Annotated in this window: 55 protein-coding genes (1 of these 55 cut by a window edge); 15 read left to right on the top strand and 40 right to left on the bottom strand. The window is 59.4% G+C overall.

Translation table 11 applies throughout. The annotated features are described in order from the left end of the window. The 3 genes in view from tusC to IE091_RS06315 are tightly spaced (at most 13 nt apart) and all read left to right on the top strand, a layout consistent with a single transcriptional unit that may run on beyond the window. On the top strand, positions 1-325 hold the 3' portion of the coding sequence (gene tusC / locus IE091_RS06325; RefSeq protein WP_039177902.1) for a sulfurtransferase complex subunit TusC. 38 nt of this gene lie to the left of the window's left edge; only the last 325 of its 363 coding nucleotides appear in the window; the start codon falls outside the window, past its left edge; the stop codon is at positions 323-325. 13 nt (positions 326-338) lie between these two features. Next, positions 339-620 carry a sulfurtransferase complex subunit TusB gene (tusB, locus tag IE091_RS06320; RefSeq protein WP_189463068.1) on the top strand — a complete coding sequence of 94 codons (282 nt, stop codon included), beginning with the start codon at positions 339-341 and terminating at the stop codon, positions 618-620. 1 nt (position 621) lies between these two features. Next, entirely contained in the window at positions 622-972 is a 351-nt protein-coding gene (locus tag IE091_RS06315) for a TusE/DsrC/DsvC family sulfur relay protein (RefSeq protein ID WP_189463067.1), read from the top strand. A 27-nt stretch (positions 973-999) separates the two neighbouring features. On the opposite strand, the gene IE091_RS06310 is transcribed toward IE091_RS06315, so the two are convergent. Further along, a complete protein-coding gene (locus IE091_RS06310) occupies positions 1,000-1,632 on the bottom strand; it encodes a helix-turn-helix domain-containing protein (RefSeq protein ID WP_039177909.1) in 633 nt (210 codons plus the stop codon). 85 nt (positions 1,633-1,717) lie between these two features. Then, positions 1,718-2,659, bottom strand: a complete 942-nt coding sequence (locus IE091_RS06305; protein ID WP_189463065.1) for a histone deacetylase family protein — start codon at positions 2,657-2,659, stop codon at positions 1,718-1,720. Positions 2,660-2,765: 106 nt separating this feature from the next. Here IE091_RS06305 and IE091_RS06300 point away from each other — a divergent pair, with 106 nt between their 5' ends. Continuing rightward, a complete protein-coding gene (locus IE091_RS06300; protein ID WP_189463064.1) occupies positions 2,766-5,513 on the top strand; it encodes a bifunctional acetate--CoA ligase family protein/GNAT family N-acetyltransferase in 2,748 nt (915 codons plus the stop codon). Between the two features lie 56 nt (positions 5,514-5,569). Here the strand turns inward: IE091_RS06300 and pdxH are convergent, their stop codons facing one another. Beyond that, complete coding sequence (gene pdxH / locus IE091_RS06295; protein ID WP_096922983.1) at positions 5,570-6,214, bottom strand: pyridoxamine 5'-phosphate oxidase; 645 nt, start codon at positions 6,212-6,214, stop codon at positions 5,570-5,572. A 165-nt stretch (positions 6,215-6,379) separates the two neighbouring features. On the opposite strand from pdxH, the gene IE091_RS06290 reads away from it, so the two are divergent. Continuing rightward, on the top strand, positions 6,380-7,072 hold the full coding sequence (locus IE091_RS06290; RefSeq protein ID WP_096922984.1) for a cytochrome b/b6 domain-containing protein: 693 nt from the start codon (positions 6,380-6,382) through the stop codon (positions 7,070-7,072). A 2-nt stretch (positions 7,073-7,074) separates the two neighbouring features. On the opposite strand, the gene IE091_RS06285 is transcribed toward IE091_RS06290, so the two are convergent. The 3 genes from IE091_RS06285 to IE091_RS06275 are packed head-to-tail and all read right to left on the bottom strand — an operon-like array spanning position 7,075 to position 8,638. Then, positions 7,075-7,470, bottom strand: coding sequence for a DUF2069 domain-containing protein (locus IE091_RS06285; RefSeq protein ID WP_189463062.1), 396 nt, complete (start codon positions 7,468-7,470; stop codon positions 7,075-7,077). Then, positions 7,467-8,096: an NAD(P)H:quinone oxidoreductase gene (wrbA, locus tag IE091_RS06280; RefSeq protein ID WP_189463061.1), complete on the bottom strand. Its 630-nt coding sequence runs from the start codon at positions 8,094-8,096 to the stop codon at positions 7,467-7,469. The genes IE091_RS06285 and wrbA overlap by 4 nt, the downstream gene beginning before the upstream one ends. Then, entirely contained in the window at positions 8,093-8,638 is a 546-nt protein-coding gene (locus tag IE091_RS06275) for a gamma-glutamylcyclotransferase family protein (RefSeq protein WP_084123765.1), read from the bottom strand. Before IE091_RS06275 ends, wrbA begins: the two co-directional genes overlap by 4 nt. A gap of 137 nt (positions 8,639-8,775) precedes the next feature. On the opposite strand from IE091_RS06275, the gene smrA reads away from it, so the two are divergent. After that, positions 8,776-9,366 carry a DNA endonuclease SmrA gene (smrA, locus tag IE091_RS06270; protein ID WP_016913852.1) on the top strand — a complete coding sequence of 197 codons (591 nt, stop codon included), beginning with the start codon at positions 8,776-8,778 and terminating at the stop codon, positions 9,364-9,366. A gap of 58 nt (positions 9,367-9,424) precedes the next feature. Here smrA and IE091_RS06265 read toward each other — a convergent pair whose 3' ends face one another. From IE091_RS06265 to metH, 4 genes are all read right to left on the bottom strand, one after another. After that, positions 9,425-9,967 (bottom strand): DUF934 domain-containing protein, encoded by a 543-nt coding sequence (locus tag IE091_RS06265; protein WP_189463059.1) that lies wholly within the window; start codon positions 9,965-9,967, stop codon positions 9,425-9,427. Further along, complete coding sequence (locus tag IE091_RS06260; RefSeq protein WP_096922987.1) at positions 9,954-11,612, bottom strand: nitrite/sulfite reductase; 1,659 nt, start codon at positions 11,610-11,612, stop codon at positions 9,954-9,956. Before IE091_RS06260 ends, IE091_RS06265 begins: the two co-directional genes overlap by 14 nt. Before the next feature lie 138 nt (positions 11,613-11,750). Then, the gene (locus tag IE091_RS06255) at positions 11,751-13,070 is read right to left on the bottom strand and encodes an MATE family efflux transporter (protein ID WP_189463057.1); all 1,320 of its coding nucleotides are present in this window, start codon (positions 13,068-13,070) and stop codon (positions 11,751-11,753) included. Beyond that, the gene (gene metH, locus IE091_RS06250) at positions 13,070-16,765 is read right to left on the bottom strand and encodes a methionine synthase (protein WP_189463055.1); all 3,696 of its coding nucleotides are present in this window, start codon (positions 16,763-16,765) and stop codon (positions 13,070-13,072) included. The genes IE091_RS06255 and metH overlap by 1 nt, the downstream gene beginning before the upstream one ends. Positions 16,766-17,000: 235 nt before the next feature. Here metH and nfuA point away from each other — a divergent pair, with 235 nt between their 5' ends. Together nfuA and IE091_RS06240 are read left to right on the top strand one after the other, a co-directional pair. Further along, entirely contained in the window at positions 17,001-17,606 is a 606-nt protein-coding gene (gene nfuA / locus IE091_RS06245; protein WP_016913846.1) for a Fe-S biogenesis protein NfuA, read from the top strand. 186 nt (positions 17,607-17,792) lie between these two features. After that, positions 17,793-19,481: a BCCT family transporter gene (locus IE091_RS06240; RefSeq protein ID WP_189463181.1), complete on the top strand. Its 1,689-nt coding sequence runs from the start codon at positions 17,793-17,795 to the stop codon at positions 19,479-19,481. 118 nt (positions 19,482-19,599) lie between these two features. Here IE091_RS06240 and IE091_RS06235 read toward each other — a convergent pair whose 3' ends face one another. Beyond that, positions 19,600-20,616, bottom strand: coding sequence for a DNA-binding protein (locus IE091_RS06235; protein WP_096922990.1), 1,017 nt, complete (start codon positions 20,614-20,616; stop codon positions 19,600-19,602). A 221-nt stretch (positions 20,617-20,837) separates the two neighbouring features. On the opposite strand from IE091_RS06235, the gene IE091_RS06230 reads away from it, so the two are divergent. Together IE091_RS06230 and IE091_RS06225 are read left to right on the top strand one after the other, a co-directional pair. Then, positions 20,838-22,055, top strand: a complete 1,218-nt coding sequence (locus tag IE091_RS06230) for a tyrosine-type recombinase/integrase (protein ID WP_189463053.1) — start codon at positions 20,838-20,840, stop codon at positions 22,053-22,055. Between the two features lie 49 nt (positions 22,056-22,104). Next, complete coding sequence (locus IE091_RS06225; protein ID WP_016913843.1) at positions 22,105-22,521, top strand: SufE family protein; 417 nt, start codon at positions 22,105-22,107, stop codon at positions 22,519-22,521. Between the two features lie 12 nt (positions 22,522-22,533). Here IE091_RS06225 and yidD read toward each other — a convergent pair whose 3' ends face one another. The 6 genes from yidD to IE091_RS06195 all read right to left on the bottom strand — a co-directional run bounded on the left by yidD (position 22,534) and on the right by IE091_RS06195 (position 27,215). Beyond that, complete coding sequence (yidD, locus tag IE091_RS06220) at positions 22,534-22,806, bottom strand: membrane protein insertion efficiency factor YidD (RefSeq protein WP_229800776.1); 273 nt, start codon at positions 22,804-22,806, stop codon at positions 22,534-22,536. Positions 22,807-22,870: 64 nt separating this feature from the next. Continuing rightward, complete coding sequence (gene hisI / locus IE091_RS06215; protein WP_096922993.1) at positions 22,871-23,341, bottom strand: phosphoribosyl-AMP cyclohydrolase; 471 nt, start codon at positions 23,339-23,341, stop codon at positions 22,871-22,873. Next, the gene (locus IE091_RS06210; protein WP_039177943.1) at positions 23,341-23,790 is read right to left on the bottom strand and encodes a transcriptional repressor; all 450 of its coding nucleotides are present in this window, start codon (positions 23,788-23,790) and stop codon (positions 23,341-23,343) included. Before IE091_RS06210 ends, hisI begins: the two co-directional genes overlap by 1 nt. A gap of 31 nt (positions 23,791-23,821) precedes the next feature. Continuing rightward, positions 23,822-24,820: an alpha-L-glutamate ligase-like protein gene (locus IE091_RS06205; RefSeq protein WP_039177944.1), complete on the bottom strand. Its 999-nt coding sequence runs from the start codon at positions 24,818-24,820 to the stop codon at positions 23,822-23,824. Beyond that, positions 24,817-26,340 (bottom strand): inactive transglutaminase family protein, encoded by a 1,524-nt coding sequence (locus IE091_RS06200; RefSeq protein WP_039177946.1) that lies wholly within the window; start codon positions 26,338-26,340, stop codon positions 24,817-24,819. Before IE091_RS06200 ends, IE091_RS06205 begins: the two co-directional genes overlap by 4 nt. Positions 26,341-26,378: 38 nt before the next feature. After that, complete coding sequence (locus IE091_RS06195; RefSeq protein ID WP_039177948.1) at positions 26,379-27,215, bottom strand: ATP-dependent zinc protease family protein; 837 nt, start codon at positions 27,213-27,215, stop codon at positions 26,379-26,381. Positions 27,216-27,463: 248 nt separating this feature from the next. On the opposite strand from IE091_RS06195, the gene IE091_RS06190 reads away from it, so the two are divergent. Beyond that, the gene (locus IE091_RS06190) at positions 27,464-28,024 is read left to right on the top strand and encodes a DUF3833 domain-containing protein (protein ID WP_229800771.1); all 561 of its coding nucleotides are present in this window, start codon (positions 27,464-27,466) and stop codon (positions 28,022-28,024) included. Between the two features lie 50 nt (positions 28,025-28,074). On the opposite strand, the gene IE091_RS06185 is transcribed toward IE091_RS06190, so the two are convergent. The 4 genes from IE091_RS06185 to gorA all read right to left on the bottom strand — a co-directional run bounded on the left by IE091_RS06185 (position 28,075) and on the right by gorA (position 32,122). After that, the gene (locus tag IE091_RS06185) at positions 28,075-28,467 is read right to left on the bottom strand and encodes an ectoine synthase (protein WP_016913836.1); all 393 of its coding nucleotides are present in this window, start codon (positions 28,465-28,467) and stop codon (positions 28,075-28,077) included. A 43-nt stretch (positions 28,468-28,510) separates the two neighbouring features. Next, positions 28,511-29,779: a diaminobutyrate--2-oxoglutarate transaminase gene (gene ectB / locus IE091_RS06180; RefSeq protein WP_016913835.1), complete on the bottom strand. Its 1,269-nt coding sequence runs from the start codon at positions 29,777-29,779 to the stop codon at positions 28,511-28,513. A gap of 96 nt (positions 29,780-29,875) precedes the next feature. Beyond that, positions 29,876-30,454: a diaminobutyrate acetyltransferase gene (gene ectA / locus IE091_RS06175; RefSeq protein ID WP_039177953.1), complete on the bottom strand. Its 579-nt coding sequence runs from the start codon at positions 30,452-30,454 to the stop codon at positions 29,876-29,878. Between the two features lie 258 nt (positions 30,455-30,712). Next, on the bottom strand, positions 30,713-32,122 hold the full coding sequence (gene gorA / locus IE091_RS06170) for a glutathione-disulfide reductase (protein ID WP_189463051.1): 1,410 nt from the start codon (positions 32,120-32,122) through the stop codon (positions 30,713-30,715). Between the two features lie 156 nt (positions 32,123-32,278). Here gorA and can point away from each other — a divergent pair, with 156 nt between their 5' ends. Further along, a complete protein-coding gene (can, locus tag IE091_RS06165; RefSeq protein ID WP_081193195.1) occupies positions 32,279-32,926 on the top strand; it encodes a carbonate dehydratase in 648 nt (215 codons plus the stop codon). A gap of 15 nt (positions 32,927-32,941) precedes the next feature. On the opposite strand, the gene IE091_RS06160 is transcribed toward can, so the two are convergent. The 6 genes from IE091_RS06160 to IE091_RS06135 are packed head-to-tail and all read right to left on the bottom strand — an operon-like array spanning position 32,942 to position 42,135. Then, positions 32,942-33,448 carry a c-type cytochrome gene (locus IE091_RS06160; RefSeq protein ID WP_189463050.1) on the bottom strand — a complete coding sequence of 169 codons (507 nt, stop codon included), beginning with the start codon at positions 33,446-33,448 and terminating at the stop codon, positions 32,942-32,944. Positions 33,449-33,480: 32 nt separating this feature from the next. Beyond that, positions 33,481-34,101: a peptide-methionine (S)-S-oxide reductase MsrA gene (gene msrA / locus IE091_RS06155; RefSeq protein ID WP_189463049.1), complete on the bottom strand. Its 621-nt coding sequence runs from the start codon at positions 34,099-34,101 to the stop codon at positions 33,481-33,483. Between the two features lie 10 nt (positions 34,102-34,111). Then, on the bottom strand, positions 34,112-38,110 hold the full coding sequence (gene tamB / locus IE091_RS06150) for an autotransporter assembly complex protein TamB (RefSeq protein WP_479694285.1): 3,999 nt from the start codon (positions 38,108-38,110) through the stop codon (positions 34,112-34,114). 9 nt (positions 38,111-38,119) lie between these two features. Then, the gene (tamA, locus tag IE091_RS06145; protein ID WP_189463048.1) at positions 38,120-39,964 is read right to left on the bottom strand and encodes an autotransporter assembly complex protein TamA; all 1,845 of its coding nucleotides are present in this window, start codon (positions 39,962-39,964) and stop codon (positions 38,120-38,122) included. 41 nt (positions 39,965-40,005) lie between these two features. Then, positions 40,006-40,833, bottom strand: coding sequence for a hypothetical protein (locus IE091_RS06140; protein WP_096923003.1), 828 nt, complete (start codon positions 40,831-40,833; stop codon positions 40,006-40,008). A 9-nt stretch (positions 40,834-40,842) separates the two neighbouring features. After that, positions 40,843-42,135, bottom strand: coding sequence for a nucleotide sugar dehydrogenase (locus tag IE091_RS06135; protein ID WP_039177964.1), 1,293 nt, complete (start codon positions 42,133-42,135; stop codon positions 40,843-40,845). 181 nt (positions 42,136-42,316) lie between these two features. Between IE091_RS06135 and ubiG the strand changes: the two genes are divergently transcribed. Together ubiG and IE091_RS06125 are read left to right on the top strand one after the other, a co-directional pair. After that, positions 42,317-43,060: a bifunctional 2-polyprenyl-6-hydroxyphenol methylase/3-demethylubiquinol 3-O-methyltransferase UbiG gene (gene ubiG, locus IE091_RS06130; RefSeq protein WP_016913825.1), complete on the top strand. Its 744-nt coding sequence runs from the start codon at positions 42,317-42,319 to the stop codon at positions 43,058-43,060. Continuing rightward, positions 43,061-43,732 carry an HAD family hydrolase gene (locus tag IE091_RS06125; RefSeq protein WP_189463047.1) on the top strand — a complete coding sequence of 224 codons (672 nt, stop codon included), beginning with the start codon at positions 43,061-43,063 and terminating at the stop codon, positions 43,730-43,732. Positions 43,733-43,786: 54 nt separating this feature from the next. Here the strand turns inward: IE091_RS06125 and IE091_RS06120 are convergent, their stop codons facing one another. The 13 genes from IE091_RS06120 to IE091_RS06060 form a co-directional block, all read right to left on the bottom strand. After that, positions 43,787-44,548, bottom strand: a complete 762-nt coding sequence (locus IE091_RS06120; protein WP_016913823.1) for a YciK family oxidoreductase — start codon at positions 44,546-44,548, stop codon at positions 43,787-43,789. A gap of 27 nt (positions 44,549-44,575) precedes the next feature. Continuing rightward, complete coding sequence (gene ybgF / locus IE091_RS06115; protein WP_039177973.1) at positions 44,576-45,382, bottom strand: tol-pal system protein YbgF; 807 nt, start codon at positions 45,380-45,382, stop codon at positions 44,576-44,578. Positions 45,383-45,434: 52 nt separating this feature from the next. After that, positions 45,435-45,974: a peptidoglycan-associated lipoprotein Pal gene (pal, locus tag IE091_RS06110; protein ID WP_039177975.1), complete on the bottom strand. Its 540-nt coding sequence runs from the start codon at positions 45,972-45,974 to the stop codon at positions 45,435-45,437. 45 nt (positions 45,975-46,019) lie between these two features. Next, positions 46,020-47,306, bottom strand: coding sequence for a Tol-Pal system beta propeller repeat protein TolB (tolB, locus tag IE091_RS06105; RefSeq protein ID WP_189463046.1), 1,287 nt, complete (start codon positions 47,304-47,306; stop codon positions 46,020-46,022). Continuing rightward, positions 47,306-48,466 (bottom strand): cell envelope integrity protein TolA, encoded by a 1,161-nt coding sequence (gene tolA, locus IE091_RS06100; RefSeq protein ID WP_189463045.1) that lies wholly within the window; start codon positions 48,464-48,466, stop codon positions 47,306-47,308. The genes tolB and tolA overlap by 1 nt, the downstream gene beginning before the upstream one ends. Positions 48,467-48,479: 13 nt before the next feature. Further along, positions 48,480-48,917: a protein TolR gene (gene tolR / locus IE091_RS06095; protein ID WP_016913818.1), complete on the bottom strand. Its 438-nt coding sequence runs from the start codon at positions 48,915-48,917 to the stop codon at positions 48,480-48,482. 11 nt (positions 48,918-48,928) lie between these two features. Further along, positions 48,929-49,609: a protein TolQ gene (gene tolQ / locus IE091_RS06090; protein WP_227408033.1), complete on the bottom strand. Its 681-nt coding sequence runs from the start codon at positions 49,607-49,609 to the stop codon at positions 48,929-48,931. Positions 49,610-49,721: 112 nt separating this feature from the next. Continuing rightward, entirely contained in the window at positions 49,722-50,123 is a 402-nt protein-coding gene (ybgC, locus tag IE091_RS06085; RefSeq protein ID WP_039177985.1) for a tol-pal system-associated acyl-CoA thioesterase, read from the bottom strand. Further along, on the bottom strand, positions 50,120-51,157 hold the full coding sequence (gene ruvB / locus IE091_RS06080; protein ID WP_189463044.1) for a Holliday junction branch migration DNA helicase RuvB: 1,038 nt from the start codon (positions 51,155-51,157) through the stop codon (positions 50,120-50,122). The genes ybgC and ruvB overlap by 4 nt, the downstream gene beginning before the upstream one ends. Before the next feature lie 83 nt (positions 51,158-51,240). Further along, positions 51,241-51,846 carry a Holliday junction branch migration protein RuvA gene (ruvA, locus tag IE091_RS06075; protein ID WP_039177989.1) on the bottom strand — a complete coding sequence of 202 codons (606 nt, stop codon included), beginning with the start codon at positions 51,844-51,846 and terminating at the stop codon, positions 51,241-51,243. 69 nt (positions 51,847-51,915) lie between these two features. Beyond that, complete coding sequence (ruvC, locus tag IE091_RS06070) at positions 51,916-52,467, bottom strand: crossover junction endodeoxyribonuclease RuvC (RefSeq protein ID WP_096923010.1); 552 nt, start codon at positions 52,465-52,467, stop codon at positions 51,916-51,918. 99 nt (positions 52,468-52,566) lie between these two features. Next, entirely contained in the window at positions 52,567-54,348 is a 1,782-nt protein-coding gene (aspS, locus tag IE091_RS06065; RefSeq protein ID WP_039177993.1) for an aspartate--tRNA ligase, read from the bottom strand. A 65-nt stretch (positions 54,349-54,413) separates the two neighbouring features. Further along, on the bottom strand, positions 54,414-54,689 hold the full coding sequence (locus tag IE091_RS06060; RefSeq protein WP_016913811.1) for an FmdB family zinc ribbon protein: 276 nt from the start codon (positions 54,687-54,689) through the stop codon (positions 54,414-54,416). Positions 54,690-54,888: 199 nt separating this feature from the next. Here IE091_RS06060 and IE091_RS06055 point away from each other — a divergent pair, with 199 nt between their 5' ends. After that, on the top strand, positions 54,889-55,842 hold the full coding sequence (locus tag IE091_RS06055) for a D-2-hydroxyacid dehydrogenase (RefSeq protein ID WP_039177995.1): 954 nt from the start codon (positions 54,889-54,891) through the stop codon (positions 55,840-55,842). Positions 55,843-55,878: the final 36 nt, after the last annotated feature.

Genomic DNA, 55,878 nt, shown 5'->3' with positions numbered 1-55,878 from the left:
GCCCCATGCGTCCAACGCCTTGCGTGAAGGGCTGGATGTGGCCCTGGTGGCGGCGGCATTTGGTGAAGAGGTAAGCCTGCTGTTCATGGGGCAGGGGGTGTTTGCGCTGCTCAAGGAGCAGGGCGCTGGCGCGCCGGGCCAAAAAGCGACGCTGCCGACGATGAACATGCTGGAAATGTACGACATCAACGACCTGTGGGTGCCCCAAGAAGCGCTGGACGAGCTGAGCCTGACGCCCGATCACCTGCGGGAAGGGGTCAAGTGCTTGCCAGCAGCGGAGCTGCCTGCGCTGTTGGCACGTCATGAACAGGTACTCACCTTTTAATGGGCGACATACGATGCTGCATATAGTCAACAAACCACCTGAGCACAGTGCCGCATACCAGATGCTGGCAGTCGTTTCCCCGGGTGACACGGTACTGCTCATCGAAGACGCCGTTCAGGCCGTGCTGCACGATGCCTGGCAGGGCTGGCGTATGGAAGGCGTGGAAATGCTGGCGCTGAATGAAGATGTGGTAGCCCGCGGGTTGAGTGGATATGCATCTGACAAGTCGTTGGCAGATATGCAGATGTTTGTCCGCTTGACCGAACAGCACCCGCAGATCTTGACGTGGTATTGATATGAGCAACGAACATTTATACCGTTATCTTGATTCGGCTAAAACAATCCAACTCGACCCTGAAGGCTATCTGGTAGAGCAAGGCCAGTGGTCAGAAGAAGTAGCGGAGTGGCTGGCGAACGACGAAGGCATGTCGTTGACGGCGGAACACTGGGAAATCATTCACGTGGTACGAGACTTCTACGCTCGTTACGAGATGGCACCTGCCATGCGACCGTTGGTCAAGGCCACCACGCAGGCGCTGGGGGCAGAAAAAGGGCGCTCGATCTATCTGATGATGCTCTTTCCTGGCAGCCCGCCGAAACGTATTGCGCGGATTGCCGGCTTGCCCAAGCCCACCAACTGCCTATGAGCATGCGCCTGCTGACCATGGCAGGCGCTATACCAGGTCTCCACGCGTACAGACCGAGAGCACCACGGCATCGTCCTGGCTGGTCGACACCAGCGCGTGGCCCATGTCGCTATCGAAATAGATGCTGTCACCCTCTGCCAGTACCAACGGGGCATAAAACTCGGTGTACAGCATGATATCGCCGTGCAATACCATCAAAAACTCTTCGCCGTCGTGACGCACCCACTGATGATATTCGTCAAAGCTGCGGGCGCGCACGATGGTCTTGAACGGGATCATGCGCTTTTGAGCCAACTGATGCCCCAGTAGCTCGTGTTCGTAGGTGGGGGTGGGGTGCAGCTGCCCTTTGCCTTTGCGAGTAAGATCGCGACGCCCCATGGTGTAACGCTCACGCTTGGGCGGCGTAAACAGCTGCGGCAGGTCGATATTCAAACCGCTGATCAGCTTCTGAACCACCCCGAACGTAGGCGAAACCTGATCATTTTCGATCTTGGACAGCGTCGAACGGGCAATGCCGGTACGTTGGCTCACATCTTCCAGGGTCCACTGGTTGGCCAGACGAATCTGCTTCAACCGCTCACCCAGGCGCAGCGGTTCGACAAAAGGTTTTCGCCCTGAGGCAATGCGCAGCGCGGCATGCTCTTCGGAAGTCGCGGTCATAAAGGTCACGTAGTGAGAGCGTCAATGAGAGAGAACGTCAACGAAAGCCGCATGGTACCACAGGCAAAAGGGGCGCGGTGGCGCCCTAGGGCGTATCGGTGAAAGGTAACCCCAACAGGGCCTTGAGATGTGCTTCACTGCTACTGGCCAATGAAGTCAGGTTATAGCCGCCTTCCAGCACTGACACCACTCGGTTGTCGGCATACAGGGCCGCTATCTCCATGGCCAGGTGCGTCACCCAGTAAAAGTCCTCGTCCTCCAGGCATAGGTCGCCCATGGGGTCCTCGCGGTGAGCATCGAACCCCGCCGAGAGCATCACCAGGTCCGGTTTGAACGCATGCAGCGCCGGTAGCCACTGACGTTCGATGGCGCTGCGAAACGCCGCGCTGTTGGTACCGGCCTCCAGCGGGGTGTTGACCACGTTCTGCCACTCGCTACGCAGGTAACGCCATGGATAGAAGGGGTACTGGAAGCTGGTACAGACCAGCACATCGGGGTCATTCTTGAAAATATCGATGGTGCCGTTGCACTGATGGACATCGAAATCGAGTATGGCGATACGCCGAGCGCCATATTTTGCGCGGGCATGGGCAGCGCCCACCGCCACGTTGTTGTAGAAGCAGAAGCCCATGGCGTCGGCAGCTTCCGCATGGTGCCCAGGGGGGCGGACCGCACAAAACACGTTGTCTGCCTGCCGTTTGTAAACCTGATCGACACCACGAATCACCGCTCCGGCCGCCACTCTGGCCGCTTTCAGGCTCTCCGGGTTCATCATGGTATCGCTGTCCAGCGTCACGATACCTTCATCGGGCACGCACTTCTCCAGCGCTTTCAGGTGGCGCAGGGGGTGCACCCGCGCAAGCGCTTCGTCATCCGCTTCCTTGGCATCCCCCTGCATGGTTTGTTGCAGCAATCCGCTCAGCGACAGGCGTGCACGAATGGCTTCCAATCGCTCAGGGCTTTCGGGATGTTCCGGCCCCATGTGGTGCAATACGCAATGGGGGTGGGTAAGGTAGGCGGTAATCATGCAAGTGCTCCGGTGACGGTAAAGCCACCTTAATCGCCCCGGGGGCTTGCGCGACAGTGTCAATAAGTCGTACACAGTAGGGACCCATGTCAGAGGAGATGCCTTCGTGAGCACACGCTTTCTGCACCATTTTTTCGAGCCTCGCTCCATTGCCGTGCTTGGGGCGTCTGAAAAGCCTGAATCGCTGGGTGGGCTCGTGTTGAGCAACGTGCAGGAGGCGGGCTTCAAAGGTGCGCTATGGGCGGTGAACCTGAGGGGCTACGATAGCGTATTTGGGGTCAAATGCGTCAGAAATGTCGACGAGCTGCCGGAAGTCCCTGATCTGTGCGTCATCTGCTCGCCTATCGAAGGCGTGCCTCGCTTGATCCGCAAGCTGGGCAAGTTCGGCGCCAAGGCCGCGCTGGTACTGTCAGGCGGCGCCTATCTGGACCGCGAGGAGGGCGACAAGGGGTCGATTCGTCAACGCATGCTGCAGGCCGCTCGGGAATCTGGCATCCGAGTGCTGGGCCCGGAGTGCATGGGCCTGATCGTGCCAGGTAAAAAACTCAATGCCTCTTATGCCAGCCAACCTATCAAGGCCGGGCGAGTCGCGTATCTGGGCCAGTCCGGCATGCTGGCCAATGCGATGATCGACTGGGCGGCGGGGCGGGACGTGGGCTTTTCCCATCTGATTACCGTGGGTGACAGCGTCGATGTGCTGCTGCCCGATTTGATCGACTACGTGAACCAGTACTCACCGGCCCAGGCCATCCTGCTGCACCTCGAACGGGTCACCGACGCCCAGCATTTCATGACTTCCGTGCGGGACGCCTCGCGCAACCGACTGGTGGTGGCGATCAAGAGTGGCCGAACCCCGCAATCGGATATTTCCGGCATGCCGCCGACGCCAGGAATCGCGAACCGTGACGTAGTGTTCGACGCTGCCTTTGCCAGGGCGGGGGTGGTACGGGTGAATGATTCGGACGAGATGCTGGATGCGCTGGAAACGCTGTCACGCATGAAACCACTGCGGGGAGACCGCCTGGCCATCGTGTCCAACGGCCTGGGCCCTGCCATGCTGGCCATCGACAAGCTGATCAGTGCCGGAGGAACGTTGGCCGAGTTCGATGCCGACACCCAGGCGGCTCTGCACAAGAGCCAGGTCGACATGAGCAAGCCGGGGGAAAACCCGGTAGACCTGGGGGGCAACGCCACACCGGAGCGCTTCGTCGAGGCGCTGCAAATCGTCACTGCAGACCCCAATGTCGATGCGGTACTGGTGGTTCACGCCCCCACTCGGCTTGCACCTTCGGTGACCACTGCCCAGGCGCTGATCGATCACCGCAAATCCTTCAAGCGCAACCTGCTGACCAGTTGGATGGGGCTCAAGGAAGCCCTCAACGCCCGCCATGTCTGTAATCTGGCGGGGATTCCTACCTATACGTCACCGGAAAAAGCGGTCAAGGCTTTCATGCACATGGTCGACTATCAGCGGGTGCAGGCGCTGCTGCATGAAATTCCGCCCAGCCTGCCGTTTTCCACCAGTCCGGCGATTCGCGCCGAGTGCCGTGCCCTGATCAAACACGCCAAGGAGCAGGGGCGGCAAACGCTGACCCACTCGGAAACCGCCCGGGTACTGGAAGCCTACGGCATCCCCACGGCAGAAAGTGTCTACCTTCAGTCGCCGGAAGAAGCCTTGCAGGTAGCAGAGCGCTTCCCGGGCCCCAAGGCGTTGAAAGTGATTCACGACGGCAACTGTCGGCCCTATCGTTATCGAAAGCATCCCCACAAGATTTCGGCAGGCCTGCTGCAGGACCTCGAAAGCGCTCAGCAGGTGGCCGATGGCGTGCGCCAATTGGGAGACAAGGTCCGCGAGAAATTTCCCGAGCACAGCGTGCGTGAGTACTGCCTTCAGCCCATGCAGCGGGGCAAGCACTCCATGCAGATATGTGCCGGCATCACCCGAGACCCGGTGTTCGGCCCGCTGATCGTGTTTGGTATCGGGGGCTACAAGGTCAACGTGCTGGCGGACCGGCAGGTGGCGCTGCCACCGCTGAACATGAGCCTGGCCTCGGATGTGGTTGGCCGCACCCATGCTGCCTCGCTGATCCGTGAACACTCTGCCGACCCCGAGCGGGACATCCAGCGGCTCTGCCAGCTGCTGGTCAAGCTGTCACAGATGGCCTCCGACCTGACCGATCTGCGCGGCCTGGAGCTCAACCCGCTGTTGCTCAACCGTGACGGTATGCTGGCGGTAGATTTTGCCATGGATTTGGGCACTCCCGCCCGGTTCGCCATCATGCCGTACCCGGAAGAGCTGCGGGAATGGGTCTCCCTGAAAAACGGTTGGCAGGTGGAAGTGCGGCCAATTCGCGCAGAAGATGCGCCGCTGATCACCGCTTTTCACCGGCAGCTGTCGGAGGAGAGCATCCGTTTTCGCTATTTCCACAACAAGTCCAGCCTGACACAGCGTGACCTCTCGATTCTCTCGCACATCAACTATGACCGGCAGATGGCCTTCATTGCCGAACATCAGCACGACGATGGCAGCAAGGAGATGCTGGGAGTGGTGCGGGTGTGGAACGACCCAGACAATATTCGCACCGAGTTCTCGATCATCATTCGCGATGATTTGCAGGGCTTGGGGATCGGTAGCCTGCTGATGAAGAAAATGATCGATTACTGCACCAGCATCGGCACCCTGGAAATGATCGGCAAGATCATGGTGGACAACCACCCCATGCGGGCGCTGATGAAGCACCTGGGGTTCCGCTGCCGCTATAATATGGAAGAGCAGGTAATCGATGCCGTGCTGAGACTCAACGAGCCAGATAGCGAATGGCAGCGCCACCGCCTGGAGAGCCTGCCGGATTAAGGGCGGGTACTGCCTGAGGAGCGGCCTCCTCAGGCAAGGTTACATGGAAAGCAACGTCAGGGCGCCAGGCGGAAGCGGCTCCACTCGCCACCGTCGCGGCGCTCGTAGCGCAGGCGGTCGTGCAGGCGGCTTGGCTGCCCTTGCCAGAACTCGATCATTTCAGGATTGACTCGATAACCTCCCCAGTGAATCGGGCGTGGAATCGTCTGGCCCTCATACGCCTGCTCGAAACGCTTCTGACGCTCCTCGATCCAGTTGCGGTCAGGAATCACCACGCTCTGGGTAGCGATCCAGGCGCCCAGCTGGCTGCCGCGAGGTCGGCTGGCAAAATACTCGTCTGACTCTGCCGCGGGAACCTGCTGGACAGGCCCTTCGATACGCACCTGCCGTGACAGCGACGGCCACCAGAAGGTGAGTGCCGCGTAAGGCACGTTGTTGAGCTCGCTGCCTTTGTGGCTGTGGTAGTTGGTAAAAAACACCATGCCCTGGGCATCGAAGCCCTTGAGCAATACCACGCGAGCATGGGGGCGTCCCTGGCTGTCTACCGTGGCCAGGGTCATGGCGTTGCCATCCTGGCCTTCCTGTTCCAGGGCAAGGCTGAACCACTCATCGAACAGTACAAACGGGTCGCTGGGGGCCGCAGCCTCTTCCAGACGTCCACCTTCATAGTCGCGCCTGACATCGGCAATGTTACGTGTCATGAGCGGATCTCCCTTGCTTTCATCAGTTGTATGCAGGTTATGTTCGCTGGTCTGTGCGTAAAGCTCAAGCATTGATCATGGCTCGCTCCGATGCCGACGCTTGTGACTGTGATACCAACGTGGATAATGAGACACCTTGCCAGCACCATGACAGAGGAACGGGGAATGCAGAAGCAGACAAGACGCATTGCAGTGTGGGATGTGCTGATACGCCTGTGCCACTTGGCCTTGCTGGTCGCCGTCGCCCTGGCCTTTTACACGACCAAAACCGACGGAGCCCCGTTTCTGTTTCCCATCGAGGTGCATGCGCAGGCGGGCTACGTGATTCTGGGACTGGTCGTCTTCCGCGTACTGTGGGGCCTGGTGGGCAGCCGCTACGCTCGTTTCTCGACCTTTCTCTACTCACCGACGCGCACCACCGACTATGTCCGTGCGCTGATGAAGCGCCAGGAGCCTCGCTATGCCAGCCACAACCCGTTGGGCGGCTGGATGGTCGTGCTGCTGCTGTTGAGTCTGGGATTTCAAGCCCTCAGTGGCCTGTTCCTGAGTGACGACATCTTTTTTCAGGGGCCGCTGAACGGCTGGGTCGAACGTGACCTGAGCCGCGATCTCGCCAGGCTACACGCCTTGAACAGTGATCTGCTGTTGATATTGATCGGCGTGCATGTGGCGGGGGTGGCGCTGCATGGTGCCAAGGGGGAAGGGCTGATGGCGGCCATGGTCACCGGCGTGAAACGCTTTGCCCGGCCGCCTGTGGATGAAGCACCCGCCGTTCACTCGGCGACTACTCAACGGCTGTGTGCCGTTGGTGCGCTGCTGGTGGCGGCGGGTGTCAGTGGTTGGCTGTGGTTTGCGTAAGATCAGCCTTTCAAGTGCTGCTGACGGCTACGGAAACGCGCGTAGCCCATGCAGCCGGTGAATAGCGCCAGTGCCACGATGGCTTCCAGCACGCCGCGCAGACCTTGCCCTGGCAGCGTGGCCAGCATGACCCCTTGGGTGAAATAGAGCAGACTGACGAAGGCCAACCAGGCATGGCCGCGCGCACGCTGGCCAATGATCGAGGGCAGAAACAGTATCAGCGGCAGAATGAATGCCACCACCGGCCGCCAGTTGAAATTGTCCCCTTGAATGAAAAACCCGCGATAGATGACCAACAGCAGCAGTAGCGCGAAACTCCCCAGTACCAGCTGGCGAGAGTAACGGGTCAACGTATCCAGCCCATGGCGCTGTTCCAGACCATCCAGCCACTGTCTCATGATGCCTCCTTGCGGCGCATTGCTTCGAGTGCCAGGGCCAGACGGGCAATGCGCTTGCCTTGTGCTTGGCACAGCGCACGTTCGTCGGCATCCACCGGACGGTCACTGCGAGCCCCAGCCACGTGGCTCGCCCCGTAGGGGGTTCCGCCGGTTTGGGTGCTCAACAGCTCGGTTTCGCTGTAGGGTACGCCTGCGTACACCATGCCATGGTGCAGCAGGGGCACCAGCATGCTCAGCAGCGTGCTCTCCTGGCCACCGTGAAGGCTGGAGGTCGAGGTGAAGGCACAGGCGGGTTTATCGATCAGTGCACCATTCATCCAGAGGTTGCTGGTGCTGTCCAGGAAGTACTTCAAAGGGGCGGCCATGTTGCCAAAGCGGGTCGGGCTGCCCAATGCCAGCGCGCTGCAGTAGCGTACATCGTCCAGCGTGGCGTAAACCGCGCCTTCTTCCGGAATCTCGGGGTCGACGGCCTCGCAGGTGGTCGATACTGGCGGCACCGTGCGCAGGCGTGCTTCGATGCCTGCCACGCTTTCTACGCCTGCGGCCAGCTGTCGTGCCATCTCTGCCGTCGCGCCTGAGCGAGAGTAGTAGAGAATCAATACATAAGGGGTAGCATCGCTGCTCATGGTCGCTCCTGAAGGGGCCTGAAGTAGGCAAGGACGCTGCCTGGGGTTGGCGGCGTCGTCAAAGATGTGGGGTATGTTACCAGAGCGGCCAGGTCGACAGGAGGGGCAAGCCAACGCTGCCCGAGGGTTGGCAAGCGCACATATACCCAGGCCTGCTGCCCGTTGGCCAGCGGCTGTTTGATGCGGTTATAGCGCACTCCCAGCCGTTCGTAGCGGTCCAGCCTTTCCAACTGATCTGCCGTCACGGTCAACAGCAGCCCCTCCACGTGGGCCGCCGGGTTGGGCGACAGGTCGAGGCCCCGGCGTTCGAAGCCCGGTAGCCGTGCTTCACTTGGATTGCCGGACGCACCCATGACCACCCAGCGCACCGGCCAGTAGCGCAGCGTGCCGTAGACGAACACCTGATGCGTGCGCGGTTCGATCTCGGCCACGGTATCGGGGCGCTCATAAAACCAGGGGCTCAGCATGGTCAGCCACAGCCACCCGGCCATACCGATCAGCAGTAGCGCTATGAGCCACAGCCCGCGTTTGACCCAAACCATGGGCATGACTCCTCAGGTTGCAAATCTCTCAGCTTGAACGGCGTGACGGCACAAGACAAGTCTTAAGCAATATCGCGGGGTTTGCTACGATGGTAGAAGATAGCGTGGCACTCTATAGCTGACGAAAGGAGCCTGATATGAGTCAGTCACTTCGGGATGAGTTGGATTTCCGTTCGCTGGTCGGCGAGGTAACGCCGCTGGCCAAGCGAAACCGTGCCGATACAGGCCCTCGGCGGCAAACGCCCTCCGAGGCGCAGCTGGCCAGACGTGAGAGCGCCGCTCAGCGCTTCGATGAGCGCAATTTTCTGTCCGATGATTTTGTCGATCTGCTGCCTCCTTTCGACCCCATCGAGTTTCGCCGCGAGGGGACCCAGCAAGGCGTGGTCGATAAGTTGAAGCACGGCGGTTACAGCGTTCAAGCTCAGCTTCACCTGCTGCGCAGACCTTTGGCGGAGTGCCGGCGCATGCTGTTTCCGTTCATTCAGGAGGCCTATGCCCACGACTTGCGCTCGGTGCTGATCGTGCATGGTCGTGGCCGCGAGCTGGATAGCCCAGCCAACGTATTACGCTCTTATATCGCCAAGTGGCTGACCCAGTTCGACGAAGTGCAGGCGTATGTCTCCGCCCAACCGTCGGAGGGTGGGTTAGGTGCCACCTGGGTGATGCTGCGCAAGAGCGATCGCGCCAAGGCCCACAATCGAGAGCGCCAGCAGAAACGGCGCGGCTGAACGCAAAAACGCCGACAGGGGCTGCCCCGGTCGGCGTTTTTTTAACGTATGGCCGCGCCTAGTGGCTGGCGGTCAAACGCTTCTCGAACAGCGCCTGACGCTCTTCGACGTCCGTCTGGTAGCGAACGCTGAAGGCGTTGAGGGCACGTAGGGCGTCTTCGGGGTGCTGATCATCCCGCAGGGCCATGGTCGAAAACCCGCAGCGGCGCATGTAATCGAGCTGGTCGACCAACACGTCACCCACTGCACGAATTTCCCCCGTGAAGCCGTAACGCTCCCGCAGCAGGCGGGCAATGGTGTAACCACGGCCATCGGTAAAGGCAGGAAAATCGACGGCAACGGCAGGTGCTTTATCGAGCGTGCTGGCCAGCTCGGCATTCAGCTCGGTATCACTGGCCAGCAGGGGGGCCAGTTCCGCATCTTCCTTGTTTGCCTGCCAGAGCGCCAGCGGCACGAACGCAGGGCGCTGCTCGGGCAGCGCGTCGGCATCGTAGGAAACGCACCAGGCATTCTCAGCGGCCAACTCACCGTTGTCGATCAGGTGATCCACGTGCACCGGCGTCTGTGGCAGCGCTTCGGCTTGAGTGTCATTGCTGGGCATAAACACGCTCCTTGAAGGGTTTCAGGCCAATGCGACGGTAGGTATCCAGGAAGCGCTCATCTTCGTGGCGCTCGGCCACGTACACTTCCAGCACTTTCTCGACCACACCCGGCACGTCTTCGCGGAAGAAGGAGGGGCCGAGAATCTTGCCTAACGAAGCATCATCGGTGGCGTTACCGCCAATCGAGATCTGGTAATACTCTTCGCCTTTCTTGTCGACGCCCAGAATGCCGATATGGCCCACGTGGTGGTGACCACAGGCGTTCATGCAGCCGGAGATGTTCAGGTCCAGCGGCCCCAGGTCGTAAAGGAAGTCGAGGTCCTCGAAACGCTCCTGGAGCGCCTGGGCGATGGGGATCGACACCGCATTGGCAAGGCCGCAGTAATCACCACCGGGGCAGCAGATGATATCGTTGAGCGTGCCTACCGTGGGGTTGGCCATGCCCAGCGCGTCCAGCTCGTTCCAGAGTGCTTCGATCTCGTCGACGGGCACGTCCGAGAGCACCAGGTTCTGCTCATGGGTAACACGTACTTCACCGAAGCTGTAACGGTCTGCCAGGTCGGCAACGGCGTCCATCTGGTCGGCGGTCACGTCGCCAGGCGCGTGCTCACGGCGCTTGAGCGACAGCGTCACGGCCTTGTAGCCCGGCACTTTGTGGTCGGTCACGTTGTTGGTGACGAAACGCGCAAAACTGCGGTTTTCACCGCGCAGCTGTTCGTAGGCGTCGATGGCGCTCTCGCTGACAGGACGGCGCTCGGGCTCCGGGAAGTGCACCTTGGCGGCATCCACGGCGGCCTGGTTCAGCGTTTGCGGGCCATCCTTCAGGTGGGCCCACTCTTCATCGACGCGGCGACGGAACTCTTCGATACCCAGCGCCTTGACCAGGATCTTGATGCGCGCCTTGAACTTGTTGTCGCGGCGGCCAAACTGGTTGTACACCCGCACGCAGGCTTCCAGGTAGGTCAGCAGGTGCTGCCAGGGCAGGTCATGGCGGACCACGTCACCAATCATCGGCGTACGTCCCAGGCCACCGCCTGCCAGTACCGAAATGCGCAGCTCACCTTCATCGTTGCGCCACAGGCGCAGGCCAATATCATGCACCTGAATGGCTGCACGGTCCTGAGCGGCGCCGGTGACGGCGATCTTGAACTTACGCGGCAGGTAAGCGAATTCGGGGTGCAGCGTCGACCATTGGCGAATCAGCTCGCACCACGGGCGCGGGTCTTCCACTTCATCGTTGGCGATACCCGCAAACTGGTCACTGGTGGTATTACGGATACAGTTGCCGCTGGTCTGGATGGCGTGCATCTGCACCTTGGCCAGTTCTGCCAGGATGTCCGGCACGTCTTCCAGGGCGGGCCAGTTCAGCTGGAGATTCTGGCGCGTGGTGAAGTGGCCATAGCCGCGGTCGTAGCGACGGGTGATCTCCGCCAGCGCGCGCAGCTGATAGCCCGCCAGCATGCCGTAGGGAATGGCAATGCGCAGCATCGGGGCATGCTTTTGGATGTAGAGCCCGTTCTGCAACCGCAGGGGGCGGAACTCTTCTTCTCCCAAACGCCCTGCGCGGTAGCGTTCCATCTGGTCGCGGAACTGAGCGACGCGCTCATCGACCAGCGTCTGGTCGTGAATATCATAACGGTACATGTGGCACGATCCTGCTAAAAGCGAAATGGTCACGTCGGGACGGACGGTATTGTGCCGCCACCTTAACGCGGGCGTCATATTCTACAAAAGAATATATAATTATCTTTTTATCGTTAAATGCTATTAATGCGTTAGCGCTCAGGCATTCGCCTTGAGGCCGTGGGCCAGCCAGCGTCGTCGCTGCCAAACCCATAAAAAACTGCCGGAATTGAGCAGCCGATAGCATAGCTGGCTCAGCCATACGCCGACCAGCCCGTAGCCCATGACGATGCCGACCCACCAGGCCAAGGGCAGAAATACCAGCCACTGCATGCCCAGCGTCAACAGCATCACGGTACGTTGTGCGCCCGCTCCCATCAACGCCTGGGCCAGCACCAGGGCAGCCGCATCCAGCACGATCATCACGGCGGTAATGCGTAGCGGGAGTGTCCCAAGTTCGAGCAGCGCCGGATCCGTAAAAAAGATCCCCAGAATCTGCGCGGGAAACAGCAGCATGGGGAGCGCCAGTATACTCAACATCATGGCCGCGACGCGAAGGGCGTCCAGCCCCCAGCGATGTGCCTCGCGCTGATCGTCACGCCCCAGGGCTTCGCCCACCAGGCTCATGGCAGCCACGCCAATACCCACGCCAGGCAGAATCAGCAGCAGAGAGAGGTTCACCAGCACATGGCCTACCGCCACGCTGGAGGTACCCAACCGCCCCAGCAGCCAGAACAGCACCACATAGCCCGCGGCAAACCAGAGCTGTTGAAGTGAGTGGGGGAAGGCCAGCCGGACGGTTTGCCATAAGGCCGCCAACGGCAAGGGCTGCCACGTAATGCGCGCCCGCAGCGTTACCCAGGCCCAGGCCAGCAGGCCCAGCAGCAGTGAAAGGCTGGTGCCCATGGCCGCGCCATTGGTGCCCAGCGCAGGCAAGCCTGCCAACCCGTAGATCAACCCCGCGCTGAGCAGCACGTTGACCAGATGCACCGCTACGACAATACGCAAATACAGGTGGGTGTGCTGAAGCCCGTTCCAGTAGCCCCTCAGGCAGAGGGTCATGGCGATCACCGCAAGCGACAGCACCCGCCAGCGAAAGTAGTCGACGGCCACTTGCGAGACATCATCTGCGGGAGCGATCAGCTGTATCCACCAGGGGGCTTGCCACCATGCCCAGGCGGTCAAGGGAACCCCTACCCCCAGGCTGATGAGCAGCCCGGCCTGCAAGGCAGTGGGCGAGGTGCGGCCTTCTCCGAAAGCGTGAGCGGTCTGGGATTGCACGCTGGACGAGAGGCCGAACACCAGTGCCGTCATCATGAACATGGCGTAGCCACCCAGCCCCACGCCCGCCAGAGCCTCCTCTCCCAAGTGGCCCACCAGCGCGGCATCCACCAGGTTGAGCATGCTCTGTGACAGCATGCCCAGCATGACCGGGAGAGCAAGGCGCATGACCTTGCTCTGACGACGAACCGGCGACATCAGCTCGGATCGTAGGAGAGCACGGGCGCCAACCAGCGCTCCATTTCTTCCAGCGACATCTGTTTGCGCTGCGCCAGCGCATCGACCTGGTCACGGGTGATCTTGCCGGTGGAGAAGTACTTCGACTGCGGATGGGCAAAGTACCAACCGGACACCGCCGCCGCTGGCCACATGGCAAAATTCTCGGTCAGCACGAGCCCGGTATTCTTTTCGGCTTCCAACAGCCGGAACAGCGTGGCTTTTTCGGTGTGATCAGGGCAGGCAGGATAGCCGGGGGCAGGGCGGATGCCCTGGTACTTCTCGGCGATCAAGGCCTCGTTGTCCAGCGTCTCTTCCGGCACGTAGCCCCAGAACTCCTTGCGTACCCGCTCGTGGATACGCTCGGCAAAGGCCTCCGCCAAACGGTCGGTCAGTGCCTGTACCAGGATGGCATTGTAGTCATCTCCCGCCGCTTCATAGGCTTTGGAAAGCTCATCCACACCATGGCCCGTGGTGACCGCAAAGCCCCCGATCCAGTCGGCCTTGCCGCTCTCCTTGGGGGCGATGAAATCAGCCAGGCTGTAACAGATGCCGTCACGGCCTTTGGTGGTCTGTTGGCGTATATGATGCAGACGCTCGACGACCTGGGTGCGGGATTCGTCGGCATAGACTTCGATGACATCGTCGTCCACGCTGTTGGCAGGCCACAGGCCGATCACACCCCGCGCCTGCACGCGTTTTTCATCGATCAGCTTGCGCAGCATGATCTGCGCATCGGCAAACAGGCTGCGCGCCGCTTCACCCACGATCTCGTCGTCGAGAATTTTCGGGTACTTGCCGGCCAGTTGCCAGCTCATGAAGAAGGGCGTCCAGTCGATGCGCTCCACCAGCTCGTTCAGGTCGTAATCGTCGAAGGTCATCAAACCCGGCTGCCGGGGGGCCACAGGGGTATGCGTGGCCCAGTCGGTGCGGAAGCGCCGCTTGCGAGCCTGGGTGTAGTCCAGGTCGGCGGCTTTGGGGCGACGCTTGGCGTTGCGCTCGCGGACCTTTTCGTACTCTTCACGAATCTCGGCGACGTAGGCCGCCTTGAGGTTGGGCGCCAGCAGCTTGCCGGCCACGCCCACGGCGCGGGAGGCGTCGGTGACGTAGATGACCGGGTGGTCGTACTGGGGCTCTATCTTGACGGCGGTATGCGCCTTGGAAGTCGTCGCACCGCCGATCAGCAGCGGCAGGTTCATGCCGCGTCGCTGCATCTCCTTGGCCACATGGACCATTTCGTCCAGCGAAGGCGTGATCAGGCCCGACAGGCCGATGATATCGGCATTGTGGTCAATGGCGGCCTGGAGAATTTTCTCGGTGGGCACCATGACGCCCAGGTCGATCACTTCATAGTTGTTACACTGCAGCACCACGCCAACGATGTTCTTGCCGATATCGTGGACATCGCCCTTGACCGTGGCCATCACGATCTTGCCCTTGGCCTGGGTCTCGGCGCTTTTCTCGGCTTCGATGAACGGGATCAGATACGCCACCGCCTGCTTCATGACGCGGGCCGACTTGACCACCTGAGGCAGGAACATCTTGCCCGCGCCAAACAGGTCGCCGACCACGTTCATGCCATCCATCAGCGGGCCTTCGATGACCTCGATGGGGCGTTCAGCCTGGGCGCGGGCCTCTTCGGTATCTTCCTCGATGAACGCCGTCACGCCCTTGACCAGCGCATGCTCGATGCGCTTGTTGACCGGCCAGCTGCGCCACTCCAGATCTTCCTTCTTGGCTGCGCCGCTGCCATCTCCCTTGTACTTGTCGGCAATGTCCAGCAACCGCTCGGTGCCATCATCGCGGCGGTTGAGCACCACGTCTTCGACGGCGTCACGCAGTTCGGCGGGCAGATCATCGTAAACCGCCAGCTGGCCGGCGTTGACGATGCCCATGGTGAGCCCGGCGCGAATCGCGTGGTAGAGGAACACCGAGTGGATGGCTTCCCGCACCGGGTTGTTGCCACGGAACGAGAACGACACGTTGGAGACGCCGCCGGAAATCATCGCATGGGGCAGGTGCTCACGGATCCACTGGGTGGCCTCGATGAAATCGACGGCGTAGTTGTTGTGCTCCTCGATGCCGGTGGCGATGGCGAAGATATTCGGGTCGAAGATGATGTCTTCCGCCGGGAAGCCTATCTCGTCGACCAGCAGGCGGTAGGCGCGTTCACAGATTTCCACCTTGCGGGCGAAGGTATCGGCCTGGCCCTCTTCGTCGAAGGCCATAACGACGATCGCCGCACCAAAACGGCGACATTTGGTGGCCTGTTCGCGGAACGCCGCTTCACCCTCTTTGAGCGAGATGGAGTTGACCACCGCCTTGCCTTGCACGCACTTCAAGCCCGCCTCGATGATGTCCCACTTGGAGGAGTCGATCATGATGGGCACCCGGGCGATGTCAGGCTCCCCGGCAATCAGGTTGAGGAAGCGCACCATGGCTTCCTGCGACTCCAACATGCCTTCGTCCATGTTGATGTCGATGATTTGCGCGCCGCTCTCGACCTGCTCCAGCGCCACTTCCAGCGCCGTGGTGAAGTCCTCTTCGACGATCAGGCGTTTGAAGCGGGCCGAGCCGGTCACGTTGGTACGCTCACCCACGTTGACGAACAGCGAGTTGGCCTCGATGTTGTAAGGCTCCAGGCCCGCCAGGCGGCAGGCGCGACGGCGCTCGGGCACCTGACGGGGCGCCATGCTGTGAACGGCCTCGGCAATGGCGCGGATATGTTCCGGCGTCGAGCCACAGCAGCCGCCAATGATGTTGACCAGACCGCTCTGGGCAAACTCGCCCACGATGGCCGCCATCTCTTCTGGCGTCTGGTCGTACTCGCCGAACTCATTCGGCAAGCCCGCATTGGGGTGTGCCGACACGAAGGTATCTGCCTTGGTGGCCAGCTCTTCCAGGTAAGGGCGCAGTTCCTCGGCGCCCAGCGCACAGTTGAGGCCCACCGAGAGGGGCTGGGCATGGCGAATGGAGTTCCAGAAGGCTTCGGTGGTTTGCCCTGACAGGGTGCGCCCGGAGGCATCGGTGATGGTCCCCGAAATCATGATCGGCAAACGACGGCCCAGGTCTTCGTAAAGCTCTTCAAGGGCGTAAATGGCGGCCTTGGCATTGAGCGTGTCGAAAATGGTCTCGATCATGATCAGATCGGCACCACCCTCGATCAGCGCGTTGGCGGCTTCGTAATAATTCTCGCGCAGCTCGTCGAAGGTCACGTTGCGCTTGGCGGGGTCGTTGACGTCCGGCGACAGCGATGCGGTACGCGAGGTAGGCCCCAGCACGCCGGCCACGTAGCGAGGTATGTCGGTTTCCGCGGCCACGGCATCACACACCTCTCTGGCCAGCCGGGCAGACTCCCTGTTCAGCTCGGGCACCAGGTCTTCCATGCCATAGTCGGCCTGGGAAAGTCGTGTGCTGTTGAAGGTGTTGGTTTCTAGAATATCGGCGCCTGCCAGCAGGTAGTCGCGGTGGATACGGGCCACCACGTCGGGGCAGGTCAGGGCCAGCAGGTCGTTGTTGCCCTTGAGATCGGAAGGCCAGTCGTGAAAACGCTCGCCACGAAAATCCTCTTCACTGAGCTGGGCATTCTGCAGCATGGTACCCATACCGCCATCCAGAATCAGGATGCGTTGGGTCAGGCGTTGGGTAAGGGATGCAGTCAAATCACTAGCGGCCATGGCAGGGGAAGTTCTCCAGCGTCTCGGTCGAAAAGGATATTCTTGTTGTCGTCGTCATGGGTGAGCGGCGCTTATCATACCAAAGGGTGCTCGCAAGGGCAGCAAGTAAGCCATGCCGCTCGCCCAATAGCCGACTAAAACGGTCGGGATTGTGTCGCAACGTGGTTTTGCTTACCATAGGCACAAATGACATGTGAAGTGGCAACGCCACTACCACGGGAGGATAACATCCCTTATGACCACGACTATCGAAGCGCCGGGCATTGACATCACTGATAGCGCACAGGGCTACCTCGCCGAGCTGCTGGAAAAGCAGAACGTCGAAGGCATTGCCGTGCGTATTTTCATTACCCAGCCGGGCACGCCTTATGCAGAAACCTGCCTGGCCTACTGCCGCCCGGGTGAAGAAGAGCCCACCGACGTCAAGCTCGAGCTTGACAAGATCAACGTGTTTCTCGACAAGAACAGCCTGGCATTTCTTGAAGAGGCCGTGGTGGACTTCAACGCCGACCGCATGGGTGGGCAGCTGACCATCAAGGCACCCAACGCCAAGATGCCCAAGGTCAATGCGGACAGCCCGCTGGAAGACCGCATCAACTATATCCTGTACAGCGAGATCAACCCCGGGCTGGCGGCCCACGGCGGTGAGATCAAGCTGGTCGAGCTGACCGAAGATAAAATGGCCATTCTGGCCTTTGGTGGCGGTTGCCAGGGCTGTGCCGCAGTCGACCTGACCCTCAAGGATGGCGTCGAAAAAACGCTGCTTGAGCGCATCCCCGAGCTGGCGGGTATTCGTGACGTCACCGACCACACCGATACCAGCAACGCCTACTACCGCTGACAAATAGTCGCCCCATGAAAAGGGGCTGAATCCAGGCTGATTTGTTTGTCTGGATGTATGTAGCAAGCGTGTTAGAGCCCGGCAGGCCACTGTCGGGCTCTCTTGTTCATGACCTTGCAACGGCAAGATAGCGGCACGGTTTAAAAAATGTTAGCCAGCAAATAGCGAGAAACAGACCCTAGGTGTATAACTGTTGTAGAGGAGAAACGACAACAGGGAGCATCGATCATCAAAACGTCATCCGCTTTTTCCAACATTCATAAACCCATCTTCTTTGGTTCACTAGGCCTGCTGCTGGCCGTCACGATCCCCCTGGTGCTGTTTCCAGACATGGGACGCGTATGGGTCATGGCGGCGCAAGGCTTCGTCACCACCAACTTCGGTATGCTCTACCTGGCCATGGGGCTAGCTTCTCTGGGCTTCATGTTTTACATCGTGTTCAGCGACATTGGCCAGATCAAGCTGGGAGATGTGGATACCGAACCCGAATTCTCGCTGTTTTCCTGGGGTGCAATGCTCTTTGCGGCAGGTATCGGTGGCTCGGTAGTGTTCTGGGGCATGGTGGAGTGGATGTACTACCTGCAAGCACCGCCATTTCATCTCGAGCCTTTCTCGGAAGAAGCGACGGCCTGGGCAGCCACCTACGGCATGTTTCACTGGGGGCCTATCGCCTGGTCGATCTACCTAGTGCCTGCGCTACCCATGGCGTATTTCCTGCACGTACGCAAGCATAAGGTCTTGAGAATCAGCGAAGCAATTCGCCCAGTACTGGGTGAAAAGCTGGCCAGAAGCTGGCTGGGCAACATCATCGACGTGCTGTTCATCTTCGGCATGCTGGGTGGCGGTGCCACGTCGCTGGGCATTCTGGTGCCGCTGGTCAATGAAGGGGTGGGCGAGTTGCTGGGCTTCACGCCCAACGCGCTGAGCCAGGTACTGGTGCTGCTGGGCACGACAGCCCTGTTTGCCGTCAGCGCCTGGCGCGGCTTGAAGGTTGGCATCGAGGTTCTGTCGGACATCAATATGTGGCTGGGGTTGGGGCTGCTGCTCTTCATCCTGATCATGGGGCCCACGGTGTTCATTCTCGATACCGGCCTGAACTCGATCGGCCTGATGCTCAGCAATATCGTTCGCATGGCTACCTGGACCGAACCTTTCGGCAGTTTGAGCGGCTTCGAAGAAACCGGCTTTCATCAGTCGTGGACCATTTTCTATTGGGCCTGGTGGCTGGTATTCGCTCCTACGGTGGGCTTGTTCATCGCGCGGATTTCGAAAGGCCGGCGCATCAAGACCATGGTGGCCGGGTCGATCTTTTTCGGCTCCATGGGCTGTGCGCTGTTTTTCATGATTCTGGGCAACTACGGCCTCTATCTGCAGCTTTCAGGCACGTTGGATGTCATCCAGGTCATGAATGAACAATCCGCCAACGCTGCCTTCTTTGCTGTATTGGGAGAGCTTCCGTTTGCCTGGCTGGTCAAGCTGCTGGTCGTGGTGCTGCTGTCCATATTCACTGCCACGACCTTCGATTCGATTGCCTATATTCTGTCGTCTGCCGCTGAAAAGAAGCTGGACAAGGAGCCCGCCCGCTGGCACCGACTGTTCTGGGCCTTTACGCTGTCATTGTTACCCATGTCCTTGCTGTTTCTGGGCGGCCTGCAAACGCTGCAAACTGCCAGTATCGTCAGCGGTCTGCCGCTGCTGGTCATTGCCGTACTGCTTATGGTATCGATGGTTAGGGCAGCGCATTATGACCTGCGCTACCAGCCAGATTACGATGAGCCGGAAATCAATATCGAGGAATTCCCGGAAAACGACCCTTGGACAGAAGAGGGTAGCTGGGAGGTGCCTGAAGAGAGCGGTGCTCCCGACAAGGGATGACCCAACCGCTGGCGAGCGCCACCTCCTTGGAGGTGGCGTTTTGCATTGGATTCATCTTGTAAGGTTTATCTTGTTGCGTCTCTCTTATCGGGACAACCGCAAGGCTTATTTCTGTGGCCTATTCCTGTGACCTAGAGGTCATGGCCTCTGGCAGCGCCGCCAGCTGTGCCTGCATAGCCTCCATTCGCTGCCACAATTGTTGTTGCCACTCTTCACGCCCTGCCGATTGCTGCTGCTCCGCCGCTAACGCCTGCCTTGCCTGATCGAGATTACGCTGAGCGGTTTCCAGTGCCACCTCCAGTGTTTCCTGGTGCCCCTGATGCGTTTGCAGCTGCTGCTCGAGCTTGCCGTTGTCCACCTGCAAACGGCTGACCGTATCGTTTTTATTGCGCAGCTCCTGCTCCAGCGTCTCGCTACGCTTTTCCCACTGCTGCAGACGTTTCTGCAGCGCTTTCTCTTCGTTGGCACGCTCCTGACGCAAGGTGTCCAGCAGCGCCATCAACCGCGCCTCGGCGGCTTCGTTACGCTGCTCCTCCTGTGCGAGGCGCTCCTCCCATGCCTGCTGCTTAGCCTCCAGTTGCATAGTGAAGTCCTCCTCGGCAGCCGTCAGGGCGCGCTGGGCGCCTTGCAGGTCAGCCAGGTGCTGCTCGGCATGCTTTGTGGCCTGCTGAGCCTGCTGCTGCCAATGCCGCTCGCGGGCCTGACACTCTGCCAGTTCACGATGCAGCTGTTCCAGGCGCTGTTCGGTGTGGCGCAGGTGCTCTGCCAGGGCGCTTTCTCGCTGTTCGGCATTGGCGGCCTGCTGGCGTGCTTCGGCGGCTTCCTGCTGAGCGTTTTCTACTTGCTTGTTGGCATCTTCGCGATAGTGCGACAGTGCCTCGTTGGCCAGCTCCTGCGCTTCACTCCATAGTTCACTCGCCACATTGGCCACCACTTCCGGGACGCCCTTGGGTGGGGGAACGTCACGATTCTGCTCACGTGCCGCCCGCCAGGTGCGGAAATGTTCGCTGATGGTGGTGAAGCTGCCGGTTCCCAGTACATCGCGTATGCGCTGCACGCTTGGAGAGTCGCCACGAGACAGCAGCGTATCGATTGCCTGCTGTACATCACTGTACTGAATGCCGTTCCGAGCCATGCCTGTTTGAATCCTTGAAGTGAGTCGCGCCTGAAATGTTCAGGATGGATATTTGCTATGCGCCATTGTCGTGTAAAAACGGACTCAACTCAATTATTACGTATTACATAAAACGTAATATTATTTATCTCAAAACCTATAAATTCAAGATTACCCATATTATCTTGAATTTATGTGTCAAAAAGGCGATGCTGAGCGCTCTGATAGCGCGAGTTACCACCATGACCCAGCCACCTGTGCCGCTCTACGACTCAACGCACCTTGTGACCTTCGCCAACGGGCTGGAGATGGCCGAGCGGAAGGGCAGTGGCGACGTGTTTTCCGACATAGGGGGCAGGCAGGCAACAACAACCGATTCAGCAACGCTCCATGTGTCGGCCGATAGCGACCATCAGGCCGTTGCGCATTGGTTGGCAGAGTACCGAGACAGCCCGCAAACCCTGAAGAGCTATCGTCGTGAAGCGGAGCGGCTGTTGCTCTGGCTGGCCAGCCAGGGGCGCGGGCTAAGGGAGGTGAACCGTGAAACGCTGCGGGACTACGAGGCATTTCTGGAAAACCCGCAGCCCAGGGAGATGTGGGTAGGACCTTCCAAACCACGCCACCATCCGGCTTGGCGACCGTTTCGCGGCGGGCTGTCACCGGCAAGCCGACGCCAGGCCCTCGTCGTCCTGCAAGGTCTGTTTGGCTGGCTAGTGGAAGCAGGGTGGGTAGGCCACAACCCATTCGTGCTGATGCGCGACAAATCGCGCCGCCTCAATAATCAGACCCAACGTATCGAACGCTATCTGGAGCGACCGCTGTGGGACTGGCTATGGGCGTGGCTGAATACACGCCCCGTGCCTGAGGATACACGCGGCCGCTATGAACATGCGCGGCATCGCTTCATTTTCAGCTTTGCCTACCTATTGGCGCCGCGTATCCATGAGATGGCCAACGCCACCATGGCCGATTTTCGGGTCAGTGAAGGGCGCTGGTGGTGGCATGTGATTGGCAAGGGCGGCAAGCAAGCGCGCATACCGCTGCCCGAGGACATGCAGGCGTGCTTGCAACAGTGGCGGCAGGCGCTGGGCTTAGCGGGCCTGCCCGGTGCTAGCGAACATGGCCCGCTGATCCGCGCGCTGGACAAGCAGCGCGGCATCAGCGACAACCAGCTCTATCGTTTGATCAAGGAGGCCTTCGGTGATGCTGCTATGGCCCTTGAAGCAGAAGGGGGCAAGAGGGAGTATATCGATGCGCTACGCATGGCTACGCCCCACTGGCTACGCCACACTTCGATTACCCATCAAGCCCAGGCGGGTGTCAGCCTGCGCTACCTGGCAGAAAACGCCCGCCACTCAAGACTGGATACCACCAGCCGCTACCTGCACACCGAAGCCCATGAGTGGCATGAGCAGCAGCAGCGGCATCGCTTGAAAACAGCACCCCCAGAACAGCCTTGAACCGTTATAATGTTGGCCTTCAACGCACTTACCCTGAAAAGGAACCACCATGACCACTTCCGGTGCCGAGCTCGCCCAACAAGAGCTGGTCGAAGAGTTTGAAATGTTCGATAACTGGATGGATCGCTACCAGTACATCATCGATATGGGGAAGCAGCTCCCGGCGTTTCCCGCTGACAAAATCACCGACGAATTCAAGATTCAAGGCTGCCAGTCAAACGTGTGGATGTGCCATGAAGAGCAGGGCGGCCGCTTGATCTTCAAAGCCAAGTCCGACGCTGCCATCGTCTCGGGGCTTATCGCGGTGCTGCTGCGCATTTATAGCGAGCGCACGGCAGAGGAAATCCAGCAGACGGAGCCGCATTTTCTGGCAGATCTGGGATTGGACAAGCACCTGTCACCCACCCGGAGCAACGGCCTGCATGCCATGCTGGAGCGCATCTATCAGGTGGCTAAACAGCATTAGATAAGCAATTTGCTAATGCTCTGAAGGTTTGGAGGAGGGGCCTGAACAGCAGTCTTCATCTTCCTTGCAAAGCTGCTCGCTGCGGCCGCCCGGTACCGGGTCCATGCCCCCCGCGCTGCCGGGGTGGCAGCGCAGGATGCGCTTGAGCGCCATCCAGCCCCCTTTGAAAGGGCCATGCACCTGGATGGCTTCGATGGCATAGGACGAGCAGCTGGGCCAGTAGCGACAGCGGGGGCCCAAGAGCGGGCTGATCGTATATTGATAAAGCCGAACCAGACCGACCATCAATAGTGACACTCCCTTGATCAACGCGTTCTTTACCACCTTCAACGCTTTCAAGAGGGCGCCTTCAAGGGCTTTTTTTGCCATACAGCGTGGCGGGGTCGATCAAGGGCTGGCTGGTGATGGCGGCCTTGTGGGCATCCACCGCCACGTAAAAACAGCTGCGCCTGCCGGTATGACACGCAGGCCCCGTCTGGTCTACCTGCAGCAGCAGCGTATCGCCATCGCAATCCAGCGCAGCGCTTTTCAGATGCTGCTGCTGGCCGGACGTCTCACCCTTGCGCCAGAGCGCCTGACGAGAGCGAGAGTAGTAGCATACTCGTTGGGTAGTGAGCGTTTCTTCCAGCGCTTCCCGGTTCATCCAGGCCATCATGAGCACTTCGCCGCTGTCGTGCTGCTGTGCTATGGCAGGCAGCAGGCCATCCGAATTGAAGCGCACCGAGGCCAGGATGGTCGCCACATCGGGCAGCGTGTCTGAAGGGGAGGCGGACTCCAGCGACTTGAACAGATCGCCGTCGTACTGGTTGACTATGGACATCACGCGTTACTCGCAGGTCGGCACGCCTGGCACAAGCCCTGAAGCTCGATGGTCTGGCGCTCTACATGAAAGCCCTGGCGCTTGGCCAGCGCAGCCAGCTGGTCGCTGATTTCGTCCAGATGAAGCTCTTCCACATAGCCACACTGACGGCAAATCAACAGCTGAAAGCCGTGGACGTGCTCCGGGCAGGCGCAGGCAACGTAAGCGTTCTGCGACTCGATGCGATGCACCAGCCCCTGGTCGATCAGGAACTCCAGCGCCCGATACACCGTCGGTGGCCGTGCGGCGGCATGCTCCGTGGAGAGCTGATCCAGCAGGTCGTAGGCTTTCAGGCCGCCACCATTTTCGGCGATCAACTCCAGCACCCGGCGGCGGATAGGGGTAAAGCGTACACCGCGAGTGTGGCACTGAGACTCGGCTTGTTGCAGTAACGTGTTGGCTTCAGTCATTGGACAGCTCGTTGAACATCATGGGCCTAGTCTACGCGCTTGCCGAAGAGGTGTCAGGCGTTTCCACCAGCTCGCTTCGCCGCGCAAAGTGATGCTGGGCAAACGCAACCCGCTTGGCAACGGGAACGTTATCTGGCTGCCGTTCGATCAAGTCCAGGCGGCGGCGCAGGCCTTCGCCATTGGTCATCTGGATGGCCAGGCCAGGGCGCGCGTTCAGCTCCAGAAGCATGGGGCCATGCTCCCGATCCAGCACCATATCGGTGCCGAGGTACCCCAGCCCGGTCATTTCATAGCAGCCCGCTGCGAGGTGCAGCAGCGTTTCCCACTGAGGTACCACCAGGCTAGCCAGATCATGCCCGGTGTCCGGGTGGCTGAAGCAGGGGCGGTCGAACTGCACACCGCGCAGCGCGGCTCCCGTGGCGATGTTCAGCCCTACACCCACTGCTCCCTGGTGGAGGTTGGCCTTGCCATCCGAGGCCGCCGTGGACAGGCGCATCATGGCCATGACCGGATACCCCTTGAACACGATGACGCGAATGTCCGGCACGCCTTCGTAGGTATACTCCAGCAGGCTCTCGTCGAAGTTGATCAGCGTTTCGATGACCGCGACGTCAGGGGAGCCCCCCAACGAATAGAGCCCCGAAAGTAGGTTCGAGACATGTCGCTCGATATCTTCCATGGTCAAGGAAGCGCCGCTGGGCTTGAAGAACAGGCCATCCTCGACCCGCTCGATCACCAGGATTCCCTTGCCGCCGCTGCCTTTGGCGGGCTTGATGACGAAACCATGGTGACCTACCAGCATCTCGCTCATGTGCTTGACGCCGAATTGCGTGGTCACGGTACCGATCAGTTTGGGCGTGGTAATACCGTACTGCTCGGCCAGCAGCTTGGTCTTGAGCTTGTCATCCACCAGCGGATAAAGATGGCGCGCGTTATATCGGCCGATATAACGAATATTGCGCCGATTCATGCCAATGATGCCTTTATCCCTCAGCCTGGTCGGCCAGGTCCAGTTTTCGAACCAACTCATGAGGGCTTCTCGTCATCGGTGATGGGTTTGAAGCGACGCAGTTCCAGCAGGCGATAGCCGGTGTAGTTGCCCAGCAGCAGAATGAACGCCATCAGGATCAGCTGTACGCCAAGGAAGTTGAAGGTGATGTGGCGCACCCAGGGGTTGTTCATGGCCAGGTAAGCCAGCACCGCCGTGAGCAGGCTGCCGCCGCCCTGGATCAGTACTTGCTTGGGGCCTTCCTCTTCCCAGAGGATCGACATGCGTTCGATGGTCCAGGCAAGAATGATCATCGGGAAGAAGGTCACCGTCAGACCCGCACTCAGGCCCATGCGGTAGGCGAGTACCGTAAAGATGGAGATGATCGCGATGACCGTGATGATCACCGCCGACACCCTCGCCACCAGCAGCAGGTTGAGGTAGGAAAGGTAGTTGCGGATGATCAGACCAACGCTGACGATCAGCAGGAAACCGATCAGACCGGTCAACAGGGTGGTCTGGATAAAGGCCAGGGCAATCAGCACGGGCATGAAGGTGCCCGACGTTTTCACACCCACCAGCACGCGCAAGAAGACCACCACCAGCGCGCCAATCGGGATCAGCAGAATCGTCTGGAACAGCGCTTGCTCTTCCAGGGGCAGGCTGTGGATCGAGAAGTTGAGCAGCGTATCATCGGAGTAGTGGTTGCGAACCGCCGCTGATGCGGGCTGATTGTGGGTCAGCATGGAGAACGATACTCGCGAGTTGGTACCGCCCTGTACTTCGAGCACGGCACGCCCGCCGGTTTCCCAGAGCAGCAGGTTCTCAGGGCGACCGCGCTCGCCGGTGGCAGGATTGAACAACGCCCACTCTTCGGCGGTCTGGTCGAATACCTGGATCCAGCTACTCAGGTTCTGGCGACGCCGTCCATCCTCGAGCAGCAGGCCACTCACTTCACGGGCCTGAACGCCCGCCTGGTTGAGCAGGCGCACGATCAGCGCAGAGGGCTGCATCTGGGTCAGCAATAGACGGGCATTTTCCCCTTGGCGTTCGCCAGTAATGTCGAGGATGAGCTCGCGGGCAAAGGTCGCGTTGTTGGCGCTACGCGCCCAGGCACGCTCGATGAGCTGGCTGGCGGCCGTGTCATAGGGGCTTTCCCAAGGGGTAATGCTGGGGATCCCTGGTGGCGTTTGAATGGGAGAGCGAGCGTCGGGGGATACCAGCATCTGCACGGAATAGTAAAGCTGCTGACTACCGGCCGCGTCACGAATGGTCCACTGCGCCTGACGACCCATCTCATCGGCCTGGTACGCCAATCCATAGCCGGAAGACGCAGTATTTTCAGTCAATACGCGGTAACCCGCCTGATGAGAAGGCAGCGCGAAGTCTACCTGCACCGGCCCGTTCTGCGCATTGAAATTGATGACGGCTTCGATTTCCCATACCTGCCGCTGTTCACCCGGAAACCAGGGTATTTCGAACTGCAGATGCCTATGCACACTGGTGGCAATACCCGCCAACAGCAGCAACCCAACGATAAAATAAAATGGTAACCGGGACATGATGATTCCTTTCAGCGTAAAGCGGCAGGGGAGTGATATTACTCTTCGGTATCGTCTTGATCGGCCGCTTCATCATCAGCCGCCTGCTCAGAAGGTTCACCGCCAGGAAATTCGGGGCGTTCATGAAGATAGGTTTCCGCCACGTCGATGGTGGCAATGTCCATCATGAAGCGGCGACCCAGCAGCACCGGAAAATCCAGATGGGTACGGTCGTTCAGGGTGAACTCGACGTTCTCGCGGATCGGCCCCAGAGTCATCAGCAGCGAGATCACCGGACGCGACTCTTCGCCAGAAGCTTGCACGATTCTGACACGACGCTGGATGGGCGCCTCGATCCACTCGTCCCGAACGCGATCTACGACCACATCGTCTTCATTGAGTGCCAGCTTGAAGCGCACCCAGTTTTCACCGTCACGCTCAAAGCGCGTAATGTCCGAGGCGGACAGCGAGGAAGTATTGGCGCCAGAATCCACTCGGGCCTTGAGGTACGTACCGATGCCGGGAAAGCCGACCCATTCGCTGCGCCCAAGCAGCGTCTTGCCGTCTTCGATGGCTTCTGTCGGACACTCTTCACGAATGATCACGGGCTCCTCACCACGTGCTTCGAGATTGGCGACATCGTCACGCAGCAGGCGCAGGAGGCTTCCCACTTCGCGCACGTCGGCGGTCAGCGTGCGCTGCTGGGCAAGCTGCTGTTCGTTGAGCGCCGAAGAAGCCTGACACTGTTGCTGCAAGCTGGATTCGAGTTCAAGGATACGCGTGTTGAACGACGCCTCGCTTAGTGGCGGGGGCTCATTCGATTCGGGCTGTGTCACTGCACAGCCTGCAAGCGACATCGACAAACCGGCCATTAGCCATAGAACACCTGAGCGCATAACGAGGGATATCCTTAAACAATAAGAGCACGAATGATAAGGAGAAGGGTATCTGCTTGTCCAACGTCACGGTGGCTTTTCATGGGCTCGCAAGGTGTTTGTGGCACTCTATTTAACATAATATATATTATGCGAACCCGTGTGGCCTGAAAAGACGTGGATGAACGTTCATAGGCAGAACTCGTTCGCCATGCTAAATTCTTTTACAAGAGTCATACCAAAAACCAAGACCATACAGGTAACCCACAATGAAACGTCTTTACCAATGGCCCATGCTCCTTATCATCCTGGTCACCAGTACCCTGCTGATGTCCGGATGCTCCAGTGTAAAGGTCGAAGACTACGCTGGCACGACGCCTGGACTGGACATTGCCGACTACTTCACCGGACAAACACGCGCCTGGGGCATGGTGCAGGATTACAGCGGTGAGGTGCAGCGCCGCTTCACGGTAGATATCGAAGGCACTTACGAAGGTAATACCCTGACGCTAGATGAAGCTTTCGTGTTCGACGACGGCGAAACCGACCGCCGAATCTGGCAGTTCACCCGTATCGATGAGCACCGCTGGATCGGTACCGCCAATGACGTCGAAGGCCAGGTCGAAGCTCGTCAATATGGGCATGTCTTCCACATGCGCTACCCACTGGAGATCGAGGTTAGCGGCCGTTCCATTCGCTTCACCATGGATGACTGGATGTATCTGCAGCCGGACGGTCGCTTGATCAACCGTACCTCCATGCGCAAGTTTGGCCTTACTTTGGGTGAAATTACCCTGGTGTTCGAGCAAGTGGCGCCAACCGACGACTGACGCAAAGCGGCCTGGCACCAGGCCAGGCCGCAAACACCTACGTCCGACGATCAGTCGTCAGCGGGTGCGTAGGATCCATCTTCACGGTGCACTTCGTTGCCGGTAATCGGCGGCGTGAACACACAGGCCAAGTGCATGGTCTTGTGGGCACGCAGCAAGTGCTCATCGTGCTGGTCGAGGATGTAGATGTCACCTGGCTTGATGGGCCAGATCTTGCCATCTGCCAGGGTTTCCACTTCGCCTTCGCCTTCGATGCAGTAGACGGATTCGTAGTGGTGCTTGTAGTGAATATGAGTCTCGGTCCCTTCAAAGATGCGCGTGATATGGAACGAGAAATTGCCGCCGTCATTGGCCAATACCAGGCGCGTGCTATCCCAGTTGCCGTTTTCGGCCGTGACGAGACGGTCGGTCTTGCGAGCTTCTTCGATATTACGAACGATCATGGGCGTACTCCATAACGTGGCAGCCAAGGCGGCTGCCGTTCCATTAAGCGTTGATGACTTTCTTGACCGACGCTTCCAGAATATCCAGCGCTTCGAGCAGGTCGGCATCTGGAATGGTCAGCGGGCACAGACATTTGACCACTTCGCCATCCTGGCCACTGGTTTCGATGATCAGACCCTCCTCGAAAGCCGTGCTGGTGATCTTGTCGGCAATCTCACCCGAGACCACATCGATACCACGCATCAGGCCACGACCGCGCTCTGTAGCAGGCATGCCGTTCTCGCTGAGCAGCGCTGCCAAGGCCTTGAAACGTTCTTCGACGATACGCGCTTTACGCTGAACGTCGCGTTCGAAGGTATCGTTGGACCAGTATTTTTTCAGCGCCGCCGTGGCAGTCACCATGGCGAGATTGAAACCACGGAACGTACCGTTGTATTGGCCTGGCTTCCACTTGTCGAGCTCCGGGCGCATCAATACGTGGGCGAACGGCAAGCCAAAACCTGACAGCGACTTGGAGTTGGTCACGATGTCTGGCGTGATGCCTGCATGCTCGAAGCTGAAGAATTTGCCGGTACGGCCACAGCCTGCCTGAATGTCGTCCACGATGAGCAGAATGTCGTGGGCACGGCAAATCTGTTCCAGGCGCTTGAGCCACTCCAGGCCCGCCACGTTGATACCGCCCTCCCCCTGCACGGTCTCGACGATGACGCCGGCCGGAACATCGAGACCACCCGACTTGTCGTTGAGCAGCTTCTCGAAGTAATCCAGCGTATCGGCGTGCTCGCCCATGTAGCCATCGAACGGCAGGAAGCTGGCACCCTGAGTGGGAATACCGCCGGTGGCTTCGCGGAACTTGCGATTACCGGTGGTGGCCAGTGCGCCCATGGTCACACCGTGGAAGCCGTTGGTGAAGGTCACAATGTTATGGCGACCTTTAGCAACACGGGCCAGGCGAATGGCCGCTTCCACTGCGTTGGTGCCGGTAGGCCCAGGCAGATGCACCTTGTAGTCCAGACCACGTGGCTTGAGGATCACGTTTTCCAGCGTTTCAAGATAGTCACGCTTGGCGCTGGTCCACATGTCCAGGCCATGTACGACACCATCCGTGGCCAGATAGTCGATCATCGCCTGCTTCAAGTGCGGGTTGTTATGACCGTAGTTGAGCGTTCCGGCACCGGCAAGAAAATCGATGTACTCACGCCCATTCTCATCGGTCAGGCGTGCGTTCTGGGCCTTTTTGAAGACGACAGGAAAAGAACGTGAATAGGTACGAACATTGGATTCCATGCGTTCGAGCGTCTGGGTCTGCATAAGCGACCTCCTTATCAGTCGGGTCTGGTTGGCCTGATCGGCAAAAAGTGGCAGCCGGGGCAACACAAGCGGGAAAACCGTTAACCTTGAAAGCTGTCAGAGACTGCCAGTTTGAAACGGGCCGATTCTTACCAGGTTTTCCGGATCGTGCTCTCCACCGAGCTGCTCGGTCGAAAAGTATTCACGGCTGTTCAACGGGGCCTGCCAGCGGGCAGCCAAGCGGCGAAAGAGCCCCCAGGATGCCTGATTGTCAGGGGTGATGGTGGTTTCGAGGTGGTGCACGTCATCCAGTTCAGGACGCGACATGATCGCCTCTACCAGCCGCCGTGCAAGCCCTGTACCACGCGCTTTCTCGCCTACGGCGACTTGCCACAGGAAGTAGGTATCAGGGGCATTGTCTTTCACATAACCTGAGACGAAGCCGACGATCTCACCCTCTTCGTTGGTGGCCACCGCACAGGTATCTCGAAACTGGGTTGCCAGCAAAAGATAGGCATATGCGGAATTGACATCCAGCGGCGGGCACGCCTTGACCAGCTCGTAGATGCCCCAACCGTCATCGGCATTGGGCTTGCGAATGAACAGCGGCGCTTCGGCATGGCCCACGACGGCATCGGCCACGGTGGGTCTGGCGAGCTCTGCTGAGGGTGTAAAAGGCTTGATAGGCGTACTCATGGTTATGCTTCGCTGTAGCGAATTTGAGCTTCATTATAACAGCTGATTATGAGCAATTCAAAAATCATATTATTTATCCGAAGGTTTTCCATAATCCAGGATTATCAAAGTGGCCCTGCCGCTCACAGGACTGGCCTGCACGATCACGATTCACTGAGGATTCACTGAGTCTAGAACACCCTCACGGATGCGCGAGACAAAAAAGGCGAGCATCAGCTCGCCTCTCTTTTTTGCACTGTTATCCTGGTGGCGCAACGTTCAATAGCGTGATGGAGTGCGTAACGTGACAAACTCTTCAGCAGCCGTCGGGTGAATCCCTACGGTGCGATCGAAGTCTTCCTTGGTCAGCCCTGCGCGCACGGCAATGGCAATACCCTGGATCAGTTCTCCCGCCTCTTCACCTACCATATGAGCCCCCACCACGACGTCAGTCGTATCGTCGACGATCAGCTTCATCAACACACGCTCATCGCTCCCCGAGAGCGTGTGCTTCATGGGCTTGAAATCGGTGCGATAGACTCGGATGCCGTCGAACTGCTCTCTGGCGGCTTCTTCGGAGAGCCCTACCGTGCCGATATTGGGATGGCAGAAAACGGCGGTCGGTATCGTGTGGTAATCCAGAGGTCGCGGAGCACGCTGATGAAAGTGTATGTCGACCAGCTGCATGGCTTCTGCCAGCGCGACGGGCGTCAGTTCTGGGCCCGCGGTCAAATCCCCCAGCGCCAGAACGGAGGGCACACGGGTCTGGAATCGAGCGTCTACCGGTACTTTGCCGTCCGCATCAAGCTCGATCTGCAGCGCCTCGAGTCCCAGTCCTGCCGTATTGGATTTTCGACCCGTCGCTGCCAGCACAGCGTCTACTTCCAATACGTCTCCGTTGGTCAGCTCGACCTTGAGTGCACCGCTCTCCAACGTATCGATACGAGCGATATTGACACCAAAATGAAGATTAACGCCTTTCTTGGCCATTTCCGCGCGGGTGAACTCCCGAACTTCTTGATCGAACCCTTTCAGGAACATCTCACCGCGATAAATGAGGTGGGTGTCGCTCCCCAGCCCATTGAAGATGCTGGCAAACTCCACCGCGATATAGCCGCCCCCCAGCACCAGGAAACGCTCAGGGAAGCGTTCGAGATCAAACACCTGATTGGAGGTGAGCGCCAGTTCGCTGCCCGGAAACTCGGGCACCCATGGCCAACCGCCCGTCGCCAGCAGGATCTTCTCGGCACTGTAAGTGATTTCCTGACCCTCTTGGGTCAACACAACCTGGTGCGGCCCTGCCAACCGTGCACGGCCATTGAGCAGCGTGACGCCCGCACCTTCCAGCATACGCTGGTAAATGCCATTGAGACGCTTGATTTCGCTGGTCTTGTTGTCGCGCAAGGTGGCCCAGTCAAAGGTCGGCGGCGCACTCATTTGCCAGCCAAAACCTGCCGCATCGTCAAAGCTATCGTGAAAATGCGCAGCGTAGGAGTAAAGCTTCTTGGGCACACAGCCCACGTTGACACAGGTGCCACCCAGGTAACGATCCTCAGCCACTGCTACCCGAGCGCCCGTCGCGGCGGCCATGCGCGCGGCACGCACCCCACCCGATCCCGCCCCAATCACCAGTAAATCGTAATCATGCGCCGTTTTGGCTGACCCGGTGTCTGACATCGTTTCTGACATGGTTGCTTCTACTCCTTGCTTGAAGCTGCCGCACTTGATAGGCAGCCCCCGGTTGATCTGGAACTGACGAGACGCATAAAACTCGTTACTCTGTATGCCCTTGGCTGCATTGACATGCTGCCACTTTCGATGAAATACGTTCTCCCGGGAGACTCAATGTCCGATAAAATTGCCACGCTGCTGGAAAACAACCGCGCCTGGGCTGAGCGGATGTGTCAGGAAGACCCTGATTACTTCAAGCGCCTATCGAGCCAGCAAAAGCCAGACTACTTGTGGATTGGCTGCTCCGATAGCCGCGTACCGGCCAATCAGATCATCGCGTTGCCGCCTGGCGAAGTGTTCGTTCACCGCAACGTCGCGAATCTGCTGCACCATACCGACATGAACGCCCTGTCGGTGGTGCAGTATGCCGTCGACGTCCTCAAGGTCAGTCATATCATGATCGTTGGCCACTACGGCTGCGGGGGCATCAAGGCCGCCGTCACCGGAGGCGAGTGCGGCGTTGTGGACTACTGGCTGCACTCGGTGCGTGAGCAGTACAACCAGCACCGCCAAACGCTGGAAGCCCTGCCTCTCGACGCGCAAATCGATCGAATGTGTGAACTCAACGTACAGGCGCAAGTGAACAGCCTGTGTCGCACCAAGATCCTCCAGCGCGCCTGGCAGCGTGGCCAGAAGATCTCGGTGCATGGTTGGGTATATGGCCTGGACGACGGCCGGGTGAAAGACCTCGATTGCACCATAAGCGGGCTCGAACAGGTCGAAACCCTCTACCGCATCGACCGCGTTCAGTCGGGCGATTGAGCGTAGGCCACCGCGCTAGTTGTAGCGATAAGCGCGGTGGCAGCTCCGGCAGCTGAGACTCACGTCCGAAAAGGCCCGCGTAGCGGCACGGTAATCCTCCTGCTGTGCGGCCTCCACCAGGTCGGCTACTTTTTCTTCCAGGTCAACGAAGCCCGCTGAGAAATCTTCCCACTCCTGCCATATTTCCGGCCGAGCATCGGAACCACGCCCATGGGTGCCTTCGATGAAGGCAGGCAAGAAGTGCGCTTGCGTGGCTTTCTGCTGCAGCTCCTCCAGGCGAGGTTCGGCCCCACGAGCATCACGATTATTGACCAGGTCAAAACGCAGCTGACGCAATAGCCGCTCCAGATCCTTAAGCTCATCCTGACGCCAAATGACGGCGTCTCGTTCGCTGGCGAAAGGCGTGCCCTCTGCCGAGGTCGGCATATCCGACGGGCTGGCTTGAGCCATGGAGCCCATCATCAAAAGTGCGCACCCTGCCAGGCTGCTGTGCCATACATCATTGCGTCTACGCTGCCGCATCGTTAGTTTCCTGTTCAAACGGATATCGTGGGCTAGCCAATGGCACAGGTCACACCCGTACCCTTCAACCCGCAGTAGCCGCCGGGATTTTTATCGAGGTACTGCTGGTGATACGCCTCGGCATAGTAGAACGTATCCAGCGGTTTGATTTCGGTGGTGATACGCCCTTTGCCCGCCGCTTCCAGCGCCTGTTGAAACGCGGCTGCACTCTGCTGGGCACGCGCCAACTGCTGCTCGGTGGTGGTGAAGATCGCTGAACGGTACTGGCTGCCGATATCGTTACCCTGGCGATTTCCTTGAGTGGGATCGTGCTCTTCCCAGAAAATCTGCAGCAGCTTCTCCAGCCCGATCACACTCGGATCATAAACGACCCGCACGACTTCCGTATGACCGGTAAGCCCGGTACAGGTCTCCTGATAAGTGGGGTTGGGAGTGGTACCGCCCGCATAACCTGCAGCCGTGACGACCACACCGGGCTGCCGCCAGAAAAGACGCTCCACGCCCCAGAAGCAGCCCATCCCCAGCACGATTTCCTCGCAGCCAGCTGGAAATGGCGGATGTAGCGACGCCCTCGTCACGGTATGCACCTCACTGGTCTCGATAGGCGTGCTGCGGCCTTCGGGTGCCGTCTGGCGAGATGTAAAAAACGACATCGATGTTCTCCTATTGCTGCGGATAGACGTAAGGATCGCCCGAGCGGGTAAAGGTGTAAATCAGGTCAACCGCTTGATTCGCACCAGACACCGCCTGGAGGTACAAGTTCCGCCACAGGGTGTAGCGCAGCGTCAGCTCAGCGATGGGTGAGAAAATGCCTACCCCGTAGCTGATGCGCAGGTCATCGGTCAATTGACCACTGACGGCAACCTGGCTTTCATCGCCAGCCCCCGTGGTATCCAGCGTCAGGTCATCGATCCCGAAGGCTTGTCCCAGAGATCCGACGGCCCCACCGGTCCGACCCAATGACATGCCGATCAGTGCCGTGGTCAAAGCACTATCGATGCCGCCACCCGAAGCATCAGGGGCACGACCACGCAACAGATACGAAAGCGCACGGGTCTCGTCCATGGAGGGCTCGGCAAAGATCAACACGTTCGGCTCTTCGGCATTACCCGAGACCCGCAGCCCGGCAATGACTTCGTCTTCGGTGATGTCCGGATTACGAATCGCTTCGAAATCCAGCACGGGCAAGCCAGGCGGACCGCTGAACAGCAGTTGCCCACGCCGGATCAGCAAGTCCTGCCCAAAGGCCTGGAAACGGCCATCGACCAGATTCACATCACCAAACAGTTGCAGCACACCGCTCTCCTGGCGTATCTCCAGGCTACCTCCCAAGCCAGACTCCAGACCGTAGGCGGAAATCTGCATGTCGCGACCCAGGGTCAAGGTGATCAGGACATCGATGGCCATGCCCGTAGCCGCCAGCTCCTGTGCGGCGCTGGGATCTTCACCCGCCTCGATGGCGCGCTGGCGCGCCTGTTCGGCTTCTCGATCATCACGTTCGGTAATGATGATTTCATCGGGGCTGGGTGACGTGGCCGACGAGGGAAGATCGCCTATTTCCAGCCGCGCCCAGGGCAAATCGACATTGCCTCTGACCTGCAAACGCTCTGGCGTGATACGCACACGTATATCCGGCGCAGCTTCCAAGCGGCCAAACTGGGGCAGCACCACCAGCAGGGGCTCTCGAGTGGCATTGAGGTCTACACCAATCCGCCACGCATCGCTGGCCGGCCAGTAAGCCTCGCCAGTGATATTCAGCCGCCCTCTTTCCGCGGCCACGAAGCCGTCGATATCGCCTTGTTCGCCGTCGAACGTGATGCTGATTTCACCGTCCTGTACATCCACCGGAATATCAGGGCCGTGTACACGTAGGCCACGTAGGGCGAGCTGACCCTGCAGATCGGGTTGCTGAGTGCTACCGGCAATCTGAACGTTGCCATTCAATGCCCCCTCGAGGCGGTCCATGCCCAGCATCATCGGGCGATAGGGCTCCAGAGAGACGCTGTTGGCCCGCAGCTCACCCGCTAAAGCACCCTGCCCCAGAGGGTCGTTGACGGAGACGTTGAGCGTCATTTCTCCGGCCTCGGACAGTGAGAGCAACAGGTTGGCATCCGCCTGTGATTGGTTGGCCTCGATTTGGGTATCCAGGCTCAATACCGGCAGGGCCACCGGCTGGCCGTAATCGTTGATGGCGGTAATCGCCAGCTCACTGAGCACCTGCACGTCGGCTTGCCAGCGCGCACCACCCTGACGCCAGCTGGCCGCCAGCTCGGCGGTTGTGGCGCCTTCGAAGCTCCACTCTTCGGGCAGGAAAGGCTCGAGCATCTCCATGGGAACTTCGCTGAGCCGGAGGCTGGCCTGCCCTTGCTCTGCCGACGCTGTCATGGGGTCATCCGAACAGATCAGGCCACCTTCCAGCCGCCGCAAGCAGAATGGCGACAGCCGCGCTTGACCATTGGCCAGGTTGTAGCCGATATCCAGCGGCGCCTCGAGGCGAATACTGCCCGCCTCACTGTCCAGCTCCAGCGGCATCAGCCGGGCTTGATACTGCTCGGCGGCCTGATTGAAGCGCCCGCTCAGGGCGAGCGATGCGGCGCTGAGCACGTTGCCTGGCGCACCGTCGACAGTGACGTTCAGGGTGTGCTGGGACAAGCGCCCGTTCAGATTGATGGCCAGATTGGATAACGCCTGACCACCGGCATTGACGTTTTGAGCATCGAGTTCGATACGCAAGGTGGGATCATCTATCCCTTGTACATTGGCTGCCAAACCCAGGTCGTCGATACGATTCTCTGCAAATCTCAGCTGGTTGCCGGTCAGCCTTGCCACCAGCGCGGGTGCGCTGAAGCTGCCGGTGGCACGCAGGTCACCATTGAGGCGCCCTGCCAGCTCCGGATGCAGCGTTTGCAGTTCGGTGAGCGCAATATCCGCCTGCAGCGACATGGCTTGTTCACTCACTTGGCCGGAAGCCGTCAAGCGGTTGTTACCCTGGGTGAACAGCAGTCGTTCGATATCGACTTCCAGATCGCTATTGGCCTCCAGCGCGGCTGCCAGCGTCAGCGGATACTCTTGCAGCTCACCGTCGATGGCCAGCTCAGGGAGAGCGATGTCCCAACGCTCTCCCTGCTGCTGAACGCTGGCAGTAATGCGCCCATTCAGGTTGCCTTCCAGCTGATCGACGAATAGCGAGGGATCAAGGTTGCTCAATTGCACATTGGCATCGATGCGCAGTGCGTCGGCCCAGTTCACTTGGCCTTCGCTGGTCAAGCGACTCTCTTCGATACGCAGACTCAAGGGCGCCCAGCGGAAGGAAGTCATGTCACCCTCGCCGGTCAAGTCGATGGAAGTACCCGGCACTTGAGGTGCCTGGGTATCGACCAGCAGTCTGACAGCGTAGGCATCCAGGTTGCCGTTGATGGTCAAATCCAACGCCTGCGCCACGTAGGTGTTGTCTGCATCACGCTCCATGCTTTCCAACGGCCACTCGACGCGTTCGCTTTGCAAACGCGCGGTAAAGGGCACATCAGGCGCGAGGACATCTGCCTCGGCCGCCAGGGTCGCGTTGATCTGCCCAGACACATCCAGCTCCGCCGACAGATCCGCCAGCGAGCCCGAAAGCCTTAGCGTCAGCGTTTCTCCGCTCAAGGCCGGGAAGAGTTCCGGCAACAGGAGTACGCTTTGCAACTCGGCCTCCAACGGGTAATCGTCTACCAGCGTTACCTCCGCCATCAATCGTGCCGTGGCATCTTGGGTATCCACTTCAAGCGTAGAAAGCACCACGTTGTCACGCTCTGCATGTCCGGCCAGCAGCACCCGCTCCACATTGTAGGTAAACGCACCGGCCACGCTGATATCAGTGACCAGCAACGACGTAATGGCGACATCAATAGGGAGCTCGATGGCAGGCAGCGACAGCCGTTCACGCGGTGCCAGGGGACCCGCTATTGGCTCCTCGTCGTGGGGCTGATTCACTTGGATGGCACTATCGATACCGACGGCTGTCAGCGGAGTGTCGATATCCTCCGTAAGCTGCCCACCTGGAGACAGCGGCAGATGAACGGCCAAGCGTTCGAGGCGAGTCGGTTCGATGATGACCTGCTGCTGCGCGGCGGAGATGGAGGTAGTAAAGCGCTCCCAAGCCACATGAGTGCCATCGGCCAAGTGCAGCTGAACGTCGCTGAGATCGATATCGCGCAGTTCGATGGGGAATGGCAAATGAATGCGCGAGAGCGGTGCCGATTCACTGTCGGGCTCTTCAGATGCATCGCTGGCAGTCAGGCGGATATCGGCACCTGAAAGATGCAACCTTTCCAGGCATAGCCTTCCCGATAGCAGGCAGTCATCTGCCCAGACAAGCTCCACCTGATCCAGGGTCACCCGAGTGCCGCCCATCGCCAAGTGAAAGCCCTGAAGTCGGAAGCTCTCCAGCAGCGCGCCTTCTTGCTGCTCGTAGCTGAACCAGCCACGCTGCTCGCCTTGCGAAAACAGCTGCCCTGTCCCCCAGGGGGAAAGCGCCGTCCCCAGCAGCAGCGCTACCAGGCCCAGCACCCAAAGGGGTAGCCATATGGCCAGCCTCAGCAGACTCCACAGCGTCAGCCACAGACGACGCCGGGTAGAGAGCATCTCGCGGTTTGGGGGTGTCGTTACATCAACCTTGGCCAAAGAGCTCTCCTAGAATTCTGGTCCGATCGAAAAGTGCACTCGGTAGTCATCGTCGTTGTCGAACGGGTGCGCAACGTCAAAACGTATTGGGCCCACCGGCGATACCCAGCGCACACCTACCCCTGCCCCGGTTTTCAGCTCCTCGGGGCCCCAGTTATCGAATGCATCACCGCTGTCGATGAAGGTAGCGCCCCACCAGTCGCCTGTCACGCGGCGCTGATATTCCAGGGTGGACGTCAGCATCTGCTGACCGCCGCGCAAACGACCCTGCTCATTACGGGGCGATAGGCTTTCGTAGGAGTACCCGCGCACGCTGCGATCCCCTCCGGCAAAAAAGCGCAGCGATGGGGGCAGCTTGTCGAAGTCATCGGTTTCGATAGCCCCGATGCTCAGGCGAGCCACGAAGCGGTTGTCGCTGCCCAGCATACGAATCCATTCGGTGTCTCCCGTAAGACGGGCAAAGTCGGCATCGGAGCCCCAGGCACTGTCGGAGTATTCCAGTGACAGCTGCTGGCGATCCCCCCAGAGGGGAAAGCGCTGGGGGCGAGTCCGTGTGCGCGACCATTGAATGCCGGGATAGAAAAGCCATACCTGGTCGGCCTGACCCCCTTGGGTAAAGTCCTCATAGGTGGTTCTGAAGTAAAGCGTTTGCACCCAGCGGTTCTCGAACTCCCAGCGACGCGCTACCTCGACCGTACCCTGCAGTGAGCGGGTATCGCTGTCATCGATATTGCGCACGCCGTACTGGAGGCGATAGTTATCGCGGATCGGGTCTTCTAGCGGAATGTTATATACCCCGGTGAAGCGCTGTTCCGGCGCTGAGAGGTAGAGATTGTGTTCCAGACTGTGGCCCAACGGATTGATCCACGGCTGACGCCAGCCAAAGCGCAGCCTGGGGCCAACATCGGTGGCAAACCCTATCCCCACCTCGTACTGATGGCGGTCGGCGGGTTGCACGTTGACATCAACAGGAAGGCGCGTATCGTCGCGGCTATGAAGACTCAACGCGCTGGCCAGTGCCGCACCGCTGATACGGGGCCGAACAGGCTGTGAGGCCACGGCTTCGCTCCACCAGGGGGAGCCTCCCGTTGGCGGCGCAATGATCAGTTCCCGAGCGGTTTCAAGGCGTGGTCGCACCGACACCGAGCTGAACCAGCCGGTTTCGGCCAGGCGCTGGTTGTAGAGGGCCAGGGACTCCGCCAGGTAAGGGTCGCCTTCGTCGAATGTCTGCATCTGTCGCAGGCGTTCAGGGTCGATGTGACTACCGGTAATCAGCGTGTTGCCGAACTGGTAGCGAGGCCCGCTATCGAACCCCATGTAGAGTCTGGCACTTTCCAGGTAGGGACGTACTTCCATACGGCGGTCCGAAAACCCCCAGTCGAAATAGCCACGCTCGATGGCCAGCCCGGAAAACTGGTTGCGCAGTCGATCCCAGGGTGCGTGACGCAAAGGGTCTCCCACCTTGAGCGGGAAGTCGTCTAGCGCTTCTTGGAAGGGGGGGTCATCCGCCGCATCGCCAGTGACATTGATCTCGAGTACGTCTATCTTCACCCGTGGCCCAGGCTCGATACGAACGGCAATCGGAGTCTCTTCGAGAGAGACACGCACCTCGGGCTGGTAATAGCCATATACCCGCATGGCTTCCTGAGTGCGCTGGCGAATTTCACCTTCCAAGCGCACATCGGTATACTGCTCGGCGTCGATGTTTTCCAGATAGGCATCGATATTGTTACGCACTTGCTGATCGACACCGCTGATGTTGGCTTCCAGCCCCCATACCGACACCGAAGCCGCCAATAACGGTAGTGCACAAGCCATGCGCACCATGCCAGGCCATTGCCGTTGTCTTCCCATACGTCTTTATCCCTAACCCCAAATTATCGGCGTGTGGCGTGCTAGTTACGCAGCATCTCCATTTGTGCGCTAAAGGCCAGTTGGGCTTGCCGCACCTGTCGCACATCGCTTTCGAGGGTCGCCAACCGCTGCGACCACTCGGCTTCCAGTGACGCCAGCTCGGACTGGCTTGCAAACGTGGCGGTGGTGTCATCCTCCAGCGCTTCAGAGAGCTGGGCAAGCTGTTGCTCCATGGTATCACGCCACTGCTGCTGCTCGGCCAAGACAGCCTGCTCGCTGGCCAGTTGCTGCTCCAGCTGCTCGAGTCGTTGGCCGAAGGACTGTTCCAGATAAGACACCTCTTCAAGCAGATTTTGTCTACCGGAAGTCCCTACCTGCTCCAGCGCATTCAGCGAGGCACGAATCGCTGCCAGCTGGTTATCTCGCATGGCAGCCTGCTCCTCCAGACGCTCGAACTGCTGAGCGACGGAGTTCAGCGCATCACTGGAGGCACTGGCCTCATGGTCAGTGAGCAGGCCATACAACTCTTCACGCGTGGTGGAGAGCGCAATGGCAAGTTGCTCCTGCTCCTGGAACAGTGTGGCCATTTGAGCCTGTACAAAGGTTATCTCATCCTGAGCATCGGTGTCACCCGAGTCCAATCTCGCATGAAGATTGGAGACCTCGCCACTCACCCGGTTGACTTGTCGCAGGAGCTCTTCACGCTCGTACCACAACAGCACCGATGCCCCGGCCAAGGCCACGACGAGCAGCATCAGGAAACACCATAATGGCCAGAGCCTTGGGCCTTTGCGATGCCGCAAGTGCTGCGCAGTGAAGCTCTGGTCGACATCCGGCACGATACGAGGTGATGAGGTGGCGTCAGACATGATTTTTCCTTAGGGCAACATCGGGTCGGCGCGTCGTCCAATTCCCCGGTAGTGTAGGCCACAGCTGGCGACAAAAGCAGGGTCATAAATATTGCGGCCATCCAGTACCAGTTTTTCTCCCAGCAGCGTCGCCAGGCGATGCCAATCCGGGTTCCAGTAAGTCTTCCATTCCGTCACCAGCATCAAGGCATCTGCCCCTTGGCACGCCTGGTAAGGGTCGCCTTGGACGGTAATCAAGTCATCGCGCTGGCCGACGGCTTCATGCAGGGCCGGCAGTGCTGCCGGGTCATGCAACTTGACCGTTACGCCCTGCGCCCAAAGGGCTTCCAGCAGTGTCAGCACAGGGGCGTGGTCGATTCGTGCCGTTCCCGGCTTGAAGGCAGCCCCCCACACGGCAATCGTCTTGCCTGCCAGGTTACCATCGAAAAACGCCCACAATTTTCTGAACAAGGTCTCTTTCTTTTGCTCGTTGATATCCATGACCTGCTCCAGCAAAGCGGAGTAACGGCCATGCGCCGATTGAACATCGGCCAGGCCCATCAGATCACGGGAGAAATTGGGGCCACCAAAACCACAGCCGGGATAGAGATATTCGAAACCGATTCGGCTATCCGCCCCCATCCCCTGGCGCACATGCTCCACGTCCACACCCAATGTATCCGCCAAGCCAGCAACTTCATTCATGTAGCTGATACGCGTGGCCAACATACCATTGATGGCCAGCTTGGTCAGTTCAGCCGCTCGACAGGGCATACGCTGAAACACTTCGCTGCGGCGATTGAAGGCCCGCAACAACTCACGCGTGACCTGCTCACCGTGAGCATCATCACAGCCCAGTAGCCAACGCACCGGCCGAGTGAAAGCGGACCATGCCCGGCCTTCTTCCAACGTGTCAGGCAGCGCCACACGGCTATGCTGATGGCCCATCAACGCATGAAGGCGCTCGGTTTCACCCACAGGGAAAGTCGAGTTATTGATCAGCACGCCGCCTTGATAATCAGCAAACGTGGAACTGTTGAGCAGACGGCGCGCTGAATCACGTTGGCTAGGTGACAGAGCCAGCCAGACCACATCGGGCGCGTGAGACGAGTCGAGTGTTTCGATGACGCGCAGTTGCCCCGACGCCAAGGCCTGTTCCAGCTGCGCCATGAGCGAAGGCTCACGGCGCAGCCAATCGACCTGAGCCAATGATGACCAGGGCATGTCTTCGTGCAACAGCCAGTCCACCTGATGACCTACCCAGGCGAGGGCGGCAGCCGCCGTGGCGGCACTCAGCTCGCTACCGTGCAGTAATACCCGCATTCAAAGGCTCTCCATGGCAAACAACCGTCGATAAAATAGGGGGTTGGGCATCATGCCTCGCTCCTTTTCATGCGTTCCGCTCCGGGAGTGGTTAGAATACTCCCATACTCAACGATAGAAGGGTGATGGGCAAGGCATTGCCCTCTCCACTTTATTGCCGACTTGCTCAGGGAGCCATACCATGTCATCGACTCTTCAGGATAGCACCACTGACCGCCTACAGGGCAACGTTGATGCGGCAGAAGTTGCCAAATTTGAAGCACTTGCCAGCCGCTGGTGGGATCCTCACAGTGAGTTCAAGCCACTGCACGACATCAACCCTTTGCGGCTGGACTTCATTGATGCTCGCGCTGGCCTGGCAGGCAAACAAGTGCTGGATGTAGGTTGTGGGGGCGGCATCTTGAGCGAAGCCATGGCGCACCGTGGCGCACGCGTGACCGGTATCGACATGGGCGAAGCACCGCTGGGAGTGGCAAGACTGCACGCTGAAGAGAGTGGTGTGGCTATCGACTACCAGCACATCAGTGTCGAAGCACTGGCAGCCCAGCAGCCTGGCACGTTCGATGTGGTCACCTGCATGGAGATGCTGGAGCACGTGCCAGACCCGGCTTCTATCATCCGTGCCTGCAGTCAACTGGTGCGGCCAGGCGGCCACGTGTTCTTTTCTACGCTGAACCGCACGCCCAAGTCCTACGCCTTCGCTATCGTCGGTGCCGAATACCTGCTCAAGCTACTTCCCCGTGGCACCCACGACTATGCAAAATTCATTCGCCCCTCCGAAATGGCCCACTGGGCGCGTAGCGCCTCGCTGGAAGTGCGTGAGCAGAGCGGTTTGACCTATAACCCGCTGACACGACACTACCGCCTGGTGGCCCATGACGTATCGGTCAACTACATGATGCACTGTCGCAAGGTGAGCGAATAGATGCGCCCTTCTGCCCCCCACGCCGTGATCTTCGACCTGGATGGCACGCTGGTGGACACAGCGCCGGATCTGGCCGCCGCCACCAATGCCTTGAGAGCCCACCATGGCCTCGCGGCCCTGCCCTTCGAACAGATTCGCGGGCAGGTCTCCAATGGTGGCAGTGCTCTGGTCTCGCTGGCTCTGGGTCTTGACAGCGGCAGTGACGAGCATGAGCAGGCGCGTGACTTTCTACTCGATGCCTACGAGCAGAAAGTCGCCGTACACAGCCGCCTGTTTTCTCCGCTGGACGTGTGGCTGCATGCCTGGCAAGAACGCGCTCGCCCTTGGGGAATCGTCACCAACAAACCAAGGCGCTATACCGTTCCGTTATTGGATGCCTTGGAACTCACACCTGGGGCACTGCTGTGTGCCGATGACCTGAGCGTCAAGAAACCCGCCCCCGAGCCTCTATGGGAAGCTGCCAAGCGGTTGGGCGTAGCGCCTGAGCGTTGTTGGTACATAGGCGATCATGTCAGGGACATGCAGGCAGCGCGAGCGGCTGGCATGCTGGCCGTAGCGGTAGGCTATGGCTACATCAGCGAAGAGGACGACTACCAGCGATGGCCTGCCGATGTCTGGTTTGCGACGTGCGAGGAGCTGGTGGCCGCGTTAGACGACCACCGCTCCCAGTGACATGCTCATCGGCCCATGGGGCCGATGGCGCACTTGCTGCATCCTTCAGGCAAATCAACTACGCGGCGGCTGGGCATCGTACTTCTGGCCGCTGACCCCTTGGCTGTCCGGGCCCATCAGCCATAGGTAGGTGGGCATGATCTCTTCTGGCGTGCGCAGCGTCAGCGGGTCTTCGCCAGGATAGGCCGAACGCCGCATCTGGGTTCGCGTGGCACCAGGATTGAGCGTGTTCACCCGCACATGCGGCTGATTTTCGAGCTCGTCTGCCAGCACTTCCATAAACCCTTCGGTGGCAAACTTGGAGACTGAGTAGGCGCCCCAATAAGCACGACCTTTACGACCGACGCTAGAGGAGGTAAAGATCACCGACGCGTCATCAGACGCCTGCAGCAGCGGCAACAGCGCCTGCGTCATCCAGATGGGGCCGTTGATGTTCACCTGCATGACCTGTTCCCACAGCTCGGGATTGTACTGGTCGAAGGGGGTGATACGGCCCAACAGCCCTGCATTGTGCAACAAACCATCCAGCCGACCGAACTCGTTGTTCAACGTCTCGGCCATGTCGTGGAAGTCTTTTAACGTAGCGCCTTCGAAGTTCAACGGGAAAATGGCTGGCTGAGGACCGCCTTGAGCTTCGATTTCATCGTAAACGCGTTCCAGCTTGGCAATGGTACGACCAAGCAAAATCACGGTTGCCCCATGTTTGGCATACTCAAGCGCTGCAACACGCCCTATGCCATCGCCCGCACCGGTTACCAACACGACGCGGTTTTCAAGCAAGCCAGGCGCTGGTTGATAGTCGATTTTGCAGTTCATGAGGATTCCTTGATCCAAGAAAGCCGATTAACCGGCTGATTGACGGAGAAAATCATTGGCAAGGCCAGCAGCGCTGCTTTGCGGGTAGTCGTCACGCACTTGCTCCAACAGCTCACGACTGCGTGCCGCTTCCCCTTTACGCGCCTTGACCAGTCCCAGCTTGTAAAGCGCATCAGGCACTTTGGAGCTGCCACTGTATTGCTCGATGACACGTGTAAAGGCCTGATCTGCCGCGTCCAACTCACCTTCTGCCGCGTACAGTTCGCCCAGCCAGTAATGGCCATTGGCAGTCAGGCTGCTGTCCGGGTGGTCGGCCACGAACGATTCGAAAGCCGCAATGGCATCGCCGAACTGGCGCGCCTGCACATGAGCAAAGGCAGCCTGGTAATCGGCCTGAGCGTCGTCACTGACGTTGCGGGTCGATGGGGCCTGGGCCACCTGCTCGGCAACTTCCGGTTCGACTTGGGGCGTGGACTGCTCGATCTGACTGGGACCGCTGCTCATCAGGCGGTCTTCGATATCCAGATACTGCTGCTGAGACTGTCTACGCAGCTGTTCCAACTGGTGACGCAGCTCTTCGATCTGCCCCCGCAGCTGCTGGATTTCCTGCTGGTGCTCTTGAACCTGATTGAACAGCACCAGGTTGCCACCCGAGGACTCTTGACGCTGCGTCTGTTGGTAGAAACCCGAAGAACCAGAAGAGAGATCTTGCACCAGCGGCTGCTGAGCAACGGCGGAGGCAGTAAACAGGGATAAGGGCAATACGGACAGCGGGAGCACCAAGGCTCCCGCACCGCACAGCCTCTCAAAATAGCGTTTGAGACTGTGATTCATTGATAGCTCCGAAAGGCCATTGGCGTGCCTGATGACAGGCACGCCAACGCTATCAGTAGTTGAAGACTACGCGACGGTTCTGAGAGTAAGCACTTTCGCTCTGACCGCTCACTGCCGGACGCTCTTCACCGTAGCTGACAACGCTCATCTGTGAAGGAGAAACGCCCTGAATGTTCAGGAAGCGCTGCACGGCTCCGGCACGACGCTCGCCGAGGGCCATGTTGTATTCACGCGTACCGCGCTCGTCGGTATGGCCATGCAGAACGACGCGTGCGTTCGGGTTGGCACGCAGGTAGCGAGCGTGGGCCATGACGACGGACTCATATTCGCTCTTGATGGTATCGCGGTCAAAATCGAAGTAGATGGTACGCACTTCGGGAATACGCGAGTCGGCTTGCTGACCAGCACCCGAGCCAGTGGTGGAACCATACTGACCACCCGCACCTGCGCCCGACGTGCCAGACCCTACGCTGCTGCCAGACTGGCTGCCGTAGGCGTCCCCGTCCTGGGATCCGCCGGTGCTGGAACAGCCAGCGATAACTACGATAGATAACGCTACTGCCAATGAGCGAGCCAACGGCTTAAGTTGCATAATCAGACTCCTTGCCTGAAAACAGAGTTTAGTGCTGTTCATTCGTTAATTTAAAAAAGGTGACCATGCAGGGTCACGCACTTCGCCTTGTGCTGCTGGCAGCCTGAACGATGAACGGCCATCGGCTGAAACGGCACTGAGCACACCCGCACTACCCTGCTGGGTAGCGAAGATTACCATGGTACCGTTCGGTGCAACACTAGGAGATTCATCTCTTGTCGATTCGCTCAAGACCACTAAGCGACCACCCCCAAGATCCTGCTTGGCAACCTGATAACCCCGGCTTGAACGATGGATGAAGAAGATCTCTTCACCGTCGGGAGAGAAGCGGGCACGGGCATTATAGTTACCTGTGAACGTAATGCGATTAGTTTCGCCACTACCCAGCGAATATTGATAAATCTGCGGCCCACCGCTGCGGTCAGAAGTAAAAATCAGGCTGCGGCCATCGGGTGACCATGCTGGCTCGGTGTCGATACTGTTGCTTTGGGTGACACGCTCCACGGAGCGGTTGGCCACATCCAGAATGTAGATTTCAGGCTGACCATCCTTTGACAGCGACATGGCAATGCGACGGCCATCGGGCGACCAGGTAGGCGCGCCATTGATGCCGTCGAACGACGTCGCCTGCACACGCTGGCCGGTGGCCACGTCCTGAATGTAGATGGCGGCCTGGCCAGACTCGAAAGACACATACGCCAGTTTACGTCCATCCGGTGACCATGCTGGCGACATGATGGGCTGGTCAGAGGTCAGCACTTGCTGGCTTCTGCGGCCATCGGCATCGGCCACGTAGAGGCCGAACTGCATGTTGTCGCCCACGCCTTGCGCAGTCACATAGGCAATGCGCGTGGAGAATGCGCCACGAATATCCGTGATCGCTTCGAAGATCTCATCGCTGATATAGTGCGCCGCACCACGCAGATCATTACTGTTGGCGGTGACGGTTTCACTCAGGATAGGACGCTGACCACTGATATCCATCAGGTCGAACTGCAGCTCATAGCCACTGCCCGATTGGCGCGCTCGGCCTACTACCAGATAGCGGACATCCAATGAACGCCAGGTGCCGAACTGAACGTCGCTGGCCTGGCTGGGGCGCTCGAACATGGCGCCTCTATCCAGCGGTGAAAAGTAGCCGCTGCGCTCGAGGTTGTCCTGGATGATCTGAGCCACGTCTTCCGGGAAGCCTTCGCCTCCCTCGAACGGGACCACGCCAATGGGCAGCGCACGGTCACTGCCACGGGTTATTTCAATGGTCAGGTTTGCGCTTGCCACACTGCTGATCAACAGCAGTACGCAAAAAAGCCACACTTTGCTCAACGTTTGCATCAGCGAACATCCCCCGGGGTAAATCGCAGATTAAATTGACGTAAATTGCGCTGCTGATCCGCTGGCAAGTCGCGTAACTCGCCAAACGGTGCTGCATGTTCGACCGCCTGCATTGCCGACCGGTCAAAGGCACTGTCGCCACTTGAAGTGACCACCGATGTGGCAAGCAGTTCGCCCGATGGTCCAAGCCTTACCTGTATGGTAGCACTCATCGAGTTGCTTGCTCCCGGCGGAATGACCCAGGCCTGCTCAACGGCTCGCCGCACGATGTTGATAAAGCTGTTTGCCGCCTGCTGGGCCTGCTGAGCATTGGCAGCCGCTTCGGCTTCACCCGCCAACTGGCGCTGCATGGCCGCTTCTGCCGCTTCGGCAGCACGTCGCTCCTCAGCCTCACGCTGACGCTGGGCTTCGGCTTCCCGCTGACGCTGGGCTTCTGCTTCAGCCTCCCGCTGGCGTTGGGCTTCTGCTTCAGCCTCCCGCTGACGTTGGGCTTCTGCTTCGGCTTCCCGCTGACGTTGGGCTTCTGCTTCGGCTTCCCGCTGGCGTTGGGCTTCTGCTTCGGCCTCCCGCTGGCGCTGGGCTTCTGCTTCGGCTTCCCGCTGGCGCTGGGCTTCTGCTTCGGCTTCCCGCTGGCGCTGGGCTTCTGCTTCGGCTTCCCGCTGGGCTTCCGCCTCGGCTTGGCGTTGGGCTTCTGCTTCTTCCCGGGCGCGCTGCTCAGCGGCCTGCTCTTCTGCTGCCCGCTGAGCTTCCTGCTCGCGCCGCTGGGCCTCTGCTTCGGCCTCGGCCTGGGCTTCGGCCAGCTCACGGGCTTGCTGCTCTGCACGGGCTGCGGCTTCTGCCTCGCGCTGTGCCGCCGCGGCAGCCTCTGCTTCAGCTGCCTGCTCTGCGGGGCTAGGTGCTTCAGGTGCTGGCTCGCTCTCGGCCGGCTCGGTCGCACTGTTCAGCGCGGCCTGCTGCTCGGTGACCTGCTGCGCCTGATCGGTAAAGGTTTCCGTGCTGACAAAAGTGGCCTGCACGATCGATGAGGAGTCGGGCTCTGCAGGCGTGCTGGGTAGCCGAATCAGCGTGAACGCAATCACGACGAGATGCACGCCAATCGCCAGAACCGTCGGCAATGTGTAGCCGACATCCTGGGGGTCGCGTGGTGGTTTCACTGCCATCGGTGACTCGCCCTTAGCCATCTTGCGGCGGCTCTGAGAGCAGCCCAACGTTCGCCACACCAGAGCGTTGCAGGGTGCTCATCAACATGACGACCTGGCCATAAGGCACGCTACGGTCGCCCCTGACCATGACAGGGGTGCCAGGTCGCCGTTGGAGAATGGCAATGACGCGTTCGGAAATCTGCTCCAAAGAGACATTGCTGGTGTCTTCACCCAAGGTGATGAAGTAGCCACCGTCACGATCCACCGAAATGATGATCGGATCACTGTCTTCTTGAGTCTCGATAGGTTCCGAAGTGACCTGCGGCAAATCCACCTGCACGCCTTGCGTCAACATGGGCGCCGTGATCATGAAAATGACCAGCAGCACCAGCATGACATCGATGAAGGGGACGACATTGATCTCCCCCATGGGCTTTTTCTTGCCGCCGCGATTAAACGAACCTTGCATGACGAACTCCTTTAGCGGGCATCGGGCTTGCCGTCGCGACCTTGCAAGTTGCGATGCAGGATCGCATGGAATTCTTCAGCAAAATTTTCGTACTTGCCCAACAGGCGAGAGGCTTCGTTGGAAAGGCGGTTATAGAAGATAACGGCAGGAATCGCTGCCAGAAGGCCCATGGCGGTGGCGATCAGGGCTTCGGCAATCCAGGGCGCAACGGTGGCCAAAGTGGCTTGCTGGGTCATGGAAAGCGACTGGAACGAGCCCATGATGCCCCACACCGTACCAAACAGGCCGACGTAAGGGCTGACCGATGCCACGGTGGCCAGAAAAATCAGGTGCTGGGTAAGGCGATCCTCTTCCCGCGACCAGGCAACGCGCATGCTGCGCTGAACGCCTTCAAGGATCGTGTCGGCGTTACGCGTCTTGGGCATCAGACGGTTGAACTCGCGAAAGCCGGACTGGAAGATATGCTCCGCGCCGTGGCGTGGGTCATCGGCAGGAATTTCGCGGTACAGTTCATTGAGGTCGACACCCGACCAGAATGACTCTTCGAATTGATTGTACTCCTGCTTGGCACGACGCAATGCCATGCTGCGCTGGAAAATCACCACCCAAGAGAGGATCGACCCCACCACCAGCAGTAACATGACGAGCTGCACGACGGTGCTGGCACTCATTATCAAGTGGGGTATGGACATGGTGTTATCGTTCACAGTTGCCCTCTTCAATCTATTGGCGTCGACATGGCGACATGGGTAGCGGTGGTCATTTCACCGGGTTTAGCTAGCACGAGATCACACTGAAGGTCGGCTAGTGAGCCGACACAGAAAGATCGAGCGATGCAGGCCACGCTTTGGGCCGTAAGGTATCAGCGCTCAAACAGGCTATCTCGACTGTGGCGGAGCACAAGAGTTCCTTGTCTCGCCACACCTGCTGCTCGAATGTCATTCGACAACGGCCTTGATTGGCCATGGTGGCCGTTACGGTCAGCGCATCGTCGAGACGTGCTGGCTTGGCATAGCGGCAGGCAATGCGGTATACCACTAGCTGCGTCCCTTCGTCTAGCAGCGTTTGCTGATTCAGCCCCAATTCTCTCAACCATTCACTGCGGGCGCGTTCCATAAACTTCAGATAGTTAACGTAGTAGACAATACCGCCCGCGTCAGTATCTTCTATGTAAACGCGCACTGGCATCGCAAAACCATCGGTCATGGCCGCCGCTCCCCTTCTGCATTCATGGCACTGTCGGGCACTATACGCTCGAAATGTTGCCACGCCTGGCGCGTCACCACCCGACCACGTGGCGTACGCATCATCAGGCCCTGCTGAATCAGGTAAGGCTCGATCACGTCCTCGATGGTATCGCGCTCCTCGCCAATCGCCGCCGACAGCGAATCGACCCCGACAGGCCCACCGTCGAACTTGTCGATCATGGCCAGCAGCAGGCGGCGATCCATATGGTCCAGGCCATGATGGTCGACGTTGAGCATGTTCAAGGCGGCATCGGCAAGGGTCACATCGACCACCCCGTTGCCCTTGATCTCGGCATAGTCACGTACGCGGCGCAGCAGGCGATTGGCGATGCGAGGCGTCCCCCGCGAGCGACGTGCAATTTCCACCGCGCCTTCTCGGCTGGTTTCCACCCCTAGCAGGCGTGCCGAACGGGCGACGATTTCCGTCAGCTCTTCGAGATTGTAGAACTCCAGACGCTGGACGATACCGAAGCGATCGCGCAGCGGCGAGGTCAGCAGCCCTGCTCGCGTGGTCGCTCCCACCAGCGTAAAGCGGGGAAGGTCGAGCTTGATGGAGCGCGCCGCAGGTCCTTCGCCAATCATGATGTCGAGCTGAAAGTCTTCCATGGCGGGATAGAGGACCTCTTCCACCACGGGCGAAAGGCGATGTATCTCATCGATGAACAGAACGTCACCCGGCTCCAGGTTGGTCAGCATCGCAGCCAGATCCCCGGCCCGCTCGAGCACCGGCCCGGAAGTCGACTTCAGGCCGACCCCCATTTCGGTGGCGATGATATTGGCCAGCGTGGTCTTGCCAAGGCCTGGTGGGCCAAACACCAGCGTGTGGTCGAGGCTCTCTTCCCGCAATCTGGCCGCGCCAATAAAGATTTCCAGCTGCTCACGGACTCGGGGCTGGCCAATGTAGTCCCGAAGGCGCTTGGGCCGAATGGCGTGATCGATGCGAACTTCCCCGTGCTCCGGTTCAGCGGCGATCAATCGGTCATGTTCTAGCATGGCAACTCTTCTACTGGATCTGATCAACGCCGGAGCGACACGAGGTCCGGCACGCGGTGTATCAAGTGGAATTTGCGTTGCGCTCAGCCACTCATGCGCTGAGTCAGCGCCGCCTTGATCAACGCTTCGGTGGATTGATTAGGATCTACATCGGCCAGCATTTTAGCAGCTTCGGTCAGCTTGTAGCCGAGGCTGACCAGCGCTGCCTCTGCATCGGCCAAACTGTCGCGCGGGGCTGGACGGCCACTGGTGGCCTCCAGGGCCAACGGGGCGTGGCTCTGCTCCCAGTCGGGAAAGCGATCACGCATGTCGATGATCAGCCGTTCGGCCGTCTTTTTGCCCACCCCAGGCAAACGGGTCAATGCCTTGCTGTCATCGTCACGCACGCAGCGCATGAAGGCGTCCTCATCCATCCCCGAGAGAATCGCCAGCGCCAGTTTGGGGCCTACACCACTGACCTTGATCAAGGCGCGAAACAGCGCACGCTCATGCTCACGGCCGAAGCCATACAGCAAATGGGCATCGTCGCGAATGGTCAAGTGCGTATATAACGAGACGTTTTCACCTGGCGCAGGCAGCGCCACCAGCGTGTTCATGGAGGCTTCCAGTTCGTAGCCAACGCCATGGACATCCACCACGATCCAGGGGGGATGCTTCTCGATCAATAAACCAGTTAACCGACCAATCATAGGGGTGCTCGCGGGTAGTGAAAACGGTAAGCCACTATAAAGCGACTCTGTACAGATGACCAGTAACGGCTATAGCCGCCAACGCCCCGTAGAGCGTCGTTTACCCTGCTTGGCCGCGGGGGGAACTCGACCACTTCCGGTGAACGCGTGGGTCAAGGCAATGGCCAGCGCGTCGGCCGCATCGGCTTGAGGCGTGGCGGTCAACTGCAACAGCGTCGTCACCATGTGCTGCACCTGTGTTTTCTCGGCACCCCCATGTCCCGTGACGGCCTGCTTGATATGCCGGGCAGCATACTCGGAAATACTCAGCCCATGGTTGGCCAGGCATACCAGCGCGGCGCCTCGAGCTTGGCCCAGCTTTAGCGCCGAGTCGGCATTCTTGGCCATGAACACACGCTCTACCGCGACTGCTTCAGGTCGATACAGGCCGATCACTTCCCCGAGCCCGGCATAGATCTGCGCCAAACGCTGCTCCAGCGCCCCATCAGAGGTACGTATACAGCCGCTGGCCACATAGCGAGGCTTCATGCCGATCAGGTCAATGACGCCGTAGCCGGTAATCCGTGACCCAGGGTCGATCCCCATGATTCGAACGACTGCCACGGACTGATGTCCTTCCATGTACTGACTCCTGGTAACGCGATGGCAGATAAGGTGACACATAACAAAACACCGACGCAGAGCGTCGGTGTTGGCTACCTCTGGCAGGCGACAGAGCGTTTACTCGCCTGTGGTCTCCGCCTTGGCCTTTTGGCGCAGTCGAATGCTCAGCTCCTTGAGCTGCTCAGGGCTGACTTCGCCGGGGGCGTCGGTCATCAAGCAGCCAGCGCTTTGCGTTTTCGGGAAGGCGATCACTTCACGGATGGTTTTGGCACCGACCATCAGCATGACCAGGCGATCCAGACCGAAAGCCAAACCACCATGGGGCGGTGCACCGTACTGCAAGGCATCCAGCAGGAAGCCGAATTTCTCCTGCGCTTCCTCCTGGCCAATCCCCAGAATGTCGAATACGGTGCTTTGCATGGACTGATCGTGGATACGAATGGAACCACCGCCCAGCTCGGTACCGTTCAATACCATGTCGTAAGCACGCGATAGTGCGGCGGCCGGGTTGGCCTTGAGCTCTTCCGGCGTGCAGGAAGGCGCCGTGAAGGGATGGTGCAGCGGGCTCAGGCGGCCTTGATCATCGGCTTCGAACATCGGGAAATCGACCACCCAGAGCGGCGCCCAGGGCTGGGTATACATGGCCAGATCAGCGCCCAGCTTGACACGCAGTGCGCCGATGGCTTCGTTGACGATGCGCGTTTTGTCGGCACCGAAGAAGATGATGTCGCCATCTTCTGCACCCACGCGATCGAGCAGTTCCTCGACGACGTTCTCCATGAACTTGACGATGGGCGACTGCAGGCCTTCCAGCCCTTTGGCGCGCTCGTTGACTTTGATCCAGGCCAGGCCCTTGGCGCCGTAGATACCGACGAATTTGGTGTATTCGTCGATCTCTTTGCGCGACAGCTTCGCTCCACCCGGCACACGCAAGGCAGCTACACGGCCATCTTCCGCGCTGGCAGGACCAGAGAACACCTTGAAATCCACCTGCTGCATCAGGTCATCGACATCCGTCAGCTCCAACGGAATGCGCAGATCCGGCTTGTCGGAGCCGAAGCGATCCATGGCTTCCTGCCAAGTCATGCGCGGGAACTCCGGCAGCTCGACATCCAGCACTTCCTGGAACAGCTGGCGGATCATGGCTTCGGTGATGCCCATGATATCGTTTTCCTCGACGAACGAGGCCTCGATATCGATCTGGGTAAACTCTGGCTGACGGTCGGCACGCAGGTCTTCGTCACGGAAGCACTTGGCAATCTGGTAGTAGCGGTCAAAGCCCGCCACCATCAGCAGCTGCTTGAACAGCTGCGGCGACTGCGGCAGTGCAAAAAAGCTACCCGCATGGGTGCGGCTCGGCACCAGGTAGTCGCGGGCACCTTCGGGTGTCGCGCGGGTCAGGATGGGCGTTTCGATGTCCAGAAACCCCTGGCCTTCGAGAAACGCACGAACGCTGTGCGAAATACGTGAACGCAGGCGCAGCTTCTCGATCATGTCCGGCCGGCGCAGGTCGATGTAACGATGCTTCAAGCGCACCTCTTCACCCACCTTGCCATGCTCGTCCAGCTGGAAAGGCGGCGTGAGGGCAGTGTTGAGCACCTCGACTTCCTTGGCCAGCACTTCGATCATGCCAGTCGGCATGTTGGGGTTCTGAGTGCCTTCGGGACGCAGGCGAACACGCCCTGTAATACGCAGAACATATTCACTGCGCGCACGGTCGGCATTAGCAAACGCCTCGGCGGTATCGGGGTCGACGACGAATTGCGCAATCCCATCGCGGTCGCGCATGTCGAGAAAGATAACCCCACCGTGATCACGACGGCGATGTACCCAACCGCAGACGGTGACCGTTTGATCCACCAATGTTTCGTTCAGCTGGCCGCAATAATGGCTGCGCATGTCTCTTCCTGTTCTGTTGCGTGACTATGTAAGGGGTCGCCAACTACCTCGGCTGACCGCCGCGGCTAAGCCGCGGCGCCTTTGCTGGGGGATGGCGTGCTGGTGTCGCTGGACGAAGAGCCAGCCGAGCCACCGCCAGCAGCAAGGTTCTTTTTGCTACCGGTTTTGAAATCGGTTTCGTACCAGCCGCCACCGGCCAGACGAAAGCCTGCCGCAGACACCAGCCGTTCGAGGTCATCCTGCTGGCAAGCGGGGCATTGAGTCAGCGGATCAGCGCTGACCTTCTGTAGTTTTTCCATGCGATGGCCGCAGGCCTTGCACTCGTACTCATAGATAGGCATGTTGAGGGCTCCTGAAAAGCACAACGTCAACAGACTGATATTTACAGAAAAGTGGCGAACGACTAGGCCGCCGAGCTGACAATATGTGGCCTGCTGGGATAAATTCCAAGACTGCGGTTGATAGCGCGAACATTATACCCTTTTGTGCCCCCTGCCGGGCAAGGCCAAGCGCCACTTGGCAGCCAATGGAGAAAACAACATGCCTCATGCGGTAATGCTGGATGCAGAAAGCCTGGGCCCCCATATCGACCTGACGCCGATTCGTGAGGCCGTCGATCACCTGGAAACCTATCAACAAAGCACCCCAGAGCAGGCCCGCGAGCGCCTGAAAAACGCGGATATTGCCATCGTCAACAAGGTCACACTGGACGCCGACACGTTGTCGCAGTTGCCTTCGCTACGGCTGATCTGCGTCCTGGCCACGGGATTGAACAATATCGATCTTGACGCAGCCAAAGCTCATGGCATCGTCGTCAAGAACGTCTCCGCCTACGGCACGGCCAGTGTCTCTCAGCACACTCTAATGCTGATGCTGTCGCTGGCCAATCGCCTGCCGCGCTATCAGGCAGATATCGCCGCAGGAGCTTGGCAGAAAAGTGATTTCTTCTGCCTTCAGAACCACCCGACGCTGCAGCTGGCTGGCAAGCAACTGGTCATGGTAGGCAGTGGCGAACTGGGCTCGGAAGTCGCTCGTCTGGCCGAGGCCTTCGGCATGCAAGTGACCTTCGCCGCGCGTCCTGGCAACGAAGCCGCCGATAAGCGCCCGGCTCTGGACGACCTGCTGCCCAACGCCGATGTCATCAGCCTGCACTGCCCCCTGAACGACGACACACGACATTTGATCAATCAAGCGCGTTTGGCCAAGGCCAAGCCTTCACTGCTGCTGGTCAACTGCGCGCGCGGCGGCATCATCGACGAAGAGGCCGCTCTGGAGGCGCTGCGCAAAGGAGCGCTGGGCGGGCTGGCCGTTGACGTGCTGCCCGCCGAGCCCCCCCGCCAGGGGCATGCGTTGCTGGATGCCTTGGCAGCAGGAGAGCCGCTCAATTTGATCGTCACGCCGCATAACGCCTGGATCACCCCCGAAGCGCGTCAGAACATCGTCTTGCTGTCGGCGAAAAACATCACTGACTGGCAGGCAGAGCAGTCCGCCTGAGGCGGCAATACGTCAAAACGTCGCAAAATGACCAGA

This window comes from Vreelandella hamiltonii (assembly GCF_014651775.1).
Lineage (GTDB): Bacteria > Pseudomonadota > Gammaproteobacteria > Pseudomonadales > Halomonadaceae > Vreelandella > Vreelandella hamiltonii.
Note: the sequence above shows the minus strand (reverse complement) of the source record. Positions and strands in the feature narration are given on the sequence as shown.

Excerpts from the sequence above, each read along its gene's own strand:
- msrA (WP_189463049.1), bottom strand. The coding sequence starts at position 34,101 with ATGTCGTTTTTTACATCTCGCCAGACGGCACCCGAAGGCCGCAGCACG.
- IE091_RS06225 (WP_016913843.1), top strand. The coding sequence starts at position 22,105 with ATGACCACTTCCGGTGCCGAGCTCGCCCAACAAGAGCTGGTCGAAGAG.
- aspS (WP_039177993.1), bottom strand. The coding sequence starts at position 54,348 with ATGCGCAGCCATTATTGCGGCCAGCTGAACGAAACATTGGTGGATCAA.
- tolR (WP_016913818.1), bottom strand. The coding sequence starts at position 48,917 with ATGCAAGGTTCGTTTAATCGCGGCGGCAAGAAAAAGCCCATGGGGGAG.
- ectA (WP_039177953.1), bottom strand. The coding sequence starts at position 30,454 with ATGAGTACGCCTATCAAGCCTTTTACACCCTCAGCAGAGCTCGCCAGA.
- ectB (WP_016913835.1), bottom strand. The coding sequence starts at position 29,779 with ATGCAGACCCAGACGCTCGAACGCATGGAATCCAATGTTCGTACCTAT.
- pdxH (WP_096922983.1), bottom strand. The coding sequence starts at position 6,214 with ATGACACGTAACATTGCCGATGTCAGGCGCGACTATGAAGGTGGACGT.
- IE091_RS06185 (WP_016913836.1), bottom strand. The coding sequence starts at position 28,467 with ATGATCGTTCGTAATATCGAAGAAGCTCGCAAGACCGACCGTCTCGTC.
- ruvA (WP_039177989.1), bottom strand. The coding sequence starts at position 51,846 with ATGATTGGTCGGTTAACTGGTTTATTGATCGAGAAGCATCCCCCCTGG.
- tamA (WP_189463048.1), bottom strand. The coding sequence starts at position 39,964 with ATGGGAAGACAACGGCAATGGCCTGGCATGGTGCGCATGGCTTGTGCA.
- ubiG (WP_016913825.1), top strand. The coding sequence starts at position 42,317 with ATGTCATCGACTCTTCAGGATAGCACCACTGACCGCCTACAGGGCAAC.
- hisI (WP_096922993.1), bottom strand. The coding sequence starts at position 23,341 with ATGTCCATAGTCAACCAGTACGACGGCGATCTGTTCAAGTCGCTGGAG.
- IE091_RS06310 (WP_039177909.1), bottom strand. The coding sequence starts at position 1,632 with ATGACCGCGACTTCCGAAGAGCATGCCGCGCTGCGCATTGCCTCAGGG.
- gorA (WP_189463051.1), bottom strand. The coding sequence starts at position 32,122 with ATGTCAGAAACGATGTCAGACACCGGGTCAGCCAAAACGGCGCATGAT.
- tusB (WP_189463068.1), top strand. The coding sequence starts at position 339 with ATGCTGCATATAGTCAACAAACCACCTGAGCACAGTGCCGCATACCAG.
- IE091_RS06265 (WP_189463059.1), bottom strand. The coding sequence starts at position 9,967 with ATGCCCAGCAATGACACTCAAGCCGAAGCGCTGCCACAGACGCCGGTG.
- IE091_RS06230 (WP_189463053.1), top strand. The coding sequence starts at position 20,838 with ATGACCCAGCCACCTGTGCCGCTCTACGACTCAACGCACCTTGTGACC.
- IE091_RS06260 (WP_096922987.1), bottom strand. The coding sequence starts at position 11,612 with ATGTACCGTTATGATATTCACGACCAGACGCTGGTCGATGAGCGCGTC.
- tolA (WP_189463045.1), bottom strand. The coding sequence starts at position 48,466 with ATGGCAGTGAAACCACCACGCGACCCCCAGGATGTCGGCTACACATTG.
- can (WP_081193195.1), top strand. The coding sequence starts at position 32,279 with ATGTCCGATAAAATTGCCACGCTGCTGGAAAACAACCGCGCCTGGGCT.
- IE091_RS06315 (WP_189463067.1), top strand. The coding sequence starts at position 622 with ATGAGCAACGAACATTTATACCGTTATCTTGATTCGGCTAAAACAATC.
- IE091_RS06205 (WP_039177944.1), bottom strand. The coding sequence starts at position 24,820 with ATGAGTTGGTTCGAAAACTGGACCTGGCCGACCAGGCTGAGGGATAAA.
- IE091_RS06125 (WP_189463047.1), top strand. The coding sequence starts at position 43,061 with ATGCGCCCTTCTGCCCCCCACGCCGTGATCTTCGACCTGGATGGCACG.
- IE091_RS06200 (WP_039177946.1), bottom strand. The coding sequence starts at position 26,340 with ATGTCCCGGTTACCATTTTATTTTATCGTTGGGTTGCTGCTGTTGGCG.
- IE091_RS06285 (WP_189463062.1), bottom strand. The coding sequence starts at position 7,470 with ATGAGACAGTGGCTGGATGGTCTGGAACAGCGCCATGGGCTGGATACG.
- ybgF (WP_039177973.1), bottom strand. The coding sequence starts at position 45,382 with ATGAATCACAGTCTCAAACGCTATTTTGAGAGGCTGTGCGGTGCGGGA.
- IE091_RS06160 (WP_189463050.1), bottom strand. The coding sequence starts at position 33,448 with ATGCGGCAGCGTAGACGCAATGATGTATGGCACAGCAGCCTGGCAGGG.
- smrA (WP_016913852.1), top strand. The coding sequence starts at position 8,776 with ATGAGTCAGTCACTTCGGGATGAGTTGGATTTCCGTTCGCTGGTCGGC.
- IE091_RS06120 (WP_016913823.1), bottom strand. The coding sequence starts at position 44,548 with ATGAACTGCAAAATCGACTATCAACCAGCGCCTGGCTTGCTTGAAAAC.
- pal (WP_039177975.1), bottom strand. The coding sequence starts at position 45,974 with ATGCAACTTAAGCCGTTGGCTCGCTCATTGGCAGTAGCGTTATCTATC.
- ruvB (WP_189463044.1), bottom strand. The coding sequence starts at position 51,157 with ATGCTAGAACATGACCGATTGATCGCCGCTGAACCGGAGCACGGGGAA.
- wrbA (WP_189463061.1), bottom strand. The coding sequence starts at position 8,096 with ATGAGCAGCGATGCTACCCCTTATGTATTGATTCTCTACTACTCTCGC.
- yidD (WP_229800776.1), bottom strand. The coding sequence starts at position 22,806 with ATGGTCGGTCTGGTTCGGCTTTATCAATATACGATCAGCCCGCTCTTG.
- IE091_RS06235 (WP_096922990.1), bottom strand. The coding sequence starts at position 20,616 with ATGGCTCGGAACGGCATTCAGTACAGTGATGTACAGCAGGCAATCGAT.
- IE091_RS06195 (WP_039177948.1), bottom strand. The coding sequence starts at position 27,215 with ATGCGCTCAGGTGTTCTATGGCTAATGGCCGGTTTGTCGATGTCGCTT.
- IE091_RS06060 (WP_016913811.1), bottom strand. The coding sequence starts at position 54,689 with ATGCCTATCTATGAGTACGAGTGCAAGGCCTGCGGCCATCGCATGGAA.
- IE091_RS06290 (WP_096922984.1), top strand. The coding sequence starts at position 6,380 with ATGCAGAAGCAGACAAGACGCATTGCAGTGTGGGATGTGCTGATACGC.
- IE091_RS06210 (WP_039177943.1), bottom strand. The coding sequence starts at position 23,790 with ATGACTGAAGCCAACACGTTACTGCAACAAGCCGAGTCTCAGTGCCAC.
- IE091_RS06135 (WP_039177964.1), bottom strand. The coding sequence starts at position 42,135 with ATGCGGGTATTACTGCACGGTAGCGAGCTGAGTGCCGCCACGGCGGCT.
- IE091_RS06305 (WP_189463065.1), bottom strand. The coding sequence starts at position 2,659 with ATGATTACCGCCTACCTTACCCACCCCCATTGCGTATTGCACCACATG.
- IE091_RS06275 (WP_084123765.1), bottom strand. The coding sequence starts at position 8,638 with ATGGTTTGGGTCAAACGCGGGCTGTGGCTCATAGCGCTACTGCTGATC.
- IE091_RS06055 (WP_039177995.1), top strand. The coding sequence starts at position 54,889 with ATGCCTCATGCGGTAATGCTGGATGCAGAAAGCCTGGGCCCCCATATC.
- IE091_RS06255 (WP_189463057.1), bottom strand. The coding sequence starts at position 13,070 with ATGTCGCCGGTTCGTCGTCAGAGCAAGGTCATGCGCCTTGCTCTCCCG.
- metH (WP_189463055.1), bottom strand. The coding sequence starts at position 16,765 with ATGGCCGCTAGTGATTTGACTGCATCCCTTACCCAACGCCTGACCCAA.
- ybgC (WP_039177985.1), bottom strand. The coding sequence starts at position 50,123 with ATGACCGATGGTTTTGCGATGCCAGTGCGCGTTTACATAGAAGATACT.
- ruvC (WP_096923010.1), bottom strand. The coding sequence starts at position 52,467 with ATGGAAGGACATCAGTCCGTGGCAGTCGTTCGAATCATGGGGATCGAC.
- tolQ (WP_227408033.1), bottom strand. The coding sequence starts at position 49,609 with ATGTCCATACCCCACTTGATAATGAGTGCCAGCACCGTCGTGCAGCTC.
- nfuA (WP_016913846.1), top strand. The coding sequence starts at position 17,001 with ATGACCACGACTATCGAAGCGCCGGGCATTGACATCACTGATAGCGCA.
- IE091_RS06140 (WP_096923003.1), bottom strand. The coding sequence starts at position 40,833 with ATGTCTGACGCCACCTCATCACCTCGTATCGTGCCGGATGTCGACCAG.
- tolB (WP_189463046.1), bottom strand. The coding sequence starts at position 47,306 with ATGCAAACGTTGAGCAAAGTGTGGCTTTTTTGCGTACTGCTGTTGATC.
- IE091_RS06190 (WP_229800771.1), top strand. The coding sequence starts at position 27,464 with ATGAAACGTCTTTACCAATGGCCCATGCTCCTTATCATCCTGGTCACC.